The organism is Paenibacillus senegalensis JC66, from assembly GCF_000285515.1.
Taxonomy (GTDB): Bacteria; Bacillota; Bacilli; order Paenibacillales; family NBRC-103111; genus Paenibacillus_L; species Paenibacillus_L senegalensis.
On the sequence record NZ_HE610959.1, the window covers coordinates 230,983 to 288,653 of the forward strand.

Sequence of the window (57,671 nt, forward strand, 5' to 3'; positions counted from 1 at the left end):
GCAGGACATGCCTTACGCCCAACTGATCGGAGTTCATCTGGAAGGCCCCTTCATTAGTCCCAAGTGGCCCGGAGCTCAAAACCCGGCATATATCGTGCCTCCTCAGCAGGAATGGCTGGAGGAATGGACAGCGAAATACCCCGGCTTAATCAAACAGTTAACCTTGGCTCCGGAGCACGAGGGAGCTTTTGCCTTGATCCATTGGCTTAAAGAGCACGGAATCATTGCTGCAGCCGGTCACACCGATGCCTCTTACGAAATCATGGAAGAGGCTGTAGAGCATGGCCTGAGCCATGCCGTCCATACTTTCAACGCGATGACCGGTCTGCATCACCGCGCACCTGGCACTGTTGGCGCCGTATTAAGCGATGACCGGATAAATGCGGAAGTTATCGCAGACGGCTTCCATGTTCATCCCGCCGGGATAAAACTGCTTGCAAAGACGAAGACAGATAACAATCTGATTCTTATCACTGATGCTATGTCCGCAGCAGGCTTGGGCAACGGACAGTACAGCCTCGGAGGACTAGCCGTTACCGTGAAAGACGGCAAAGCAACCTTGACAGAAGGCAATAGCCTGGCAGGCAGCACGCTAACGATGATTTCAGCATTCCGCTATGTCATCAATGTAGTAGGGGTCGACATCGTAGAGGCTAGCCGAATGGCGAGTCTAAACCCTGCTCAAGCGCTGCGGATGGATGACAAGCTGGGCAGCCTGGCCGCAGGTAAACAGGCCGATGTTCTGCTGCTCTCCCCTGATTTGGAAATTAAGCGGATCTGGGTTAAAGGCCGCGAAGCCAATTTGGACTAAGGCATGAATGTGCCGTTTGCCTGCCTTCCCTGCAGTCCTACTACGGATTAGATACCGCTCGGATTTATGCAAAATGCTGAAATAAAAAAAAGCGCAAGTTCCGGCCTTGGAAGGCCTTGAGGACTTGCGCTTTCATCTTTATATCCCATCACCCTGCACGCTTAGCAGCGTTTACAGCACTGCCGATAACTCCCGCATCATCCAGCAGCTCTGCTGTTTTAATTTCGAGATGATCCCAGTACATTGGCAGCAGGAGCCTTTGCAGTTCTTTTCTCATCGGAGCAAAGATTCTCTCTCCCGCATTGGCTGCCCCCCCGCCAATAACTACAACGTCCGGGTTCAGCAACGTAACGGCATAAGACAGTCCTTTGCCGAGCAGCGTACCTGTATGATTCATAATGTCTACAGCGACTTGATCCCCTTCGTCATAGGCTCTGGAGATATGGGCAGCTGTCAGCTCATCCGGACTAGAGACCATCGTCTTCATGATCGTCTCTTTGCCGCTTGCAATATGTTCGCGCGCTTGTTTGGCCAGCCCGGTAGCGGAAGCGACCGTCTCCAGACAGCCTACCATGCCACAGCCGCAAGTACGGGTCTCTCCCTCCATAATAATGTGCCCGAATTCTCCAGCAATGTATCGGCCGCCATAGTACAGCCTTCCGTTCTCGACAAGCGCTGCCGCAATACCTGTACCCAGTGTAATTCCAAAAACAACCGGATAGCCTTGGCCCGCGCCTTTCTCGGCTTCGCCCAAGGCATACATTCTAACATCATTATCAATGAATACCGGAATGTTGAGCAGCTTGGACAGTCTTGCGCTCACATCAAGATCACGCCAGTTCAAGTTCCCGGCAAATCGGCAAATGCCCTGAATCGGATCAATTAATCCCGGGATCCCCGCACCAACGGACTGGATAGCTTCCAGGGGAAGCTCCCGCTTGGCTGCCAGCTCTTGAATCATTTCCGCAATGCGGCCAATAACATGATCCGCTCCCTTGGCCGCCTCAGTCGGTCTTTTGACTTTGTCCAGCAAATTAAACTGCTCATCGAGAAGGCCGCAAACGATATTCGTTCCGCCCAAATCCACTCCGGCATAATACTTCATTATTGAATTCCCTCTCTCTTCATGTTGTTTGAATCGATTAAATAGGTCATGACGCCGAGACGGTCCAATTCCTCCTGGAGATCCTTATCCAAGGGCAAATCCGTAATACAGGCATCAATAGCAGACAACGGAGCAATCGGGAACAAGGAGCTTTTCCCCACCTTGGAATGATCAAATACAGCAAAGGTTTTAGCGGAGCGGCTAATTAAAGCTTTGCCGATCTGGGCTTCCGAATCAGAGTAAGTGGTTAATCCCTGATTGGAGGAAATCCCGTCCACTCCTATAAAAATGCTGCCAATATTCAGTTCCTCAACCATCTTTTCCGCCATGGGACCGCACAGCTCAAAGCTTTTGTTGCGCATGACTCCGCCGGTTACCATTACTTGTATTTCATCCGAGTCTGCCAGCTCCATAGCTATATTTACAGCATTAGTAACGACCGTTATGTTTTTAAGCGATTTCAAAGCTCGGGCCATCAAATACATCGTTGTCCCGCCGGATAGGCAGATCACATCTCCTTCGCGGACCAGTGAGGCCGCTTTCTCTGCTATCGCTTCTTTCTCAAGCCAGGCAAGCCTTTTGCGCTCTGTAAATGAAGTCTCCCTGGCGGAATGGAAACCGTCATAAAGTGCACCACCGATCGTACGGATGATAGGTTCCGTCTTTTCCAGCAAATCAAGATCCCGTCTTGCGGTAGCTTCAGAGCAGCCGAATAAATCTACGATTTCGGAAACCGTAATCCGACCATTATGCTTTAACACATTCAGCAGATTCGTTCTCCGCTGATTTCCTTTGGAACCTGGAGATTGCACTTTCATAATTCTCACTCCATTAGCAATCGTCATTGTCGTGGTGCAACCTGATTATGGGCTTTCTATGAAAATTATAATAATAACTTTTGATAGATTCAATCACAATCTTTATTTATAGTAATCATTATTTTCTTTTTAGGTGTGGAGCTGACAGTTTTTCATGCAAGCCCTGCAAAAAGAGCAGCCGATAGATTTGCTTAGGTCTTCCCTTCGATTGGCTTCTTAACTCCCCTATTATTTCCACGAGACCATTGTCCGACCATTGCAGCAAAAAGCGGTGAACACTGCGTATCGTCACACCGAGCACAAAGGCTAATTCTTTGGCCGTATAATCCAGCTGCCCTTTGCGTGCTACCTGGGCCGCTAATTTACTCAAATAGGAAATTGTCATCCCGGCCTCCTCCGCCCGCTTGATGAGCTCAGCGTCAATCAGAGCCAGGTTGATTTCCAGAGGCTTGGACATCTGTAAAGGCCCGATTACACTCCGGTCTTCCCTGACGATAAAACAAATGTTACCTCCAGCCTCACGAGCTTGTTTTAAAGCCATCCTCGCATGTGTTCCCGCTTCACCGGCCGTCTGTCCAAAGCCGACTCCCATGCTGAGCGTCAAGCCGAACGATTTCTCCGCTTCACCGGCGAGAGGAATATATTTATAACCCCCGGTTTCCCGCTCAAATATTCCGCGTGTGGTCACAAATAAATATTCGTCCCCGCCCAAATGAGTCAAGTGTCCATCCAGCGATTCCACGTAGCCAAGTAATAAGCGGTGGACGTCAAGCTTCAGCTTTTGCACCTCATGCTCATTGGCCCGCGATTCGTACAGCTTGCCCGGTTCATCAATAGCCACCAGCGCAAGAACGATCTGGGATTCTTTGCTGCGTCTTGTTTCACTGGAGAGAAGAGCGCGCTCCAGCGTAACGGTCATGTCCTGCTCAGTTGGCAGCACCCACTCGTTCGGGATCTTCCTTCTGGTCAACTCCTCCGATACGGATTTAAGTCCGGTTAAAGCACAAGATTGCCCTCCGCTATCCTCATAGACCTGCTGATGAAAGCTCACCAGCTCTTCCTGGGAGAACGGATCGCTGCCATTATACAGCACCGATTGAATTCCTGCTTTGTTAAGCTCGTTCAGGGACATTTCAATCATCCGCATGCGGAAGGTATCAATGGAGACGAGCTGACTGCCAAATTGCTTGTGGAGTAAAAAGAAGCTTCTGTACAACCCTGTCCCGGTTAACGGAAAGTAAAATACCGGCACTGTGAACTTGACCTTATCTTTTGCCAATTGATAGGGAAGAGGCCCGGAAAAAAGAAGGACTTCTACCTCGTCCATCAATTTTTGGGCCAGAAAAGGAACTTCCTGTTCAGTTGTAAACGGAGAATAGATAGGAGCAAAGGATGGAAATCGGCTCATTACAGCCTTGATCTTCGTTATATAAATTTCCGAGCCTATGACCCCGATTTTTATTCCATTGCTTGTCGTATGGCTCACTGTTGACATCATGAATGACGATCCCCCAGCATGATTTCTAATCTATCTCTCATTTTGCCCGATAAGTCTCCGGAATGCAATGGCTGAAAGCAAAGCTGCGCCAAGCGGCAGGCAAGCCTCATTCAGGGTGAATCGGGGGTGATGGAGTCCAAAGGCTTGCTCCGCGCCAACCGGAGGTCCAGAACCAAGCCAGAAGAAGCACCCGGGGACGTGCTGCAAATAAATTGAAAAGTCTTCACCCGCCATAGTAGGTGCAGCCTCAATTCTGCGTTCGCGGCCGATTAATGCGTCCACCGTATCCTCCACATGCCGGACAGGATCATCATGGTTGACCAAAACGGGTGTCTGTTCAATGTAATTGAGCTTCGCTTTGCAGCGATATCCTTCGCTTATGCGGACAATTAAACGCTCCAGCCGTTCCTTCATCTGTCTCTGCACATCGGGAGAAAATGTCCGCACGGTACCTGTTAATTCCGCCCGATGCGGAATGACATTGTTGGCTTCCCCTGCATGAATGCTGCCAACGGTAACGACAACCGGGTCAAACGGTGAAATTTCCCGGCTCGCTGCGGTTTGCAGTGCCATCACAATGGCGGATGCAGCTACAACGGGATCAATACTTTGATCCGGTATCGCTCCATGTCCGCCCTTGCCCTCGAGCTGGATTTCAAAGCGGTCCACCGATCCCATTAAAGAGCCGTAACGAGTAGCCGCCTGCCCAGCAGGAAGTGTTGGCAAATTGTGCAGTCCGTAAATTTCATCTACAGCTTCCAGTGCCCCGTCTTCAATCATCGCTTTAGCTCCTGCGTTGATTTCCTCCGCCCCTTGAAACAGAAAACGCACCGAGCCATGCAGCTGTTCTTTACGCGCAGCCAGCAAAGACACGGCGCCTAAAAGAATAGCCGTATGGCCATCGTGGCCGCAGGCATGCATGACACCGGGAACCTCCGAAGCAAAAGGCAAGTCAGTTTCTTCCGCGATTGGCAGCGCATCCATATCAGCCCTAAGCGCAATAAGCGGTCCCGGGCTGCCACCCTGCAGATCCGCTACGATGCCATGTCCGCCGACTTGAGTACGAATCTTCAAGCCTAATCCTTCTATAGCGGCAAGCACCTTGGCAGCAGTTCGGGATTCTTGGTGGCTGAGTTCTGGATTTCGGTGCAGGTCACGGCGAAAGGCTACCAATCGGTCTTCCATTTCAAGTCCTTCTTTTAATAACGACTCTCCCCAGGAAGTAACCTTCACTTTTTCTTCCTCCTCTCCTTCAACTCACTTAAAATTTGTTTCCCAGTAGGTGTCTGCGCCAAGCCTCCCTTGGCTGTTTCCCTGTATTTGTCCGGCATAGCGGTTCCCACCTCGTACATCACATCGATCACTTCATCAGAGGGAATTACGCTGCGGACTCCGGCCAAGGCCATATCAGCTGCGGCCAATGCGTTCACAGCCCCAAAGCCGTTTCGCACAATGCAAGGAACCTCAACCAGGCCGCCAACCGGATCACAAATCAGGCCAAGGGTGTTTTTCAGCGCCAGACCAACAGCATGAACCGACTGGGCCGGGTTGCCGCCGCGGAGCTCCGTTAAAGCGCCGGCAGCCATTCCTATAGCCGAACCCACCTCAGCCTGACAGCCTCCTTCCGCTCCGGATACGAAGGAATTGTTGGCAATCACATAGCCGATAGCTCCTGCGGCAAACAGGCCTTTTACCATATGATCATCGTCCCAGCCAAACCTTTCCTGCGAGCTGACAAATACGCCAGGAATAATACCGCATGAACCTGCGGTCGGTGTTGCGATTATCCTGCCCATTGAGGCATTGACCTCGGAAACCGCTAAAGCGTACGCCATCGCCCGGCTTGCCTCTGAGCCCAGTGAAGGCTCCTCCGCTTCCCTGTAGGCGGCCACCCTCTGCGCATCCTTGCCTGTTAAGCCGCTTCGCGATGTAGTATCCTCCGTTAACCCTTTGCGGACGGCTTCCTTCATAACCTCGTAGTAGGCTTTCATCTTGGCGAATTCATGCTCCGGAGTTTGGCCGGACTCCTCTGCCTGCTCACTAAGCATCAGCTCCGCGATACTCTTGCCTTCCTTCTCGCATAATTCCACCAGTTGCTTCAGACTGCGAAATCTCATGGCTTTCTCCTTTCCGTGAGATCGACAACCCTTACCTTGGAGACGCTGCTGATTTTCTCGATAACTTCAATCAGGCCGGGCTCCGGACGTGTATCAATCTCGATAACGGTCATCGCTTCCCCTTTACGTGCTTTGCGGTCAACATCCATGTAGCCGATATTGATCATCATCGTTCTTAGAATGGCCGTAATATCGGCGATCATTCCCGGCCGGTCTTCATGACTAATAACCAGTGTAGGATACAGCCCGGTAAACTTGACATCGAATTGGTCCACGCTAATAATTTCAATGTTGCCTCCGCCAATGGAGGCGCCTGTGACAGAAAGCTGGATAGCGTCTGAAGAAAGCTGCAAGGTAGCCGTATTCGGATGAAAAGCCGGCTTTTTAGCAGGCGAGAATACGACTTCCAGCCCGGCCTCCTCTGCCAGCTGCAGCGATTGGGGAATCCGCGGATCGTCAGTCTCGTAGTCAAGCAGACCTCCAACAAGAGCGAGATCAGTTCCATGCCCTTCATACGTTTCGGCAAAAGAGCCATAGAGGGCGATGACCGCTTTTTGCGGAAGCTCGCCAAAAAGCTGCCGGGCTACCCGTCCAAGACGTATAGCACCCGCAGTATGAGAACTGGAAGGGCCAATCATGGCTGGCCCTATGATGGAAAATACATCTTTAAACCTCATCGGTTAACCTCCCGCTTATGTGGGGAATGATGGATGCCGCAAGGGGCGGAGGGGGCGAGCCCATCCGCCTTAATATAATCTGCCGGCATTCGGCATGAGATCCCGGCCGCAATTCCGTACCTTCCGTTAGACCTTCCGTCAAACTTCTTTCCATTAACATTTCCGTACCGCTAATCGTTAAGACTGCTCACCCAGCCACTCCTGCAAATGTTCTGCAACAAAATCATCATCGTTAAGATGCGGATAGTCACGATACATGCGATCGATTTCCTCCATTTGCCCCGGAGACAGCTCTTCCTTGGGATTTAGGCACCAGCGCCCTTCCAGCAGTCCCTGACGGCGAAGCACCTCATGAATGCCTGGAATGCATCCTTCGAAGTGGTTAGCCGGATCAAAGAAAGCGGCATTGGCTTCGGTAACCTCGATGTTGCGAGTCAGCCACTCAGCAGAAAGCTCATGTGAATCGCGTACCTGTTTAACTTCTTCCAGCAGCTCCACCGCCTTTTTGGTCCAAACCGCCCAGTGGCCCAGCAGACCGCCTACTATCTTCTTCTCGACCGGCTGTCCATTGACCTGGAAGCGGTAAGTTGTCAGCAAGTCCGTGACAATATTGTCGTCATTTCCGGTATACAGGGCGATTTCGTCACGGCGGCTGGAATAGCAAACCGCACGTACGACGTCGATCGTCTGATAACGGTTAAAAGGCGCCATTTTAATGGCCATAACCCCGGGAATATTCACGAACTGCTCCCAGAAGCTAAAGCTGAAAATACGACCGCCTACAGATGGCTGCAGGTAAAAGCCAAACACAGGAATGATCTCGGTGATTGCGCGAGTGCGTTCAAGCAGCTGCTCCTCGCTCCAGTCCTGCAATCCGCCCATACTGAGCAGCCCCATATCGTAGCCGAGTCTTGCCGCCAGCTTAGCTTCCTCCACAGCTTGCTCTGTCGGCCCGCAAATTCCAGCCACCTTCAAAAAGGGGCGATCCAGCTTGGCCTTATCCACTTCTTCTGCCGCCATGCGGAGAACAGGCTCCAGCAGGTTCACATCTTTATCGCGTATCTCGAATTGTGTCGAGTGTACACCTACAGCAACACCGCCAGCCCCTGAAGCGATATAATAGCGGGTAAGCGCGCGCTGACGTCTCTCATCCAGCTGCCGCTGTTCATTAAGCGCGAGAGGATGTGCGGGAATGGCCAGACCTTCATGCAAAGCGCGAAACTGCTCGTCAGTTAATGATTTGCGAGTAGACATCATTAATATTTACCCTCTCTTTCCTGGAAATGCGTAGGTTTATTCCAAGTGTCCCCTCCGGCTTCAACCCATTCAGCAATCCAGTCAATCATTTGCAGCAAGGATACACGAGGATAACCAAATAATTGCATGGCCTTTGTCGCATTGCTCAATAATGCAGTGTCGGATTCTTGACCTATGATTTGCGCTTCCGTTCCGAAGCGGTCGGCAAACTCTTTAGCAACCCAGCGTAATGAAATCGTTTCCGGTCCGGTCACATTCAAAAATAATGGAGGAGTATCCGCTGCATTCAGCGAACGGATCGCCATCTCGTTGGCATCACCCTGCCAGATAACATTGGCATGACCCATCGTCACATCAACTGGCCGCCCTTCTTTCACTGTTTTGGCCAGCTCAAGAAGTACGCCATATCTTAAATCAATCGCATAGTTTAAACGGAACACGGTCAGCGGGAAATTATATTTGCGGGAAAAATGCTCGAATACCCGTTCACGGCCCAGACTGGACTGGCCATACTCTCCGTTAGGATTTGGCGGAGTTTTTTCTGTGGCGCCTCCGCTGAACACGGGTGTCAGCGGATAAACATTCCCTGTCGAAAAAGCGACGATGCGGGAAGATTTGTACTTTTCTGCAACCCGTCCCGGTAAATACGAATTCATCGCCCAAGTAAAATGTTCATTTCCCGTGGTGCCAAATTTGTTGCCAGCCATATAAATAACGTTTTCAACGTTTGGCAGCTGCTGCAGCGCCTGATCATCCAAGAGATCAATCTGAATCGTTTCTACACCGTCTGCCTCCAGCTCTTCCTTTAAGGTTCCTGATGAAAAGCGGGATGCACCGATCACTTTTTTATTGACCCCTGCTTCTTTAATCGCGTTCATTGCCAGTCTGGCAAGACTTGGCCCCATCTTTCCGCCGATTCCGAGCAACATAATATCTCCATCCAGCGCAGCGATGTCTTTAATCAAAGCTTCAGACGGTTCTGCAAGCTTCGCTTCCAATTCAGCTATTGTTCTCATATCGTTCTCCCTTCACTTTAATTCCCTGAAGCGGGAAAGTTAAGCGTTTTCTCCGCTGAATTCAACGCTGGTCAACCGTGCAAGTCAAGCTGTCCCGGCTTTATTGTAATACCGGTAAGCAGCGTATGAATTCAGCTTGTTAATCTCATTGTAAGCTGACGCTTAATTAAAAGACAAGTCTAATAAATGTCCATAATTTATTAGTCAAATGCGAAGCAATCTGAAATAAAAATCATGCGGAGACAACGGTCAAAGAGTTTAGCGATCGCTGAGAATGTGCAAGGTTAGGGAGCTTTTTTTAACAGTTCCGCCAAAGCCGCCTCCAGGTAAGGGTAGGTATACTCGAACCCCCACTCCTTCGCTTTCCAGGGGAATACTTTTTGTCCTTTAATAAGCAGCATGGAGAGCTCGCCAAACAGCAGCTTAAACACAAATTCGGGTACTGGCAGCCAATGCGGCCGTTTTAATACTTTCCCTAGCGTTCTGCCAAACTCATCATTCGTTACCGGTCTTGGTGCTGTCGCGTTTACGGCTCCTGCCGCAGATCGAGTCCTCAGGCAAAAGCTGATAAGTCTGACGACATCCTCGACATGAATCCAGGACATCCATTGCCGTCCGGCACCCAATCTGCCGCCTGCTCCCAGCAAGTAAGGCAGCTTCATTTTGCCAAGCGCCCCCTCATTGCGGCCGAGTACTAGTCCGAGACGGATTTTGACTAGCCGTTCACATGGAATTTGTTCGGCGGCTTCCTCCCATTGGCGGACGACGTTTGCTAAAAAATCATTGGCCCGGGGCTCATTCCTTTCATCAAAAACGGTATTCTCCGATACTCCGTAAATCCCAATGGCGGATCCATTGATAACAACCTTCGGTTTAACCTTCCATTGGCTTATCCCCTCTGCCAGCTGTTCAGCTGCCTGAAGACGGGATTGAACGATTCTCTCTTTAGCCGGAGCTGTCCATCTCTGATTAATCGTTTCTCCCGCCAGGTTAACAACAGCCTCGATTCCGTCCCATGCTGACGGATTTTGATTCCATTCATCCCATGTAAGGATCCGGGGATCATCAGAATGATGTCTAGACACAATGTATACGTCATCCCCTTCCTCACGCAAATGGCGGACGAGATGACTGCCGATAAAACCTGTTCCCCCTGTAACCAGTACTTTCAACGCTGCATCCTCCCCTCATCGCAAAGTGTCCGGCGTCGATAAGATCAGGACGTTTGATGCCACATCCTAAACTGCCACACATGATCCCTTAAATCTGATAATCCCTTCCTCTAGGTTCTATTTTACCATAGCCCGCTCTTTTCCTTTACCTGTTATCTGCCGGGCCGCAACTCGAAATTAGCTGGCAACAGCTTGCCAGCAGCAGCTGACGTAAAGGAGCAGGTTTGCTAATTCGCATGTATCCATAAGTGTCTGCTAAAAAAAATAATAAGGGGCTGTCCAAATAAGTCCCTAAAATAAAAAGGCCGGGCGAGAAAACGTAAGGTTTTTCACCCAGCCTTTTTATGTGCCTGTTTTTGTAGGAATGCAGCGGGGCTGATGGATCGCTGCTAACCATATCGCCGGAATGTTTCCGCGCAATAGCTTTTCGATCCGACGAGTAGACCTTCTGGGGGCAGCCGTATAGGATGACCTTAAGCATCAATTTCGGATGGCAGGAGCTGCGACCTCATCCTGGATAGTGGCAAATAGCTGATGGTCAGGAATCGCTTCACCAGGACTTCTGATTGGACTTTCTGGACAGCCCCAGGGGCATTTTTGCCTGCACTTAATCCTGCAAACTCTCTTCAATATCCCGCAATGCCTGCTTAATTGGAGAGATGTCCAGAGCTTTCAAATAATCGAGCATGGCACGCACGAGGACACTGCGCGGCTCTGGCTGCCGCAGCTCTTCCTCCAGCAGCTGGATCGATTCCAAGGCAGGCTTTTTTTATTGTCGGCCAGATCAAGTTCATTCACCCGGCCCCGCAGCTCAACCAGCTGCAAGGCCGCCATTTGACCGATCTGCTCTGTCTCCAGCTTGCCTGCGGCCAGATGGTCCTTCATCAGTTCCTCGTTAAGCATAGGCAATTCTGAAGTCGCTGCCAACCCCTGGGCGAGGCCGTCCATATAATGCAGAAGAAAATGCTTCAGCTTTTGAACAGGTATCGGATATTCCTCAACGATGATATAGCCCATGTATTCTTTGAGAATTCCATTCAAAATCGCAGAAAGATCATAGGCGAAAGGCCGGAACGACTCTCCGTATATATCTATAATGGAATTAAAAAAATTGTAATACGTAAATGCCCGCATCCGAAAAATAAGCTCGCTCAAATCTTTATTGATATGAAAGGACTGGTCCTTTAACACTAGTTTGAATAAATCAGTGTTTTGCAGCACTTTTTTATAATAGAGCTCAATTTGCTGGGCAAGCTTCTCCCTGGGGGGGAGATCGGTATTTTGCCGCAGCAATAGCAGCTCCCGGCTGAAGGAGTCGTAGTAATATTGGAAAATCGAATAGAGCAGCTCTTCCTTAGATTTGAAGTAAGAATACAGCGATCCCTTGGAAATGCCGGCCACGTCTGCAATTTCTTGCATGGATGCGGTATGGTAGCCTTTATTGGCAAAGCATTGGATAGCAGCTGTTATTATCCGCTTTTTCTTGACATTCACTTCATCATCTCCAGCTGTTAACTTTCCACTTGCGGGTTGCGGCGGAATTTCATTAAAAATTCATACACTATCGGGACTATCACCAGCGTCAACAGGGTAGAGCTGGTTAGCCCGCCTATAACGGTAACGCCCAGCCCTTTAGAGATCATTCCTCCGCTTTCAAAGCCAAATGCCAACGGAAGCAATGCACCGATCGTGGCCAGAGCCGTCATCAGTATAGGGCGCAATCGCGTCGCACCAGCCTCGAGCAGCGCTTCGCGTGTGGTTAAGCCCGCCTGCTCATTATGAATGACCCTGTCGAGCAGTACTATCGCATTCGTAACGACTATGCCGATAAGCATAAGCAGTCCCATCATGGCCGGTACGCTTAACGTTTCACCAGCAATCCAAAGCCCGAGCAAGGCGCCGATCGCGGTGAACGGCAGGGAGAAGAGAATGGCAAAGGGGGCCAGTCCGCCACCAAATGTAACCACTAAAATAAAGTATACTATCGCAATAGCCGCCAGCATAGCCAGACTTAACTGGTTAAACGTTTCTTCCAGCTGCTCCACCACTCCCCCGAAGGCAATCGAGACGTCTTCCGGAAGGGACATGGCATCGATTTGCGATTGAATTTTGGCAGAGACCCCGCCGACATCAGATGCTAGAATGTCAGCGGAAACTTCTACAAACAGTTGACCATTGCGGCGTGTCACGGAGTTAGGAGCGTCCTCCTCTTGAAATACAACCAGTTCACTTAGCGGTATTTCTCCCGCTATAGGAGAAACTACGGCTGTCTCTAGAATTTGCTCAAGAGAAGAGAAAACTTTATTATCACCGGCCACTACAACATCCAGCTCTCTGCCGTTTTCTTTAATTGTCGTTACTGCCTGCTGCTCCCTTTGCGGCATTAGCTCAAGGGCTATTTGGGCTGCAGTCAATCCTAGACCGCTCGCTTTCTCTTGATCAACAACAAGCGTATACTGCTGCAGCGTTTCCGACATGCTGGTACTGGCCTGATCCAGATCGCCCTCGGCTTCCATTATCTCCATTAACTGCTCCGCCACCGGCTGGATCACTTCCAGACTCTCTCCATAAACCTGCAAGGTTAACTTATTATCTCCGAGCCCGCTTGCCATGTCCATTATATTCCACTCCCCGGCTGTGTCAAGCTGCTGCAGCCCCTCCATCAGCGAGGTCTTAACTTGGTCAAATTCCAGGGTATCATCTGCAAATTGAATATAGAACAAACCGGATCGGGACGTACCCATTCCCATCGGACCTGCTGCCCCGATAGAAAACTGCATATTAGTAACCTGGTCATTCTCCATTATATATTTTTCTGCCTGCAAAGCGCTTTGCTCAACATCAGACAATAGCTCTCCAGGTGCTGGCGAATAAGTGACCATCACATATTTCTCTTCCTCCTCCGGAAGGAAGCTGAACCCGACTACATTCATGAGGAATAAGCTTCCGCTCAGAATGAGAACAGCTGAGCCGAACGTAATGAGCTTATGATTCAATGTCCAATTCAGCAGACGGCGATAGCTGCCGGCTAATTTTCCCGGCTTTTCATCATGGTTGTGCTTCTTATTCACCCCGCGTTTGAACATGGAATGGGCCATCATCGGCACGATCGTAATCGCTACCAGCAGGGATGCCAGCAGCGCAAATACCATCGTCAAAGCAAATGGCACGAAAATTTCTCCCACTGGCCCGGTGACGGCTGCTAAAGGAACAAAAACAGCAATCGTTACAATTGTAGAGGACAAGATGGGAATAAACATTTCCCGTGTAGCTTCGCGAATGAGCTCTTTGCCCCTCAGCTTCTCTGATTGAAGTGACATTCGTCTGTAAATATTTTCAATAACGACAATAGAATCATCCACAACCCGGCCAATCGCTACGGTCATCGCCCCTAAGGTCATGATATTTAAAGTGATGTCCATCTGCTTAAGGGCGATGATAGCAAGCAGTAAGGAAAGAGGAATGGAAATCACCGAAATTAGCGTAGTACGGAAGTTTCTTAAAAACAGCAATATGATAATAATCGCGAAAATCCCGCCGAACAAAGCTTTGCTTAACATCGTATGGATGGAATCTTCAATTGGCTTCGCCTGGTCGAGCATTGGAGTCAGGCTGACGCCTTCATGCGATTCGGCGAACAGCTGGGCCGCGTCTTTAACCGCATTAACCACATGAACCGTATTGGCGTCAGGCGCCTTAATAACTTGGATCCCAATGGCTTCCTCCCCGTTTAATCTTGAAATGGAATCGGCCTCGCCAACTATCCGGATCTCGGCAAGCTCCTGCAGCTGAACTGTCGGAATTCCAGCGAGCCCCTCTTGACCAGGTATGACGGGAAAATTGCCAGATGGTATGGGCTCCGGGTCAGACAAGGCTCCATCCGTCTCCGGCAGTTCGCCTGGCATTTCGGGTGTTTCTGCACCCGCTGCTTGGCCAGGATTCAATTCCATGCCGGGAGCTTGCCCTTCAGCAGGCATGGAGCCGGGCGCATTACCGCTGCCGGGCATCATCCCTGATGGAGGCTGCCCGATGCCGGCCGAAGGAAGGACTGGAATAGCTAATGTTCGCAGAGCATCTATAGTCGTTATGTTTCCATCTACGACTACCGCTTTTTCGGATTCATCCAATTCAAACATGCCGAGAGGAATTTGGAGCACCGAACCTTGAATGACTCCTTTTACGGTTTCTTCATCCAACCCGTACGCCGCCAATTGACCGGAGTCAAACACAAGCTCCACCTTGTCCACATACTGCCCGGCAATACTAACATCGGCTACACCGTCAATACCTTCCAGCACTGGTCTTACCTGCTGCTCAACTAATTCCGTCAATTCTTCAAGTGTTCTGCCTTCTGCGGAAAGACCTAATGACACAACCGGAAACGCATTGATATTAATTCTTGAAATTTGCGGCTGCTGTACTCCATCAGGTACAGTCCAGCCAGCGATTGCTTCCCTGATTTCATCCAAAGCTGTATCCATACTCTTCCTAAATTCATATTCCACTTGAATCATGGAGACATTATCCATAGATGTTGAATTTACGGCATTAACCCCGTTCAAGTTCGTTATTCTTTGTTCCAGCGGTATAGATACTTTATTCGCCACATCTTCCGGAGTGGCTCCTGGGTATACAGTCGTAATCGTAATAGCTGGAATTTCAATATCCGGCAGCATTTCTTGATTCATCTTGAAGCCGGAGTAAATCCCAGTTACGGTCACAATAATTGTAAGCAGCCAAATGGCAAATTTATTTTTTAGCGAAAAGTTGATGATCCCCTTCATGCTGTCTATTCACTCCTGTACACTTAGTTTAATTCGTTTTGACCATTCGGTCATTTTATATAAATATATATGACTGTATAGTCAAAAACAAGTTAGCCTACATATGCCATCCTTCAGCTGGGCTAATGCCGTGTCCTTCACCCTTGTGAATCATATCGTAATGGTAACAAGGGAGTTGATGACCTATGGTCAGAACAATCACAAACCTAAATGCAAGCAGGAGTAATAAACACCGCAACCTAGTTACTGTCAGCCTTTTACAAGCGACCGCACGCAGTATGCTGCCGTTCTATAGCAAAATTGCCCGCTGTCCCCGGTTTTCGAAACGGTGGGCGAAGTCCGTGCGCAAAGCCAATTTGAATAAATTGGAAATTCTGTTCAAAAAAGCAGCGCCAAAAGCAGCCAAAAGAGCATCGCTCGGCGTAAACGGAATCGGATACTACGTTCATTTTCCAGCAAAAGCACCTATTGACGAATACGTAAATGCCACTTCAATCCGTCCCGGCACGGTACAATTTTATTTTAATGCCAAAGCCCATTCCTTGATTGCAAGGGCGATCCTGCCACTGTACGTGCAGCTGGCATGCAATCGCTGCTTTGCTAGAGAGGTTGTCAAAGCCATTCAATCAGGAAATAAAGGACGTTTGGCACAACTAATCCGCCGTTATGTGAAAGCCTGCGCGCTGCAATCCGTTTGTATAGCAAACTCCGGTTTCTCTCTTGGCTTTGTATTTCCATTCAGCCCGTATAAGGTATACAACGAATTTTTTAGGGAATCCCTGAGATTCAGACGACCTGCACAAAGAAAAAAGCCTTAAAAGACCCCGCTCCTTCCGGTATCCGCTTAATCAGCCAGGGCGGCCTCATGCTTGCTGTCTCCTGGGCTATGCTATAGAGTAGAAGTTGATAACCAGGAAACGGAGGGAGTGTATTTACGTGAATCTATTTGTAGTTACGGGGGCTTCGAGAGGGCTTGGGCACGCTATAGCCCGCAGGCTTTTACTGCCGGGGAATTATGTAATTGGGCTATCCCGGAGTTCATCAGAGCAATTGAGTAAGGAAGCGTCACTATCAGGAGCCCGCTATGAATCTGTAGAGGTCGATTTAAGTCGTGTGGATTCCTTGGCAGATCAGATGGAACAAATCCTGCAGAAGGCCGCTGTGGAATCATTAAAGAGCGCCTGTCTTATCAATAACGCCGGAGTGCTGTCTCCGACGGGTCCTATTGAAAACGCCCCAGCAGAAGAGATCGCTTACCATATGCAGGTAAACTTGACAGCCCCCATCATCCTGTCTTCTTCCTTTATTCATAATACGGAAGCCTGGGAAGTTCCAAAAACGATTATGAATATTTCGTCCGGCGCCGGCCGGAAGCCTTATTCCGGCTGGAGCAGCTACTGCGCCTCCAAAGCAGGGCTGGATCATTTTACAAGATGTGTCGGGTTGGAGCAGCAGGATAAGCCTTATGGAGTACGCATGATCTCTGTAGCACCAGGAGTCATTGATACCGATATGCAGAGTTATATCCGTTCGCTTAGCGAACAAGATTTTCCCCAAAAAGAAAGGTTCATTCAATTGAAAGAGCAGGGTCAGCTCAGCTCGCCTGAAGATGCGGCGGACAAGCTGCTCAAGCTCTTGAACAGCGGAGATTATGGCCATGGAGACATTCTGGATGTAAGGCAATGAACAGCATAACCATCAGTCCAGATGCCACATCTTCGATGCCGAAAAGGGCATTTTCGGGCATTCCGAAACATATAGATGTTTACTTTCAAACAGAAAAGCCGGCAATTAGCCGGCTCCATTCCATTCCTTATGGAATTGTTCCAAGTATTGAAGCATATATTGATGCCGCTGCTCCGCGATTTCTCGGCCTGTTTGGGTGTTGATCAAATTTTTTAATTTGAGCAGCTTCTCATAAAAATGGTTGATGGCTGTAGTATGTTCAGAACGATATTGCTGAGGGGTCATTTGGTCACGCGGAGGAAGTCCGGGATCATGAATCGGATGGCCTTTGACTCCCGCGTACAAAAACGTGCGGGCAATCGCTATCGCCCCAATCGCATCCAAGCGGTCAGCGTCCTGCACGATCTGTCCTTCTAATGTGCGTAAAGAAGGATTGTTTCCTCCGTTATAAGGCATATAAGTAATAATGTACATAATCGGATTGCTCTGCTCTTCCGGAACCTGCAAATGCTCCAGCCACTGCTTAACCTTATCTAATCCGCTTTGTTTGTCTATGTTTAATTTTTCATCGGCGACATCGTGAAGCAGTGCGGCCATCCGGCACAGGAACAAGTCCCCGCCTTCACGCTCTACCAAATATTCCGTCATTCGCAGCACTCTTTCGATATGCCACCAGTCATGTCCCGTCTTATCTGCGCCCAGCTCTTCCTTAACAAATAATTCGGTACGTCTCAGCCAGTCCTGCTGGCTATTCTCTCTACTCAAAAGTTTGGCCCCCTCGCATTCAGCTAATGTTAAACTACCAATTCCATTTATGATTACCGAGTCCCAGCTTCACAAGCAAGGCATTCCATATGGACATAGATTCACTTTGCAGCGATTCAATGGTACATTCCGAATCGGGCGGGTATTTTAATTCCTCGGCTTTAGATAGTGTCGATTCCCCCAGATTGTTCGTAACATCTGCAGCCTCGAAGCAAACCGGCGTAATATAAAACTTGTGAGTATGCTCCAGAATAACTCTCGTATCTCCAGGCGGATTGACCGGCACTGGTATAACGACTAATGCAATCAGCACTACAAACACCGCAATAAGCAGATAGTGTCCTTTTTTCATTCCATGCTCCACTCCAATATTTATTATCATGATAGGCTGGCGACCGGATTGCGGCCTATCACTCTACCGTTATTTTCAAGGTAGGCGCTACTTTTGTCAACTTTTCCAGGTTTGATTTTTTTGCGCGGCAAATTAAGGTATACTAGTAAAATGAGAAATCTTCTATCTATTACATTTATTCCATCGAATGGATTATCATTATAAAACGGAGGTTCGCCATGCATCCTTTTCTCCAGCCTTTAAGCCGAACATTCGTCCCAACCGGCGATTTACAGCAGGATGTGACTGCTTTTTTATCCGCTAATGGCTGCCCCAATACTGCCCGCCACTCAATAGCCGTGGGCGAACAAGCCCGAAAGCTCGCGCTCCAGTTCGGATTCGACCCGGATCAAGCTGCTGCTGCCGGTTACTTACATGATATTAGCGCGGTATTCCCTAATGCGGAACGGATCGAAGCCGCTGAAGCTCTGCAGATAGATTTGTTAGATGAAGAGTTAATCTTCCCTATGATTATTCATCAGAAACTATCCAAGCCTATGGCCAGAGATCTGTTTAATATACATGATGCGAAGGTGCTCCAGGCTGTAGAATGCCATACCACTTTGCGGGCACATTCATCTAAGCTTGACCGGATCTTGTTTGTGGCAGACAAAATAGCCTGGGATCAAGAGGGGACTCCCCCTTACATAGATGACTTGATGAGCGGATTGGAGCAATCCTTGGAGCATGCCGCCCTCGCCTATCTGAAATTTTTATGGGACCGCAAAGAGCAGCTGAAGGTGCTGCATCCTTGGGCCGAGGCTGGGTATAAGGAGCTGGCCAGCTGCTGCGCTTCACAATAATGGGAGTTAATACAACCCGGCTTGTAGCCCGCATACCCGTATAGTGCCGATTATCTTGGTTAAGGAAGAGGAAAAAGGGTTATAGATTTGGATAGGGCTCCGGATGGTTTGAGCTTTTATGCCTGCATAACCCTGTTCCCGGCTATACAGACGCACCATTTTACTAGTAATAGAGGATTCGTATTTTCGAAAGAGGTATAGACATGAAAAACAAATGGTACAGCACTTTGATCTTTATCCTGTTGGTGACAACCATTCTGGCTCCATTGAGCCATGCCGCACCTGCTCAAACCGTTTCCGTTAACGTGGAAGGCAAGGCTATTACCTTTACTTCCTTGGCACCGGTCCGTACAACGGAAGGCAGAGTTCTCGTGCCTTTAAGAGCACTGGCCGAACGCTTGGGCGGTAAAGTAACCTGGAACAATACGTACCGCTCGGTTGTCGTAGAAACCGCTGATGTATCACTTGAGGTGTCTATCGATTCGGTATATGTGCAAAGAACGCATCTGGACTCATCAGACGTGCCGGTATCACGTGTCGCGAAGCTCGATGCAGCGCCAATTCTGATTAATGAGAACACGTTCATTCCCTTGCGGGCAGTGGCTGAATTTTTAGGTTATACGGTCAAGTGGAATGAACAAACCAAAACAGCTTCCTTAACTTATACCGGACTGGCAGATACCGAGCTATCCTATGTAGAATATCCTTTGCTGGGAGATTCCAAGCAGCTGTCAGCGCCAGAGCTTGATGTCTTTTTTCTGACCAATGAACTGCGTGCCAAACATTCCGCCCCAAAACCGTTAGGCCTGCATGTAGAGCTCAGCAAGGTGGCCCGGGAAAAATCAAAGGATATGAATGACCACCAATACTTCAGTCATACTTCTCCAACCTACGGCACTCCATTTGAAATGATGGAAAGCTTCGGTTTCTATTATAAAGCGGCTGGGGAAAATCTCGCTATGGGTTATCCGACCGCTGCCCGTGCCATACAAGGCTGGGAAGAAAGCCCCGGTCATTTGGATAACATTTTGTCAAACAGCTTTGAATATGTAGGCGTCGGTTATTATAATGGCGATAGTACGTATTGGACCCAGCACTTTTTTACAGGCTTGCCTTAGATCACGGGACAGCTATACCCATAAATATAATTAACATCTTAAAGTCAACACCCAAGAATGTTGAATCTACGGCATTCTTGGGTGTTGATTTTCTATGGTATCGCACTAAAAAACTTCTTTTTGGACAGGCTGTTCATTTAAATGGTTCTTCTGATTCGACTCCGTAATCTTGACTTAGAGCTCTCAGTTCCTGTAAGCACCGCTCGGAAAAGCGAATGGTCTTCTCTAACTGCTCCATTTCCTGTTTTACCGCCTCTTTGAGGGATGTGTGATAGTCTGGAATGCTGCCGGAGTACGGCTTGCACGTTCCAACCGGCATCAGTGCAATCTCTTGAAAGGCCAGTGCTCTTCGCTGGTGAAAAAAAGCGACATCCGGGTTATGGGGAGAATGCAGGTTGCCCTGCTCTGGGTGCTTTACCACCGCTTGAATTTGCACAGCCGCCTTGCTCCGATCCGGATTCCAATCGACAATGGTCCCTAAGTAAACCCCCGTTTTGTATTCAGCAATTACGGTTTGACCGATCTCAAACGAATCCGTTACCACTTTTGTTTCCTCCTGTCGTTCACGTCAATATTTCACTATACAGCCCGCCATGCCGCATGAGCTTCAGCGATGCGCATTAGGCATCCGCGCTCCACGGCTTTAAAAATCGATAAAGCTCATCAACCGCTTGCATCCGATAGAGCATGTCGGTTAAACGTCCCTCGGAAACGATGGCGATACACGGAACCGAACGGATCTCATAGCGCCGGACCAGCTCCGGGGCAAAGTTGATATTGCATTTGAAGAAAGGCAAGCCGCTCAAAGCAGTCTCAGCCACGTGCAGCATTCGTTCAGCCAGTCGGCATGTTCCGCAGAAGGGAGTATGAAAAAAAACGACTGCTGTCCTCCCTGAAGCCAATAAACGATTTTGAATAAATGACTCGGATGCCTCAATCATGTTGGTTCTGCCTCTCTCCTTGCCGCCTGGATAGACTCCAGCTGCTGCAGCGCTTCCAGAACTTCCTCCCGGGGCAGATTGCCTTTTTCCAGAACAAGATCAGGAAGTGACAGCCATCTCTCATACATTGCCATTCCATAAGGGATGGCCGTCTCGCCAGCTTCAGGATGCTCCTTCCATTCAAACCAGTAATCCTCGGCGCGATCATATCTGCCGCTTTCCTCGAAATATTGAGACAGGTCCTTCAGCAGTTGCGGCTCCAGTGTGTAAGGGTGTACTTTCTCAATTAATTGTTCTATTTCCTGATTTGGCTCCAGGTAATCTACTTCCACCTTGCCCTGCCCATGAGCATGGAGAAAGAGCTTTAAAGCTTTATTGTATAGTGGAAAAGCCTGATCGGGACCGGTTTGCAATTCAACGGATTCACCATCCTCGCGCAAAAGCTTGGCGATGAGAATTAGCTTGTCCGCTTCCATCGGCTTGCCGCCAGTCAACAGCTGAATCAAATCCTCTGCAGACAGGCCGCGCACTAACTCGAGACTGATTCCAAGATTGTTCCCCAGCCATTCATCCATTTTGACTTCGATCAGCTCGGTCTTCCGCTGCTTGCGTAACCCTATCATTTGCCCCAGCATATCCGTAAACTGCCAGATCATGCGGACCAAATAATCTCTCTGCATCACCATCGGCTTTTCCCACCTTCCCCTGCTTCACCAAGTTACAGAGCCTTTTGAATAGCCGATACCAGCTCTTCATCTTCGGGCGCTACCTTACTTTCAAAGCGGGCAAGTACTTGTCCCTCGCGAGAAACTAGAAACTTTTCAAAATTCCATTGCACTTCTCTTGCCGACTCAGATTGATTGGTCAGCCAGCTATATAGCGGATGCTGCTTAGGTCCGACAGTGCGAAGCTTCTCAAAAAGCGGAAAGGTAACTCCATAGTTGACCTTGCAAAATTCCTGAATTTCTTCCATTGTCCCCGGCTCCTGAGCGCCAAAATCATTCGACGGGAAAGCAAGAATTTCCAACCCGGATGACCGGTATTGTTTATAAAGCGCCTCAAGTCCTTCATACTGCTTTGTAAATCCGCACTGCGAAGCCACATTAACCACTAATAGCACTTTGCCGCGGTATTCCTCCAAGGTCGCCGGCTGACCATTTGCTTTATTGACCTCAATCTCATATAATGATGAATGCTTACTCATACTAAACGCCTCCTTGATCTAATAATCCTTACAGCCATATCCGGTCTAGTGACCGATCTATGGAAAGCTCTCTATGTACATATATTATACCAAGGATCGCTTTTGAAACCTAACGGGATATAGATGGTTGATGTATTTCAAGGAAAAATCAGGGGACTTTAGCTATATAAAATCTATCCTTCCAGAGGCTGTTGCCACTTAAGGTTCCAACGTTTACAATAGAATAGATATGACTGGATAAGGATGTGAATCTTATGGGGGATTCTAGCAGCAACACACCGAAAAAAATAAGTTTGGCGGATGCAATACGCAATAAGCTGGCTCAACAGAAGCAGGCTCAGCACAACAGCAAGCAGCAGTCCCATCTAAATCAATCCGGCAAAACATTGAAAAGTCAAATGACCAAAAAGGTAAATAACCAGCGCAGGCGTACCGGAGGAAGCTAAGGTTCCACTTTCAGGTTTAGGAAACTTTAAAAACGGCCCTATCCTTTCAGGAAAAGGCCGTTTTTTATATAAGGGCGATTTCGTCAGCTTGTTTATTTCCTTTTGGAGCTCTTCTTCCTGTTCCGTTTGCCAGCCGGCAGCTGCTTCGATAAGGCAGATTGAGCAGTTGTCGTAAATTCTTTAGTTGAATGCTCAGTCGACTGCTTAGTGGATTGCTTATCTGAATGCTTAGTTGAAGGCTTGCCTGACTGCTTGGCTGACTGCTTAGTTGATTGCTTGGTTGATGAATCGGGTGATTGCCCACCCCTGGGAGTCGCGGACTTAACGCTGTCCGACTCCTTTTTCTTTTGTTTACGCATAGCCAAACTAAGCGTTGCTGCCAGGATAAGGACTCCGACAACGATTAGCAGCAAAGGGGCGGCCTGCCTTCCCTCTCTCTCCTTTAGCTGTGCTATTGCTTCTGAAGCCGGAATCAGCTGCGCTCGATCAGAGATTGCTGTATCCTGCTCCCCTGCATCAGGATGCACCGGAAGCGAATGCTCTATGCCTTGCAAATTAGCTACAATATATCGGCTGCTGCCGTCTCTCACGATATATGGGCGGTCTTCCGTCCTCTCTCCAGCAGTCCACTCTTCAAACAATTTCAGCTGCTGCGCAAAGTAAAGTGAGGTTCCCCCAAAACCTAACGCTTCCCACTGGCCGCTCTGCTCATTTTTGCCGACGGAAAGAAAGGATCTCGGTTCACTGTCATACAGCACAATAAATTCCCACTCTTCGGACAAATCAGAAAGAGCTAACAAAGAATCGGCGTTGCTCTCCTGCCATAGTTTATCCATATTCAAGCTGTACACCTGGTGGCCATCACCGAGCGTGAGCAAGTTGGCTTCTTCCGGTTCCTCAAAACCATATTCCTTCGGTCTGTCCGTGACATATTCTCGATATAGGTTTAAAGCTTCTTCCGCTGCTGCCATGACTTCGTCCGGGACCGAGTTATTTCGCCCCTCTGCCAGAGCTGCTGTAGACAAACTGACACCGAATAGTAGTACCATTATGAGCTGCAACCATCGTTTCATATCCGTTCCCCTTACTCTTTTTCTACTAATAGCCTCTCTCATTATACCAAAAGGAGCAGCGGGAAATTGTGAACACTGTGTGCGCGAATGCGAAAAACGCTTATCCCGCAGCGCCTGCCGTGGAATAAGCGTAATCTCTTTGATGGGATAGGGCTCTAGCTATCCGATAAGCTGTTCACGCTGCTTTTGGATGTCGGGATGCTCGAGGTATTCATCGTAGCTGATCTGCTTGTCAATGATTCCATTAGGAGTAATTTCAATGATGCGATTGGCTATCGTTTGCAGGAATTGGTGGTCATGGGAAACGAACAGCATCGTACCATCGAAATCAATCAATCCGTTATTAAGCGCGGTGATGGATTCCAAATCCAGGTGGTTCGTCGGCTCGTCGAGCAGCAAAACATTGGCTCCGGACAGCATCATTTTGGAGAACATGCAGCGTACTTTTTCTCCCCCCGAAAGCACACTGGATTTCTTCAGCGCCTCTTCACCGGAGAACAGCATCCGGCCTAAAAATCCGCGAATAAACGATTCGTCCTGATCTTTGGAATATTGTCTTAACCAGTCGATGAGTGACAAATCATTTTGGAAATAGGATGAATTGTCCTTCGGAAAATAAGCCTGAGAAGTGGTTACTCCCCACGAATAGGTTCCCTCATCCGGTTCCATTTCGCCCATAAGAATTTGGAATAATGCCGTTTTGGCATTGCCATACGGACCAACTAGGGCAATTTTGTCCCCTTTATTGACGACAAAGCTGATGTTATTCAGCAGCTTCTCGCCATCAATCGTTTTGCTGATGCCTTCGACAGTAAGCAGCTGCTTGCCTGCTTCCCGTTCCGGCTTGAAATGGATGTAAGGATATTTGCGGGAGGAAGGCTTAATGTCCTCTATGGTCAGCTTCTCCAGCATTTTTTTACGCGAAGTTGCCTGCTTGGATTTGGATGCGTTGGCGCTAAACCTTTGAATAAACGCCTCGAGCTCCTTTTTCTTTTCTTCGGCTTTTTTATTTGCTTCTTTAGCCAGCTTCAAAGCCAATTGACTCGATTCGTACCAGAAATCATAGTTCCCTACATACATTTGGATCTTACCGAAGTCGATGTCGGCAATATGGGTACAAACCTGATTCAGAAAATGCCTGTCATGGGATACGACAATGACCGTGCCCTCATAATCGGCCAAGAAGTTTTCCAGCCAGCGGATCGCTTCCAGATTCAAGTGGTTGGTAGGCTCATCCAGCAGTAAAATATGAGGATTGCCAAACAATGCCTGAGCCAGCAAAACGCGAACCTTTTCATTACCGCTCAGCTCTTTCATTTTTTGATCATGCAAATCTCGAGGAATACCCAAATTAATGAGCAGCTCGGCCGCATCGGATTCCGCTTCCCATCCGTTAAGCTCCTGGAACTCGCCTTCAAGCTCTGCTGCTTTCATGCCATCCTCTTCGGAAAAGTCCGGCTTCGCATAAATAGCGTCCTTCTCTTCCATAATTTCAAACAGACGGGCGTGGCCCATGATGACTGTTTTCAAAACTTCCACTTCGTCATATTCAAAATGGTTCTGCTTCAATACTGCAATCCGCTCGCCGGGTGTCACATGGACTTCCCCGCTGGTCGGTTCAATTTCGCCAGACAAAATTTTAAGAAAGGTCGACTTTCCGGCGCCGTTAGCTCCGATCAAGCCGTAGCAGTTCCCTGGGGTAAATTTAATATTAACGTCTTCGAACAGTGCCCGGCTGCCGTAACGCAGACTGATATTACTCGTACTAATCATGAATATAAACCTCCGCTTTCCATACTTTCTGGCATACAGTAGACGAAGGGCTATCCCGCATATTAAGGAATAGCCTTCCTGCTGTCTCTTGGGCTTCGCCATTGTCATTCGCCTTTACTCGCGGTATGCCGCTAGCCAGAAACACTGTAATCTATCATAACATAACCGCCTAAGGAAAGGAATGTTAGGGTGACTCCAACTGCTCCACAAGCTCGGACAGCACCGTCCAGCGCTCCATCTTTTGCTCCAGCTGCTCAGTCAGTTTGCGTTCCTCTTCAAACAATGTCTGTACCCGGTCGTAGTCACTGGCGGCTTCCGCAATTTGCTGCTGAATTGTGGATAGCTGCTGTTCCAGGTGGGCAATATCTTCCTCAATACGATCCCATTCCTTCTGATCGTTGTAGGAGAGCTTGCGAGGCCGGCGCTTGGGCTTTGTATGATCAGCATCGTCTACGTCAGTCTTTCCGCTATCCTTAGGATTACTGGAATTATTGGAGAATCGGTTCTTCTCTTTGTTCCATTCCTGCTCGCGCTCAAGCTCTTCCCGTCTGAGCTCCAAATAATCGGTATAGTTGCCGAGGTAAGAGCGAATCCGGCCTTCACCCTCAAATGCCAGCAGTTTATTAGCCGTCCGATCCAAAAAGTAGCGGTCGTGGGATACCGTAATGACTACACCCGGAAAGTGCTCAAGATAATCTTCCAGCACCGATAAAGTTTCTACATCCAAATCGTTGGTCGGCTCATCCAGCAGCAGCACATTCGGCTCCCCCATTAACGTACGCAGCAGGTACAATCTTCGCTTTTCACCACCGGAAAGCTTGCCGATCGGAGTCCAATGCGAGGATGAAGGGAACAAAAAGCGCTCCAGCATTTGCGAAGCCGTAACCGTTGAGCCGTCGCTTGTCCGAACGCGCTCAGCCCCTTCTTTAATATAATCGAGCACTCTCATAGAGGGGTCCATATGGAGGCTTTCCTGTGTATAATAAGCGATTTGAACAGTTGCACCGCTCTCTATATGTCCTTCCGTTGGCTGCAGCCGTCCTGCCAATAAATTAAGCAAGGTGGATTTGCCGCTGCCATTGGGCCCAATTATGCCTAAGCGGTCATGAGGAATAACAACTGTACTAAAGGAATCGATAAGAGCACGGTCTTCGATCCGGTAAGAGAGGTTTTCGATTTCAAAAACCTTCTTCCCTAGACGGGAAGCTGCAACCGATACTTCAAATCCAGCCGATGTTCTCTCGGGCTCTTGCTCCATTAACGTCTCAGCCCGTTGAATTCTGGCTTTCTGCTTCGTGGTTCTTGCTTTGGCTCCCCGCTGCAGCCATGCAAGCTCACGTCTCAGTAAATTTCTTCGTTTATCCTCCATCGAAGCTTCAATCTCTTCACGTGCTGCTTTCTTCTCCAGATAAACAGCGTAGTTTCCATCGTATTCATACAGCTTGCCGCGATTCAGTTCAAAAATCCGGGTCGTGACCCTATCCAGGAAATAGCGGTCGTGAGTAACAAGCAGCAGAGCATTGCCCATCTTGGCCAGAAACTGCTCCAGCCATTCCACCGTTTCGTTGTCGATATGGTTAGTCGGCTCATCCAAGATGAGCAAATCAGCCGGCTGAATCAAGGCTCCCGCTAGAGCTACCCGCTTTCTCTGGCCCCCGGAGAGCGAGGAGATTTGCTGATGATACTGGGTGATGCCGAGCTTCGATAAAATCGTCTTGGCCTGGGTTACGGCATCCCAGGCATTCAAGGCATCCATACGGGACTGGGCCTCAAAGAGGCGGGATTGCTTGTAAGCGTCATCCGGGGCTTTCTCCAGTTCCGCTAATGCGATTTCATAATCCTTGACAGCCTTCATTAAGGGATTGTCGCCTTTGAATACATTATCCAGTACGGAAGAAGCCTCTTCAAACAATGGATTTTGCGGCAGATACTCGATCCGGTAATGATTGGAATGAACAACCTGACCGGATTCAGCAGGCTCCAATCCGGCTACGATTTTAAGCAGCGAGGATTTACCCGTACCGTTAACTCCAATAAGTCCAATTCTTTGCTTCTCCGTAATGACAAAGGAAATATCGTTAAATAAAGTTTTGTCCCCATAGCTCTTTGATAAATGCTCTACCGTTAAAATACTCATAAAGATGACCCCCGTGTTCCTGATGTCCTCTCTGAGGAAAGTCTCCTTTGGATACTACACGCTTTCCCCCAGGTTTTCAACTGGAAGAGGGGCCTCGTTTACGATTCCATAGAAAAAACTGCTGATCCGCAGCAGTTAACCTGCAAATCAGCAGTTAACCTGCAAATTGCGCTAAAAGTTAGCTGAATACAATATGTCAAAAGAGTTCGTAAACCTCTTTTGCTTCACCTGCGTCAGCACCCCTTCACCCATCTCGCTTACTGTGGGCCTAAGCGGCGGCCTCAAGTTGACTATACAACAAAAACGGGGCGACCAGTCGTCAGCTTTCACTGACTTTCTGAACAGCCCCTTCGTTGTTTATTGAGATAAATCTGTGGTCATGGCGTCTATTCTTAATAAAATTCTTAACATAGGATCTGTGGTTTTCACGACAATGATTCCTGCTGAGACCATTCCTCTACATTCCAAACCTTGCTGACCCAGTCTTCGTAAAAATCAGGCTCGTGGCATACCAATAGGATGGTGCCTTTGTATTCCTTAAGCGCTCTCCTCATCTCTTCCTTGGCAGATACATCAAGATGGTTGGTCGGCTCATCAAACAGTATCCAATTGCTTTCCCGCATAAACAGCTTGCATAACCGGACCTTAGCCTGTTCGCCACCGCTCAGCATATTCATTGGCCGGGTGATATGCTCATTTTTCAACCCACAGCGGGCAAGAGCAGCCCGGACCTCATGCTGATTCAAATGGGGGAATTCATTCCAAACATCATCAATAGGAGTGATGGAGCCTGGCTTTAGCTCCTGCTCAAAGTAGGCCGGGTATAAGTAATCACCGAGATATGTTTTTCCACTAAGTGGCGGGATTTTGCCCAAAATCGTTTTTAGCAGAGTCGATTTCCCTACCCCGTTACAGCCAACAATGGCAATTTTCTCTCCTCTCTCTATAGTCATGGAGAGTTTCGGCAGCAGGGGGGCGGAATAGCCGATTTCCATTTGCTCAGCTTCGAATACGACCCGACCGCTTGCCCGTGCTTCTTTAATAATAAAGGTCGGCTTGGCCGCTTCTTCCGGACGGTCTATCCGCTCAAGCCGCTCCAATTGTTTCTGACGGCTCTTGGCGCGCCCGGATGTAGAATAGCGAGCCTTGTTGCGCTGGATGAAATCCTCCTGCTTTTTAATATATTCCTGCTGCTTCTCGTATGCTTCGATATGCTGGTTTTTGTTAATCTCCGCCATCTGCAAGAACTTCTCATAGTTCGCTGTGTAACGGGTCAGCTTGGCAAATTCCAAGTGATAAATTACCTGAACAACCTTGTTCATAAACTCCGTATCATGCGAGATCAAGATAAAAGCATATGGATAATCCTTCAAGTAGTTAGTAAGCCACTCAATATGCTCTACATCCAGATAGTTCGTCGGCTCATCCAGCAGCAGGACGGTAGGCTGCTCCAGCAGCAGCTTGGCCAGCAGCACTTTTGTTCGTTGTCCTCCGCTCAGACTGGCAACATCCCGGTCCAACCCGATCGCATCCAGGCCAAGCCCGTTGGCCATTTCCTCCACTTTAACGTCGAGCAAATAAAAGCCGCTGTGTTCCAGCCTTTCCTGGATCGTTCCCATATCCTCCAGCAGCCGCTCAAGCTCTTCAGGAGAGGCCTCCGCCATTTTTTCTGTAATGGCCATCATTTCTTTTTCCTGCTCAAACAACGGCAAAAAAGCGTCCTTAAGCACATCCCGGATAGTCTTGCCTGGAGTCAGCTTCGTATGCTGATCCAAGTATCCGTAACGGACATTAGGCGTCCACTCTACCTTTCCCGTATCCTTAAGCACTTGTCCGGTTAATATGTTCATCAAAGTGGATTTTCCCACACCGTTCGCACCAACTAATCCAACATGCTCTCCCGGCAGCAAACGGAAAGAGACATTTTTAAACAATACTCGGTCGCCGAAGCTGTGACTAAGCTGCTCTACACTTAAAAGACTCATAACGCTTCATCGTTCTCCTATCTAAATCGATACACTTTAGTCCCACATCGTCTGGGCTCAATGAAAGCTGTTCCGAACATGGTTGACTCCAACCGGTCTATAACTATTCATCGTGTATACGGCTTAATGATTCTATTCATTATAGCATCAAACACAGTGAACAGAAAACGCCGTTTTTTTAAAACTATATATTAGCACGCTGCGATGAAATTGGCTCGAGGTTAGTTACTTGCTGCCCTTGCCGAACTATATATTATTCGATTTCTTTTCTTGTGCTTCCACCAAAGATAATCGTTTTTGTTGATAACAGTATGCTATAGACTGGGCCTTATAAATTTGGCCTTTACTTCCGCATAGCGAATTTCGTCTTGGTCCTTCAATTCATACTCCTGATAGGGAATTAATTGCTCACCGTTTAAGTAGCTCCCGTTTTTAGAGCCCAGATCTTTAATATAAATCGTGGCATGACTCTCGTCCAGGATGAATTCAAGGTGAATTCGTGATACTCCTACAGTCGAATCGGTGAAATGCACACCCTCCCGGTTTCTCCCTATGCGAAAAGGATACTCAGATATAGGCAGCCTTTCTGTGACGTCAGCTCGTTCTATCTCCAGGATAGGCTGCAAAAATGATTCTTCCTGTTCCAGGAAAGGATCAGCCAGGCTTGTCGTCGCATCCTGGGGCACCAGCAAAGTCGTCTGCTGCGCTAAGGAAGCATAGTAATCCTGCTGCCTTTTTATTTGAGGGAATATATTATCCGAGCGGCTTTCTTCTGCTGCTTGCCCAAGATTATCCCCTGCTTGATCTTGTTCCTGCAGCATCGCAACTCGAGACGCGGCCCACTCTTCCACCGAGATGGCCTGATTGGAGCTGCCGGGCTCTGGTGAATGCTGACGCGGGCTTTTCCGCCCCGCAGGATCCTGATTTTCAAAATCTGCTTGATTATTTTGGACGGCAGCAGAATGATTAGGCTCAGAAGGAAGAGCCTGCACGGCAGCCGCAGTCTGAAACAGATCCCGATTCAGCAGCCCTTTGACATGAAGGACGTAGAGGAAATCCAGCCCCAGCAGCGTAACACCTAAGCATATATACATCAGAGCATCCTGTGGATCGCTCAAGTAATAAGACCAGCTAACGAGCATGAAAATTGCCGCAGCTGCAAAAAGGGCCCGAATTATTTTCAAATTATGCGCTTCATCAGAGATGTCAGCAGCTTGCACATCATTCACTGTATCGAATGAGGAAGCCTCCTGGAGAGGCAGAGGATTGACGTTATTGGAGGTCACATTCATCACATTCATATTTTCTTCAGCTCGACCTGGAACTCTTTCCTCCCCCCGTGAATGAGATTTTTGTACAGTCATGGCTACTTCTAACTCTCGCTTGAATTCCCGCAAGCTAAAACTTATCTCATTAGTTAACAGGGCCCTAACAGCTTTCCACTGCGCATCAGGTACGATAGAGCTGACCCTCACCAAACTATCAATAAGGGTAACCAAATCTTGCTGCACTGTACCCTTTCCAGGCAGTTCTAGCAAGGGTATATAGATAAGCCGCAGCCGGCTAAAATCTGTAACATCTTGTCCAATAAATATATAGTTAGCCCGTAAAATAAAACGGTGTTCATTTAACATATAAATCCGGCTATCTTCCAGTATCTGAACAAGGGCATATAGGATTTCATAAAGCACACGGTTGGTTAAATCTATCTCTGCTAGTGCCTGCTGCAGCGTTTTCCCGGATGGAAGGCGGTAACGCAAACGAATACAAAAATCTTTTTCTTCAAACTCGACTGGCAGCACCCCCGGCACGTCATAATTCTCCAGCATTCTTTTCTCCACATAAACCATATCTTCCTTAACTAGCGGCGAATCGCTCCGCGAGAAAACCAAATCTGCCTCCGGCTCCAGCTCCTTATTGACTTGCAGCCCATACAACTCTTTAGTAATCATTCATTTCCTCGCTCCTCTCTTTACATCAGAAAAAAATAGACACTACCACTGTCACAAATGCTGGCGCTGCGGCGTACATAAATGGATATGTAGTCAGCTCGACAGTGCTGAATGTCAGCGCTGTGCGATCCCGATAAAACAGCAGCTGCTGGAGCCGGAGAAAAAGATCCATGAGTTTGGACAGCCGGCTTTTTCTGACGAGAAGCAAAATAAAGGCGATGAACGCCGAGTAAATCATGGAATAGATGGAGCAATATAGGATCCATTCAGTACCAATCCAAGCGCCTAACGCAGCAAATAGCTTCACATCTCCCGCGCCCAATGCTTTAAACAAGTAGAGACCTAGCAAAGCTATAAAACCTGCCCCCGCGCCTAAACCAGCAAAAGCTAAGCCGTTTCCTCCCGGAGCTATTGAATGGTAGATTATCCCTCCCAACAAGCCGAAAACGGTCAGCACATTCGGTATTTTGCTGGTTCTCATATCTGTCCAACAAGCCGCACTAACTATCATACCGGCAAAAAACCAGGAAACCACGATCCTCCCTCCTCACTCCTGCTTTCTCAAAATGAACCCTTTTAGCAATAATTATCATACGCCTGTCCAGCTTCTCTCGTAGGCTCTTTTTTTATCGTTAACGTTTTGTTAAAAAAAGGGATGGGGAGCTTGAACGTATATTTAGCTTCTATGGTAAGAAAAGCAGCTTTCTCTCCACCTAATGAAGGGAGGGACATATTCACAATCTCCAAACGCTCTTTATCGAGCAGATTTGTATTGGCATGATGGAGCAGCACTGGCTTAAAAGCAGCGTAAAGCTGGAGGTGTATCCACTCTTCTGCTGCGTCTTTTTGCCCTTGAAATTTGGCCTCCCATTCCAGCCACTGCAAAGAAGATTGTGGTACCAACGCGGCGAAGCTGCCTATCGTATCTTCTATCTCTTTCCATTCCGCCTGGGCTTTCCTCGCCTTATCAATCACTTCGCGGATTTGCTTGCCTGCAGCCGTACCTTCTGATCGAGTTACTATCTCATCGTAGATAACCTCCACAGGATACATATTCGCTGCAAGCTGTTTAGTCGTTTCCATAACTGCTGTTTTTAGCGCTGTTTCCGCAATTGAAATTTGAATAAAGCAGTTGAGGGCGATGATAAAGGCTAGAAAAAAGGGCAGTGTTAACGCAGCCTCCAGTGCTACTCCTCCCTCCTCTCGTGACCAAGCTTTCCTTATAGCCTTACAAGCAAGCAATCTTCCGCCCGCAGCATAATATACTCTATTAATAAGACATCACCGCTGTTTTTGATATTTGACATCGATTGCCTACCGGTTCACAATCTACAATACCAAGCCCGTTCATCATCTTGACCGCGCCGGGCATGAACCAAAGACGTATAGTTGCAGAGGCTGTCGACTGCATATAGGTCATGTGCTCAGTCAAATCCAGATTCGTATTTAATTCAATCAATGCCTGCATTCTTGACAGCACCTTGTCGTCTTTGCTGTGAAGCAAGTAGAAGATTCTGAGCATATCTTTATAACCGACTGTTAAGTTTTTGAACTTTTTAATGACCGGGACTTTCTGGCCCCCGATTAGCTTCTTCATATCGGAATAGGCATCAACAGCCCCTTGTGCGGCTGAAGCCAGTAACACTAGAAACGGTGAACCAAGATTTAATAAGGCTTTGTCCGGCTTCTGCATCGTTTCCACCGTGCGGAGAGCCATCAGCACAATGAACATTTCACCGTAAGCTGCAGAGTGATTAAGGGCGCAAGAAGATAACCCGTATAATATATATTCTGCTTCCTGATTCTTCAGCGGGTGTTGTAAAGGCTTGGATGGTTCGAGAGCTGCCGCGGGCTGTTCATTGGCTAGTTTTTCTTTATCTATCGTCCTGTAATTGAACTTGGTCAGCGCGTATTCGTTCATGTACAGTTCATCCCGAAAGTCGGTTAGCACATTAGCCAACCGTTTGCCAATTGACATGGATTCCTTAATCGAATCCTCTACCCCTCCAAGTCCATTCCATTCATCGGGGAGTGCGGAATGGTCGGAATTGTAATCATAATATTTGGCATACAGCCCTTGCTCCTCTTCATCTCGATTTGTTAACGTGCGATAATATCCACTGTACCGATCATTGCCTCCTTCTGCAGCACAGAAATCTAGCGCTTGTTTGAGCTCGGCAAGGACACTTCCTACCTTTTGCTTCTCTTCCTCTTGATGAGTCTCGACTACCGCCTTAAGCTCCTGACGCTCCTCCTCCTTAAGTTCTTGTTGTTGGTGAAAATCGGTAATGCTTTGCTGAAAATCTGATAATGCATCCGCCACTTCAGCATATGAATTCCCTGTAAACAAGGCAGTGTTCTGCCATACTCGCTTAACCATTTGAAATTTCACATTCACCTGAGCCCCTCCAGCCTTATACAAGGAGAAAAATTCCAAAGGATACACGGGAATGAGCTGAAAGACTTCCATCTGCTGCTCTGCATCAGAACTTCCTTTGTAACCAGCAAGCACTTGTTCTTTCTCCTCGCGCAGCTGTTCGTTTACCTGCCTGGCCTGCTCGATTTTCTCCATGAGCTTCTCATACTCCGCTTCCAGTAAGCTGTAGTCATATTCAAGGGAAGCGCGCGTCTGCGAAATGAGAAGCCCGTAAGCCAGCAAGTCTTTTAACAATTGATCCAATTCCATTTTTCTCTCTCTTAGCTCTGCTAAGTGCCTATTCAAATCTCTAATCGATTGTCTTACACTGGATAAGGATTGCGAAATAGAGCGAATTGCCTCAGCTTGTCCTTCTCCGCCCTGTACTAAAGAAGCTAATGCTGATAAGAGAGTTTCTTCGTCCCGGGCCAAGGATTCCAGATTGTCCACAGCACGTGAGATCTGTTCATCCACATGCCGGATCGTCTCTGTTACCGATTCCACCGTATGAAGCCCGATTTTTGCGGCAAGCTCCTGCAGCTCAGACAGCTTGCCGGAATAATGATCATAGAGGGCAGCTGCCTGGTGATTATAGCGGACTGTCTCATCCCATGCCGCATCCAGGTCGCGGTGCCACTGCTGAATCAGCTCTTCCAGCAATTCCGCTTTTTCATAGTAATTAGAGGTTTGCTCCAGTCCTGTTAATGCACCCGATTGCTTAAACGGCTCAAGTATTCGGGAAACAAATTCAAGCGGAGCTTTGTATTTCATATCTTCTAAAATTTGCTGCTGAAAGATGACATGATTGCCTAATGTATAGAGCGGCTGGATGCGGCTATTCTCGGACGCCAAGCGAGTGTCAAGATAGCGAAAGTACTCATTGCCGGAAGGGGTTAGATTATACTCCAATACGTTGCGGAACAATTGGGACTGGCTCTCCTTATCCTCCTTGGCCGCAAATAGACCATAGGATTGCAATTGTTTATTGAACCCGGCAAAAACTGAGCGGTTAGCGGCACGGAGAGCGGCTTCGACCTCACGTTCAGCGATCTTTACGCGGGCATAATCTAGCAGCACGGCATGAAACAAAAAAATGGGAACCAGAATGATTATTAAATAAACCGAAACAGTTCCGTTATCTTTGCTATAGAACAATTTCACATTCTCCCCCCCTTTCCTTAGCCAACGCGGTGCGCACAATGTTACAAGCACGAGGCGTCTGTTTTAGTTATGGACCACTACCACAACGCCATGCTTAGTCAGCTCCTTATGCATTTTGGGTGTCAAGTCAAGCTTTCCCGATTTGGTGCGGAAGAAATGCCACACCACCCCTTTCACATCCCCCCGCTCCATTAATAAAGCATCCTTTTTCATCTGCTCCAGGGCATCTTTATATTTAAGGTTCATCTTTGCGTCATGCGCAACACCATCACGATCCAAAAAATTATAAATTCTACGCACTCCCAATGGCTCGGTTGAAAACGAAATGGTATTGTCCGTTCCGTTTAATAATTCCATCAAATATTCGCTTCCTTTATTTTCGCTCTCAATAACTTTGGCCGGCTGGTCCGGAGTAAAATCCCTCCATGTTTGTTTAATCTCGGGAACCTTTCTGGAGTCCAGCAGCTGCTTCAAATAGGTTCGGGTTAAATCCACTGTTCTGATTAGTTCTACGGGATCGGTTACTCTGGCTATAGAGGAGCCTGCTGTATGATTGCGGTCATACCAGCCGCGCAAGAGAGATGGTATGTTTAACAAGCGGCTTAATTGAACATCGACTTGCCGGTCCAGCCAATAATTGTGATACGCAATCTGACCGGCAATATCCGGGGCTAGCCGTCCAGCCGCACGCTTCATCTTTTTTTCAGGACCGCTGCCCGTACGCTCCGTCTCCGGATCAACCGGCAAAGAAACGGCGGCGGGATTACCCAGCCCAATAAGCCCTAAAATATCTGATGCGTTGTCGTCAAATACCCGCCAGTACAAACCATCATTATGCTCAACGGGAAACGACCCGGTACGCTGATCTTTATACGAATTGTCCCAGTGGGCAGCTGTGCGGTCTGCTGTAACAGCGGCAGCATGGAATAAAACGACCTTCTGGTACATATATAAGCCAAAAAACAGCAGAGCAACTGTACACAAAAAGACAACAGGCATGACCAGTGAAGCCTCGACCGTGAAGCTGCCTTGCTCACTGCAGCGAAGCCGCCTCCATCGTTGCAGGGGAGGCGTAATCATTCAGGCATTAATCCTTCCAAATCCGGATTCGTCTGATCTTTTATCTGATCGTCTGCAGCCTTAAACAACCCCGAAACCCATTGAATAATCCATTTTCTAAATGCGATCGCAATAATAACGATCACTGCAAGGATAAGCAAAATTTCTAATGTGCCAATTCCGTCTTCATCGTTCCAAAACTTTTTCGCTGCTTCAATTAAGGTTATACCCATCACAATTTCCTCCTTCGATTATTAAAAGTTCATAATGAGCATCGCCGGAGCTGCAACGATGATCATCACGATCATAAATGTCATAACCATAGGAATAACCAGCTTTGAGGATGCTTCTTCCCCTAATGTTTTGGCTAACGCCTTCCTTTTCTCCCAAAGCGTCCTGGTTAATTCCCGCAGGGCAAGCACAAAGTCGTCGCCGCCCCGTCTATAATTAAGCAAAACAGTAGTCGTAAACTGGGAAACTTCCGCCAGAGCACAGCGTTTGCTCAGCTCTTCCAATGACTTGGCCAACGACTGATTGTTCAGCAGTTCGTTGTGCAGCACAGTCAGTTCTTTATACAATGGAGTGAGTTCGGTTCCTTGTTTAGAGAGAATGCATTTCCCCAAAGCTCCCTGGACGGTATCCCCGGCGTTAACCAGCAAAGTAAGCTTGCTTAGAAACTCCGGGAGTTCAATGATAATGCTCCTTTTACGCTGTTGAACCTTCTTATCCAGCGACTTGACTTCAATAAAGGGAAACAGGACAGCCAGTGACATACCGGCCACCAATAATGTGAGCTTATCCTCACTAATCAAAGCTAAAATCATACAAGGCAGGAAGACGAGCAGCCCGGTAGTGAGCATCTGTGCGAGAAACTGCCGGGTCAGCTCTATGGTTGCCTGTCTGCCGTATAAAGCCACCATCTTTAAATGAAGTCGGGTCACAGCTACAGGCATTTTGTCCATTAATTTAAATTGTTTAATTACAAATAAAGAAAACGGTTGAAGCCACATGTAGATTTTCGTTGAGTTCATAATTATCGCTCGCTTCCCATTCCTAAACCTTAATGTTCATGATCTTCTTGGATAGGGCATTGCAGCCTATTAACAGGAGCAAGCAAACGGTCATAATTAACGGCCCAATCCATCCGTTATAGAGCGGCTCCATATAATCAGGCGAGCTGAAACTAAGAGTCGCTATGACCAGAAGCGGGGAAAAACTGAGAATAGTAGACTCAAACTTTTTTTGGGCAATCAGGACCGCAATCTCCTGTTTCATTTCAATCTTCTCACCAATCATCGTTGCGGTTCGTCTGATGACATCAATCAAATTGCCCCCAGCCCGCTTGCATGTTACAAATACGTCAACGAAATTGTGCACTTCCTCGAGATCAGCCCGCCGGCTAAAGTCCTGCAAGGCCCGCTCGATTGTTTCTCCATTGCGGATTTTATTGTTAATGATTTGCAGCTCCATCACCATATAAGTTTGGGGATCGGGATAAAGCAGGAGAAGATCATTTATCGCTTCTGTAAAAGCGTTCTCTACCGATTTTCCGGCCGACAAGCTGGAAGAAACGGCCGAAAGCATCTGTCTAAATTGCGAGCTAAGCTCATCCTTTCGCTTCTCCATGAGCTTCCGGGCACGAATATTTGGGTAAACCCAACCGCCGGCGGAAAAGAGCAGGGCTACCCATTCGCTTTTGTAAAAAATAAAGCCAAGTACGAACATTGCTGCCGAAGCGAGCAAAATCGATACGCCTCTCATTTTCCAAGTCAATTCATAGGTAGAGTAATCGATCGCCAAATCTTTCGAAGGCTCATCTGCCGCTTTTTCTAGCTTAAACGGGTGATTGGCTGCAGCCATCAGCATAATCCTCCTTCAACGGATATTCCAGCCAACTGAAACTTCTGCCTATGGACAAGGCTATTGCCCGTGCGCTGCAGTCTACCTGCCACTTTCACGCTTCTTCCATCTCCCGCTTCTTCAAAAACGAATAGCGGATTTAACATGATCTCCCCATTCTCCACTCCTAGCACCTCTGATATCTCGCTGACTTTGCGAGAGCCGTCGCGCATGCGAGTGAGGTGAATCATAATATCGATGGCTGAGGCTATTTGTTTGCGGACAACTTCAATCGGCATCTCAGCTGCACTCAGCACCATCGTCTCCAAACGGCTCAGCATATCGTAAGAAGAATTGGCATGTCCGGTGGATAGACTGCCATCATGTCCCGTATTCATCGCCGACAGCATGTCGAGCGCTTCCTCCCCCCGTACCTCTCCGACGATAATGCGATTGGGCCGCATACGAAGAGAAGTCCGGATCAGCTGCTTCATATTGATTTCCCCCTTCCCTTCAGTGTTGGCATTTCTTGTTTCCAGACTGACCAAATTAGGAATCGTATAGATTTGCAGCTCCGCTGAATCCTCTATCGTTATGATCCGTTCGTTTGCAGGAATAAAGCCTGAGAGAGCATTCAAAAAGGTGGTTTTCCCCGAGCCTGTACCGCCGCCAATAAACATGTTGTATTTCGCTCTGACAGCCTGTTCCAGAAAACGTGCTGCTTCCTCGGATAATGCCTGTTTTTTAACCAAATCTTCCATACCAAGCGGCTTTGCCGGGAATTTACGAATCGTCATCGTAGGGCCTTTCAAAGCTATCGGGGGAAGGACAACATTGACCCGGGAACCATCGCTAAGACGAGCATCGACGATGGGGGAAGCTTCATTTACAACACGATTTACTTTGGAGACTATGCTCTGAATGATGTCTTCTAATTTCTGATTATGCTCAAAAGCTACCGGACAAGAGCGGATAAGCCCCTCTCGTTCAATAAAAACTTCATTATGGCTGTTAATCATAATCTCCGTAATACCCGGATCCTCCAGCAGAGGCTGCAGCACATCCAAGCCCCTAAAGGAATGATAGATTCGCTTGACCGAGTAGGCTTTTCTTGCCGCAGTCCAGCCAGCTGCCCGGGTATGGGTGAACAACTGCTGTTCAATCAGCTCTTCTAACGCCTGGTCGGAGAGGGTCTCCGAATAGTCCAATTGATTTGCGACTTCTTGGCGTATTTCCTGAATAATCTCCTCCTCAACCAAGAGCTTCCCCTCCCGTCCGCTCTACAAGCGGCAGAAACCACTTCATCAGTTCATCGTTGTAGGATGATTCTGCGGCAAGTGCTTGGACATGATTCACTGACTTCCAATTCGGTATGTAAGGGAGATAAGCTGCCGGAGTAAAGCCATATTCTTTAATAGGATTAAGCACATGGCCGGTATATTTGTTCAAGATAAAGTGAATTTTGGGACGCGCCCCCTCGCTCCCTGCCAAAGCGGCTTGTTGAAAGCGAAGCAAAGCCGCTTTTGTCTTATCCAGCAATTGAAAATCATCATGGATCAGCCATAAAATGTGGTGACTCCAGGCAAGACTAGTCATAATACGCTGATGAAAACAGGACGAGCAGTCGATAATTATATAGTCATAGTTCAGATGGGTAATTCCCTCCAGCAGGAAAAGCGTATCCTCGTCAGTCATTTCCTCCATTTCCAGTGGATTGCCGCATGGCTCTATATATTCCAATTTCGTCGCAGGCTCTATCATTTTTAACCAGGCCAGCTTGGTAGGCAGAGAATCGGCTTTCGATTTGACATAATACAGCATTTTTTCAAAAGGACGTTGACCGGAGGCCGAAAATAATTGGCCGCAGCTGAATGTCTCCATATTGAGATAAAAAACCTTGTTTCCTTTCTGCGAAAGGCTTCTAGCCAAATTGATGGCAAGGGTCGTTTTTCCGCTGCCTCCGCCAGCAGAAAAGATCGCGATCACCTGAGCTTGACCAGGATTGGTTCCATAAACACGCTTCGGGCTGTCCAGATCCATAACCAGTGCGGCCAATCTATCAAACAATTGATTTAAGGGCTGATAGCGATATAAGTAAAGATCCTCATGCTCCGTCTCCTTTCTCTCCTGGTCTATTAAATAAACGACTTTACAAGCCGCCGACCCTTCAATATCCTGCAGCAATCGAGGATCTGCCAGCAGGATGTCTATCGCTTCATCACAAGCCATAACTGACGGCCAGTGACTGAATGCCTTCAGGATGAACTGTTGTCCAGCCTGGGAAGTACGGGCAAAACTCATCAGCCTGTGCAGGTAAGCTTCATTTTGATCCAATATGCCCACCGTTCGTTTGATCATGGGAAAGACCCTCCTATATAACTCCGAGCAACAGTAATACACCGTATAGCAGTAATACCGCACCAACAAAAGCTACTCCATAGGCTAGAATCATGCGGGTGTTCATTCCTCCCTTCCTCAAGTTATGAAAAACAAAAAAGCACCGCGAAGCTAATCCATTGCCGATTAGTTCGCGGTGCTTCCGCATTTATATTTACTTTCAAAAAGATTATACCATATGTTCCCAATTTTTCAATATTTATCTATTTAATTTTCTTTTAAACCATGTGCTTATTCTTCCTGCTGCCTGCCCTCTATTAACAAGGGCTGGATCAAGCTTGTGCAAGAAAGGGGCCATCGCTTCGGTTAGGTTGGTCAATAATTCGTCATCATCCTGCAAAAGCCGGCCTTCCCATTGCTTATCTAAAATCTGCATCAGCGGAAAATGAGGCATCCGCAGAATTGGGTATTGCGGATATGAGTTCAGCCAGTCATCCACAAAGCGAAAGGGAAGGTACGGATTAGCTCCCCAATGAATGACTACTCCTTCGGATTGCAGCTGCCTAAGTATTTTCATATTTTCCTTCGCTTGCCGCCCGCTCCATTTTACTGGATGAGGACTGCCAATAACAAGAAGACAGTCAGCTGCATAACAAAGCTCCCGGACATCTGGATCCCGCCAATGCGACGCTACATCCAGAAATAAAAGCGCATGATCCAACTCGTAGAACAAACGGAAATAGTGCTCCTTTGTCCACCTTTCACCAGTGCCATACTTTTGCAAGTGTGAAGGGGGTAAGGGCAGCCACTCCGTATTTCCGCTTTTCCAAGCTGACGGGGGCAGCATTTTGCTGCGGGAGAAGCGAGCGGTATAGTAGCGATAGTTCCTCGGCTTATTTTTATCCCCATATAACAGCGATTCCAGCTCGGGTTCCACTATTACATGCTCGATCACAGCGTTCGAGAAGCCGCTATAGTGAGCGACCCTTGCAGCGCTAACCGCCACCGTAGTCGCTCCTGCGCCTGAATAGAGACCGCCCACGATCACGAGCTTGCGGTTGCTGCTCGATAACCGCTTCGCCAGGTTAGTGCGAGCATTCTCCTTGGTCGACCTGGAACCGGTCAATGTTCTTTCTATCTCCTGCAGCTTCTTCTTTACTTCTTCGGCTGTCTGAATGCGATCCGCTGGCTGTTCCTTGAGGAGCAGATGAATCAAATCTACAAGCGCCGGCGGCAATTGCTCATTCCAGCGTGCAAGATTCTCTCCTGTGTCCATATAGTGACGGCCTTCACTGAGCAGATAATACATCATAGCTCCCAGGGTGTACAGGTCCGTCCGTTCGTCCGTCTGGCGATTTAAGAACTGTTCCGGCGCAGCAAAGCCGATGGTGCCCAGTTGAACGGTGTCTGTCCCCCTATCCTGGCGAAAATTTCGAGCAATCCCGAAGTCGATCAAGCGGATGTTGTCCTGTTCATCGAGCATAACGTTGCTAGGCTTCAAGTCCCGATAAATAATAGGGTTAGGCTGATATTGATGCAAATAGGAAAATAAATCGCAGAGCTGCTTCGCGTAACGGATGACTGCCAGGCAAGGAACTTGCTTATTATGCTCGAAACGCTGCTGAAGCGTCTGGCCCGCTATAAACTCCATGACCAGATAGCTAATCCCCTGCTCGTTCGGTGGAATAAAATCAATAATTAATGGCAAATGCGGGTGGGTTAATCTGCTGAGAAATTCAGCTTCTTCCGTAAAGGCCTGCCGACTCTGCCTATGCCCCCGGGCGGCCTTAACGGCCCAATGCTTGCCCGGCAGCTTCAGGTCCTGCGCTTGATACACGACACTCATTCCCCCGTATCCGGCTATGCTCAGTATCCTGTAACGTCCAGCCAGCACTTCTCCGATCTTTAATGGTAAAAAGCGGTTGCTCGGCACAGCCCCTCCTCCTTTCACTTTAATGTCCGAATTCATATCCACCGCCAGGCGGATCAATCAGCAAATATAAAATTACAAATTACGCCGTTCATACGACTAAATGCGCGTTATGCAAAAATAAAAAACACCATCTAAACCAGCATCACAGCTGGCTCAGACGGTGCTTCCGCCCATTTCCTGCTTATATACATATAGCAATGATTACTTACAATTAATGGTTGTAATACTCTAGACTATACCTTGACCAGAGGTGTTCTGTCAACACCCGGATACTATCAATTTTCACTGAACGTTCAACGAGTGGATTCGAAAAACTCTATCCATTCCCCATCAGGGCCATGAAAGAAGAAGTAGCGGGAACCATTGGGCAGCGTCACCAATTCCTCGTCAATCATTTTCACATCCAAGCCCTTGATTCTTTCCAGCTCTGCTTCAATATCCGTCACGGTAAAAGCCAGATGATGAACCTTGCCTTCCACAGGCAAACTGCTGTTATAACCTTCGATCAGCTCCACTTCCGTTTCGCCAGCTTCATCAAAACCTAGAAAAGCAAGCTTAATCACACCATTAGTATGACCGAGAGTGTCCTTCAACTTCAGTCCGATAACCTTTACATAAAAATCTATCGATTTCTGAAGATCAGCTACCATAATGCCGACATGCTCAATTTTTTTCAATGCCATGAATGCTCAGCGCTCCTTTACCTTGTCTTGTTCCAATTGTCATCAAGCTTGGCTCAATACTTTGATCCAAGGTCTGTCCTGGTCCCATTCCAGCATTACAGGAACCTGGAAGGTTTTCTGCATATTGTCCGCAGTCAGAACATCTTGTTTAGGACCTGCAGCTACTATCTTCCCTTCATGAATGAGTGCGATATGGGTAAAAATCGGCATAATTTCTTCCACATGATGGGTTACATAAACAAAGGAAACTCCGGATTCACTCAAACCGTCAATCGTTTCCAAGAGCTTTTCTCTTTCATACAGATCCAGACCTGAACAAGGCTCGTCCATGACCAAAAGCACCGGATCGCTCATTAGAGCCCGGGCGAGCAGGATCTTCTTGCGCTCCCCCTGAGAAAGTGTTCCTAGCGGCTGATCGCGGACCTCGCTCAAGCCTACGCGATCCAGCATCTCGTGAGCCTTCTCAACGGCCTCCAAAGGGATTTGCTCGTAAAAACGAAGATAACCGTATTCCCCCGTAGCCACGCATTCCCAGACGGGATCGGCAGGCGTCAGCTTTTCAAATAAAGACTGGCTGATGTAGCCAATTCGTTTGCGGACCTCTCGAAGGTTGCAGCGGCCATAACGATAGCCCAGAACGTCCACCGTACCTGAGCTTGGAAATTGATAGCCGTTAATCATTTCCAGAATGGTTGTTTTGCCCGAGCCATTCTTCCCTAGAATAACCCAGTGCTCCCCTTGCTTCATGGAGAAATTGACCCGGTCTAGAATTTGTCTTTGTTCTCTGCGAAAACTTACCTCTGTAAGTTCAATCATCCGTAATCACCAACTTATCTGCTTTTGTCAACTCCTGCGATGCTCTCTTGTTTAACATATAAAGAGAGCCTCCAGACGGAGGTTCGTTATCTTTATCTATTGTAGCTTGTAAGTTGGCGCCTGACCAGTTATTCTGGCAATTTCCTCTGCAGTTTTACAGCGGTTCGCGGTTTTCTTGCAAGTATTGCTGTATCGCTTGTATCTCAGCGCGGTGAGTCCGGTCCGCTCCCGTTTCGGTTTCAAGAATAAAGGGTAGATCAGCTAGCAGCGGCGAGGTCATGAGCTCCAGCAGATTCGCCTTGCCGATCCTGCCTTTGCCAAACGGCGCATGGCGGTCTTTTCTTTCTCCGGCCCCGTACACGGAGTCATTAAAGTGAATAGCGTGCAGATGAGTAAAGTAGCCAAGCTCCTGCCCTTTTTGCTCGAGCGAGCCCCAATCCCCTTTCCAGAGACCGCTGGCAAAAGCATGACAGGTATCGAGGCAAAAGCCGATTTTTTCCGGACGTTCAGCCAGCTTGCGAATTTGCACAAGCTCTTCGAAGGTAGTCCCCATCATCGTCCCCTCACCCGCCTGATTTTCGATTAACAGCTTGGCTTCTCCTTGCCAATCCTCCAGCACGAAGTTCAATGTATCCAGAATGATGCGATACCCTTTTATCAAATCCTCTTCCTTTGATTTGCCAAAATGAACAACGACTCCGATGGAACCGCAATGTTCAGCAATGTGCAGATCATTCTTTAAGGAGGCGACCACCGCTTGCTGGAGCGCGGGGTCCGCAGCAGCCAAATTGCTTGGATAAGGGCTATGAGCTATGGAGATCAATTGCTGCTCCTTACAATATTGCGCGCATTGCTCCGCATCCCGCGGGTCAAAGGCTTTAATGGAAAGCCCGCGGGGATTCTTCGGGAAATACTGGAATGAACGGCCGCCAATCGCCGCCGCTGTTTTGGCTGCTTCCCTATATCCTTTGCGTATGCTGACATGACTACCCAGACGCATAATTAATAGCTCCTTTTTGCGAATTCATCTGCGATTAACTTTGTTTAGTGCTGACACTGGGCGCAGTAAAACACTTTGCGGCTTGACAGCTCCGCTTGAATAATGGCGCCCCCGCAGCGCACACATGGCTCCCCTCCCCGGTCATAGACGAGGCAGTGGTCATTATAACCGCCAGTCAGATGGTCCCCTGCAAATAAAGGCTGCTCCATGTAGCCTCCTTGGCGAATAGCTTCCATTAAGACAGCACGCATAGCGCTATATAAGCGGCCGCTGTCACCAGCAGGCTGCAGGCTGAGGCTGGCCAGCGGTCTTGTCGGCAAAATGGCAGCCTCAAAGCAAATTTCATCGGCATAGCAGTTGCCAATACCGGAAAGCTTTTGCTGATTAACCAGAGTCGTTTTCAAAGTCCCCCTTGTCCCTGACAAAAGCTGCTCGAACCGCTCCAAGGTGAAATCGGGCGCCAAGGGCTCTGGTCCCAGCTTAGCCAGCACAGCCAGATATTGCCGTTCATCCAGCAGATGCAGGTACCCTAGCCTGAGTCCGATAAAATAAAGAGTTTGGCCTCCTGATAAGTCCAGCTCTACTTGAGTGTTCCGGTCAGGCCGATCCTCTTCACTGCCAAGAAACATTAATCCCCCGAGCATTAGATGAAGAAGCAGAGCCTGCCCTGTTTCCAGGCGGAACAACAAATATTTAGCTCTCCGGTCGATTGCGGCAATGCGAACACCAAGAATGCCTTGTGCAAACTGTCCGGCGGGAAGATTAACCGACTTTTCACGATGAATTCTAACCGCTCGGATCGTTTGGCCCACCAAGCGGGGGGTTAACAATTGTCTGTACGTTTCCATTTCCGGCAATTCCGGCATGTTACTTCCTCCAGTCTGACCCTTTATCTCTCTAATACAGGTATGTCCTGCTGCAGGCAAAAATAAACCGACTGAGCACAAAGGGCTCGCCGGCTGACGCAATTTGGCATATTCGGTTGTGAAAAAGCTGCTCGCTGTCTCCTTATATTAAACCGCTGCTATTGGATCGCCATTCCTGCATAGCCCTGCGAATTTCCTTCTCTCTCAATCTTTCCATTCGCTTACGCAAGTCCTGGGAGACTACAGAGCGCCTGGGAGCTCGAAGCAGGGAAGCTCTTTCGCCAGCTTTCCCAATCGCTTTCTCGGCATAATAAAGCGCGGTTCCGAAGTCTTTATGCTTATGCTCGTAATACTTGGACAGCTCCACACAAGCTTCAATGTAGTCGGCAGAAAGCTTCATGCCAGTTTCCGCGTCAACAGTCTCCTTCCAAAGCTGAACCGCTTCATGAAGGCGCCCCTTCTTTTTAAGAACAAGAGATAGCTGAAAGCGCACGCTTCCCCCGGATGTGGAAGGCAGCCGAAGAATCTGTTCATAGGCTTGAGATGCCAGGTGAGCAAGCTGATGCTGGTCCAGCCATACCCCAAGCCGGAAGAGCTCGCTTGCTTCCATGTGCGATAGATCCAGCGACCCGCACAGCGCCCGGGCAAAATGGATAGCCAGGCCGACTAATGATAATATATCCTGTTCGTTATGCTTAAAGACTCCTTGCAAAATGGCCGGATTTTGTTCCGCTAAATACTGAAAATATAAGGTCGGAGCCAAGGAGCCCGGCACATCATCATGACGGATAAAACCTAGGCGGCTCTCCTCCACTTTGCTTAACCGGCAGGAGGGCAGTGTGGTTCGCCATAAGCTTCTAGACGGATACAAAAAATCCAGTTCACTAAACCGATCATTCTCGAGCGGTACGCGATTTAAAATCATTCTGTTTTTGAGGATCGGCCAGTCAAATGTTCTTCCATTGTAAGTGGCGAGACAGTCAAAGTTTGGCAGCAAACCGGTTAAATAGGTTAACATGGCCACTTCTTCTCCCGGGTTGCGGATCAGCATCTGCTCCACTACGAACTGATTCTCGTTATAATATCCGAGCCCCACCATGAAAGGGACGTTGCCAGCGCCTACACCTAATCCTGTCGTTTCCGTATCCAGAAAAAGAATTTGTCTCGGGTCCTTTATCGAAGCGCGCAATAGCGGTTGAAGATAGGTGCATGTATCACACAACTCTTGCAGCTGATAACGACCATGTATATAGGAAAGCGGATAGCTTTGCCGGCGCAAAATAAAGCTGCCTTGGCGTCCTTCTTGCAGACGGGCGCCAAGGCTATCCCAGCCCGGTTCGGATCGGGTCTCTGATTTGGCGGAGGGGCGGTCTGCTGCCGATTTCGTCAAACGATTTAATCTATCTCTAAGCAGACTCATAATACCCCTCCTTCTATAAGAAGCTTCTGCGCCAATTGCTTTCCGGTCAATCCCACTTCCTCAATCGGTCCAACACATGACGGACAACCGCTTATACAAGGACAGCCGGCAATCAGCTCTTGCGCTCTTGCCAGAAGTTCGCCATGAATATCAAATAAGCGCTCGCTCAGGCCGACCCCGCCCGGATAGCGATCGTAAAAGAATAGGGTCGGTTTCTTGTTATGCAGCGCCCTCACTTGGGGAACCACACGAATATCGAGCGGATCGCACATCAAATAAAGAGGAGCCAGATGCACGAGTACGTTGGATAAGCCAAGCAGCGCATATTGCATATCGTTCGTCGTCATTGCAGCTGCTGCCTCGTCACCGATGGAGAACCAATAGGAGCTGGTATGCAGCTCTTCCTCTGGCAAATGGATAGGGCCTGATCCGATATTTTCGTGAGTTCTTAATTTGAGCTTCTTGAAAATAGTCGCTTTGGCATTAACGGTAACATCGCCATATTGACGTTCCAATGCAGCCGTACGGGTTTCCTTGAAAACTTGCAGCACCTTCAGCTGCACCGCTAGGGAAGCGTCCGTGAAATAATCGACATTGACCTCACGGACATAAGCCTTCTTTTCTTCCCAGTCGAGCTTTTCCACCTGGTATTGTACGCCCTCATGAATATATATCGCTTCTTCATGAATAAGAGTAGGGGCACTGAAACGATCAACTTCCCCGATAACCCTGTGTTCGTTTGTCATATCGATAATAATAAAGTTCTCTTGAGCGGCGGAACGCAAAGAAATGCCATGTGCGGGAAAGGACTGGTCCATCCAGTACCATCGCCGCTCGGCCCGATGGAGAATGCGTTCATCGACCAGGAACTCCAATATATCGGGCAAGGACTCATCCCCGAACCGCTCTCCTTCTTCAAAAGGCAGCTCGTATGCCGCACACTTAACATGATCCACCAGAAGGATCAAATTATCCGGTTGGATCAGCGCTCGCTCCGGCGGCTTCTCAAAAAAATAAGCCGGGTTCTGAATAATGTATTGATCCAAAGGGTTGCTGCTGGCTACGAGAAATGTAACCGAGCTCTCCTGCCTGCGCCCGGCGCGGCCGGACTGCTGCCATGTGCTGGCGATTGTACCCGGATAACCGTTCAGCACGCAAGCTTGCAGCTGACCGATGTCGATACCAAGCTCCAGAGCATTCGTGCTGACTACACCGCGAATATCTCCGTTGCGCAGACCGCGTTCAATCTCGCGGCGCTGCTTGGGCAAATAACCTCCCCGGTATCCACGAATCGATTTGCTGCCCAGCTCATGCCTCACTGTGTCTTGAAGGTAAGTCAGTAAAATTTCCACTCTCACCCGGCTCCGGGCGAAAACAATCGTTTGAATGCCGTTAGTTAATAAATGACCAGCAATCTTGCGCGTTTCCAATACGCTGCTTTTGCGAATCCCGAGCTGCTGATTGACAACAGGCGGATTATAGAAAATAAAATGCTTTTCTCCAGATGGCGCACCGTTGTCATCAATCAGTGTCACCGTCTCACCAATCAGCCGCTCTGTGTGCTCCTTGGGATTATCTATAGTTGCTGAAGCACATATAAATTGCGGCGATGATCCATAGAAACGGCAAATACGCTTTAAACGGCGAATCACGTTCGCTACATGACTGCCGAATACCCCGCGATAAGAGTGGACTTCATCTATAACGATATAGGTCAAATTTTCAAACAGCTTCACCCATTTTGTATGATGCGGAAGGATGGCCGAATGCAGCATATCCGGGTTTGTGACCACAATATGGCCCGCATTGCGGATAGCCTGCCTGACAGTAGGCGGCGTATCGCCATCATAGGTATGGGTTTTAATATCGGCTTCCATTACGTTGGCAATTTGCTGTAATTCAGCCACCTGATCCTGTGCCAGTGCCTTGGTAGGGAATAGATACAAGGCTCTAGCTTCATCCTGCTCCAAAATCCGCTGAAGAACGGGAAGGTTGTAGCATAGCGTTTTGCCCGAGGCAGTCGGAGTGACCGTAACGACATGCTGCTGTTCACGAACAGCGCTAAACGCCTTCGCCTGATGAGAATACAGCTGTGTTATTCCCCGCTTGTGCAGCGCCTCCTGAATTCCTTTATGTAAATTCTCCGGAAAAGGGGCGTAACTGGCCTCCCGGGGCGGGATGGTATGCCAATAGGTTACGTGCTGCATCAGTTCCGGCTGCTTTTTAATCCATTCCAGCCATTCCGCCATTGAAGACATCTTGCCCGTTAAACGGTTCATAGGCGGCCTCCTTCTCCCAAATCTAATCCAATAACTGTGAATATACTATGGAAATAATTTTGTAAAAAAAAAATCCAGTACTATCATTGTACAGAATATACGTTCGCAGAACAACCGTGTTTTTTTAATACTAGGAAGATCCTATTTCCCGTGATCGAGCGTTATTTCCATAATGACGCAGCTTGTCAAAACCAGCGCTGACCCGGACGATTCCACATGAAATGGGTCGAAAAAAGCACGAAAAAGTCGCAATAGTCGCAATAATCAAACCTGTTTTTTGTCGCATTCTGCGCTTTCCCGGAAAATAATTTAAGCCTATTTGCTCGTAAGGAGACGCAGGCCGCTCCGCTCAAAATGACTTGCGCAAGCCGTACGCTGCTCCAGCCTTTGGCTTTAAGCTGCAAGGGCTGGATAGTTAGCCATAATCCCGCAAGCTACAGAGACTTAAGCTGCTGACATAAGCTACTGTGATAGCTTGGCCCTAGTTTCCTGGATAGAAAAAGGCACCCGCAAGGAGTGCCCTCTATCTGTGTTAAGAGATTAGCCTTCCAATATCATCTCATTAGCGTGATTCTTAGCAGGCAGCACAGGAACCTGATCTTCATGCAGGCTGAGCTTTGCCCCTAGGCTCTTGAACTGGCCTATGACGTCCTCGTATCCTCGTTCAATATGATCGATTCCCGTTATTATCGTTTTACCTTCGGCGGCCAAGCCGGCTAGAATTAGAGATGTCCCCGCCCTTACATCGGAAGCGTGAACATAATCGCCTTTTAATGGCTGGCCTCCTTGAATAAACGCTGTTCCTTTCCTTATTTCAATCTGCGCGCCCATACGCTTTAATTGGGGCACATGATTAAACCGTTCAGGATAAATCTTATCCGTAATGATGCTGCGTCCCGGTGCAAGCATGAGTAAAGCCGTAAGAGGCTGCTGCAAATCCGTAGCAAAGGCAGGGTACATTCCTGTTCTCACTCTAGTCGGCCTAAGCTTCACATCTCCATAGGCAGTAATGGACTTGTCTCCAATTTCAATTTCGAGTCCGATTTCCTTGAGCTTTGCTATGCAGGAGCCCAAATGTTCCGGGATAACCTCATCCACCGTAACCGTGCCACGTGTAATGCCTGCACCCATAAGAAAGGCTCCGGCGATTAAACGGTCCGGAATGACGGTATAAGCGCATCCATGAAGCCGTTTCACGCCTTCAATGCGAATGGTCTCAGTACCCGCTCCACGTATTTTGGCTCCCATCTGGTTGAGCAGATTGGCTGTATCCACAACTTCAGGATCACGGGCGGCATTGCGCAGAATGGTGGTTCCTTCAGCCAATGAAGCAGCCATTAGTGCATTCATGGTAGCCCCGGAGGTAATCATATCGAAAAATATACTGCCACCCTTAAGCTTGGCGGCTTCTACGACATAGTAGTTATCATACAGTTCTACCTTCGCTCCGAGCGTAGTAAACAGTTTATGATGCTGATCAATCGGACGGGAAACAAAGTTATCCCCGCCTGGATAGCCGATCGTCACTTTACCAGTTTTGGCAAGCAGGGCTCCAACGAAATAATAGGACGCGCGAAATGCACTAGTTTTCTCTATACTTAGCCCAGTGTTATGTATTCTCCGTGGATCAATAATCAATTCCCCGTTCACACCACGAATGATACTTACACCTATTTCCGCACATAGCTCTTCAATGACTCGAACATCCAGTATATTAGGTATCCCATGCAACACAACCGGCTCTTCCGCCATACAGGCAGCAGCAATAAGAGCCAGTGAACTGTTTTTAGAACCGGGAATCGTTACCCTGCCCTGGAGAGGTCCGCTGTTCAGCACCTCAATCCTTCTCATCCGGCATCCCCCTTTTTATATCCTGCAGTTAAAGTGGTTCAGTCGTACCTTAATTAATTACATACTATGTACACTTAGTTTATAGAAAGCGAATCAAATTCGTTTAAATTGCCTCAAACAGGAATTATTTGTTAGTTAATCGCAGTCCCATAATGATAATGTTCGTTGTCTATTCTGAATTTAAAGGGATAACCCGTTAATATTTTCAAAACCATTTTTAATAATAGACAGGCATGACGTTACTGCTCTTTATTCTCGTCCATGCGGCGGCGCTCGACGGCGAAGCTCCAGAAATCTCTCGCCAGGTAGCTTTCGCCAAAAATGTCTCTGGCTTCCTGCAGCAGCGGCTCCGCATCATCCTCATAGCGCTGACTAATATGGGTCAAAATGAGATGGCGCGCTCCCGCATCTCTCGCCGTGATGGCTGCTTGTTCAGCAGTCGCGTGATAATAGGCCGTAGCCAAGTCAGACTTCTCCCGCGCAAAAGTAGCTTCGTGAACAACCACATCAGCTTGATTGGAAAGCTTCTTCGCCGCTTCGCAATAACGGGTATCCCCTAAAATAACTACCGTTCTTCCATAATATCCAGGCCCCAGGAAATCGGAACCACGAAGCGTGCGACCGTCTTCCAGAGTGATCGTTTCGCCTTTTTTCAGCCTGCCGTACAGCGGACCGTTAGGTACACCCAGCTGCCTGAGCTGTTCAGCGTCCAGACATCCAGGTTTATTCGCTTCTTCGATCCGGTAGCCAAATGATTCGATCCGATGCTCCAGCCGTTCTGCATGAACAGTATACTGACCGTCTGTAAAAATGGTTCCGGGTTCAATTTCAACGATACTCAGTTCATATTCCACATGGGCATCACTAATGGAGAAGGCTGTCTCGATAAAGGTTTTAACGCCCTTAGGACCATACAATGTGAAGGGAGACGTTCCTCCCTGATACCCTCTGCTGGTTAAAAATCCGGGCAATCCATAAACATGATCCCCGTGCAAATGAGTTACAAATAACTTATTTATTTTACTCATTTTGAGAGGAGATTTCAATATTTGCTGCTGAGTTCCTTCACCGCAATCAAAAAGCCATATTCCTTCTTTCTCCTCCGTCAAATCCAGTGCAGCTGACGTTACATTGCGGTGACGGGAAGGCATTCCCGCTCCGGTTCCCAAGAAATAAAGCTGCAAGGTTCTCCCTCCCATCGTTCCGCTTCTATATTAGTTTAGGCTAAAGCTAACACTCATAATCAAATTATTTTTAGCTGCTCGTATCTTTTTACCAACAAAAAGAGTGTTTGCGGCAAAAAGAAACTAAGTGCGGAAAAACAATAGCGTCCGCACTTAGTTAACCTCATTAAACTTTATCGACATTAAAGTATTGTGCTTGCGGATGAGCAAACACCATAGCCGATACGGAAGCTTCCGGATCCATCATGCTTCCCTCTGTCAATTGAACGCCAATATCCTCAGGCTTCATCAAATCGAACAGCAGCTCCTGATCGTCCAGATTCGGACAAGCCGGATAACCGAACGACACACGTATTCCTTGATATCGGGCACCAAGACGCTGCTTCATGGTCATTTCCGGAGAATCCGGGAAGCCCCAGACATCCCTCATAATGTGATGAACTCTTTCCGCAAAAGCTTCGGCTATTTCCAGTGCAGCTGCCTGAAGAGCATGGGAGCGCAAATAATCGCCTTTATCCTTCCACTCACTGGACAGCTCCCTAATACCGTGTCCGGCAGTAACGACAAGAAATCCAACGTAATCCATTTCACCGCTTTCGACTGGCTTGAGGAAGTCGGCAAGACATAAATTAGGCTCGACCTGCTGCCGCGGGAAGCAAAAGCGCTTGAGCACCTTGCCCGGCTGTTCGGGATCATAGACCAAAATATCATTCCCGTCTCCCTGCGCCGGGAAGAAGCGATACATTCCATGGGCGCTAATTATTCCTTTAGTAATGGCATCATGAATGATGGAGTCAACCACTTCTTTTAGCTGGAGCGCCTTCTCGTCCTTAGCGGCCAACAGCTTCTCTACTGAACCGCGCAAGCCCAAATGCTTGCCTAGCAGCATCTCCTGATTAATATAAGGGACCAGGTGAGTGATCGGATAATCTCTCAAAATATGCCGGTCCGTATCCGGTGGAATATAGACCGGAGCATCTTGTGAAATTTTGCTGCTTCTCGCTCTGCTCGGAGCAGGCAGATCGTTGTCAGGCTTCTTGCCGCTTTCCTGCACATTAGAAGACATTGCCTGGCGAAGCTCATCAATCATCCGCTGTCTTTCCTGCGGGTTGGTCAGTTTGTTAGCCAGATCCAGCCCATCCATCGCATCCTTTGCATAGAGGACCAAACCATCATATTCCGGCGCGATTCTCGTTTTGGTAAACTTCCTTGTCAAAGCAGCACCGCCAACGAGAATAGGCGCGTCAATTCCTGCCGCCTTTAAATCCTGAGCTGTCGTGACCATCTGCTGAGCCGATTTGACCAGCAATCCGGATAAACCAATCGCATCTGCGTTTTCTTTTCGGTATGCCTCAATTAACTGCTCTGGCGGAACCTTGATTCCAAGATTAATAATCCGGTAGCCGTTATTTGATAAAATAATTTCCACCAGGTTTTTACCAATATCATGAACATCGCCTTTTACCGTAGCCAGAATAATTTTTCCTTTTACCGCTGATTCTTTTTTCTCCATGAAGTTTTCCAGGAATGCTACTGAAGCCTTCATCACCTCCGCGCTTTGCAGTACTTCCGCGACAATCAGCTCATTGTTGTTGAACAGCCGGCCAACCTCTTCCATACCTTTCATCAAAGGTCCATTAATAATTCCGAGCGCGTCATACTTCTTCAACGCTTCTTCCAAATCAGGAATCAATCCCTCCTTGGTACCTTCAACCACATACGATGCAAGACGCTCTTCCAGCGTAAGATTAGAAACCTTTTGCTTTTTATCCACTTTTTTGCCGCGAAAGTGTGCGACAAATTGCGCCAATGTCTCATCGTTTGTTTCAAAAATGAGCTGTTCTGCCAAAAGCCTCTCTTCCTCAGGAATTGAAGCAAAGCGCTCCAGCTTTTCGGTGTTGACGATCGCATAATCGAGGCCGGCCTTGGTGCAATGATACAGATAGACGGAATTAAGCACCTCTCTACCTGCAGGCGGCAGGCCGAATGATACATTGCTTAGTCCCAGAATCGTCTGACACTCCGGCATTGCTTCTTTGATCAGGCGGATGCCTTCAATCGTTTCTTTGGCGGACCCGATGTACTGCTCATCCCCTGTTCCTACCGGGAATACCAAAGGATCAAATATAATGTCGTTGGGATTCATCCCGTATTTATTTACAAGCAAATCATAAGAGCGTTTGGCCACTTCCAGTTTGTCCTGTCTCGTGATGGCCTGTCCCCGCTCATCGATGGTGCCGACTACGGCAGCAGCCCCATATTTATGAATCAGAGGAGCCGTTTGGGCAAACTTTTCTTCACCATCCTCAAGGTTAATGGAGTTAATGATCGATTTGCCCTGAGAATATTTTAAACCGAGTTCTATAACGCGATAGTCTGTAGAATCCAGCATTAACGGAACTTTAACTTTCTTAACTACATGCTGCAGGAAATTCTCCATGTCCTCCATCTCATCGCGATCAGGATCCTGGACACAAATGTCGAGAACATGCGCCCCGCCCTTGACCTGGGCCCTTCCAATTTCGGATGCTTCCTCAAACTTGCCTTCAGCTATGAGCCGTTTAAACTTTTTGGAGCCAAGAACGTTGGTCCGTTCACCGACCATATATGGGCGGTTTTCCGCCTCGATAAATACTGTCTCAATTCCAGAAACCGCAGGAGGATGCTCTCCATATGCAGCACGCGGCGGATATTTGTCCAACAGCTGCTTCATAGCCCGAATGTGATCCGGAGTCGTTCCGCAGCAGCCGCCGGCAATGTTGAGCCAGCCCTGCTCGGCAAATGCCGCCATTTTTTTGGCAAGAGAATCAGGAGATTCATGATAATGGCCGTCTTCATCGGGAAGCCCGGCATTAGGATAACAGCTGATGGCGGTTCCTGCGATTGCTGACAAAGAACGGATGTGATCCTTCATAAACTCCGGACCGGTGGCACAATTTAGCCCGATAGAAATAGGGTTTAAATGCTCTAAGGACACATAGAATGCATCGATTGCCTGACCGGCCAGGGTAGTCCCCATTGGCTCAATCGTTCCCGATATCATAATCGGGAGATTGCTGTTTAGTTCTTCCATCGCTTGACGAATACCGATGCTTCCTGCTTTAACGTTGAGCGTATCCTGCGAGGTTTCCAATAGAAGGGCATCGACGCCTTCTTCTATCAGTGCCTTGGCCTGCTCATAGTAACTAGCGATCAGTTCGTCAAAAGTGACACCTCCCGTAACCGAGAGCGTCTTTGTCGTGGGTCCCAAAGCACCAGCTACATAACGCGGCCATTCTGGAGTCGAGTAACGGCGGGCCGACTCTACCGCCAGTCTGGCAGCAGCCTTATTGATTTCGACTGCACGGTCCTGCAGGTCATACTCTGCCAAAACAACACTGGTAGCTCCGAACGTATTCGTTTCAATCAGGTCGGCCCCAGCTTCCAGGTAACTATCATGTATTTTGGAAATGACGTCAGGTCGGGTTAAGACCAGCATTTCATTACAGCCCTCCAGCTGTTCTCCGCCAAAATCTTCGGCAGTCAGCGGCTCCTGCTGAATCATCGTTCCCATAGCGCCATCCATAATCAATATTTTCTTCTTCAATTGCTCTTTAATTGTTGGCTTACTCATTAACAGTTCTTCCTTCCTCTGGCCGACACCATGTACGACATAAAAAACCGCATATCGCAATTCGTACCGTTCGGTCTCCTATATAATAAGCCATTCACAAACGGTGTGATTGGATCAATCGATAAATTAATTATTCTGGTCAAGCTTTTGTAAAAGGAAACGGGCAGGCTTTCCCAGTTTCATACTCAGTGTATCAAAATTTATACTATTTAGAAAGAGTTTAGTATACATATGTTTTTAGTCGGAATAATTTTCTCATATGCATCGACATCTTAGCCTAATTGCAGTATAATACATAAACATAAATCCTATTAAATTTACGGATCGATCATTATAGTAATGGAGGAATTGGCTATGGCTGAAATTAGAATCAGAAATACAAACGAACGGATTACCGGCGAAGATCAGGTAAAAGAATTTTTGACCAATCAAGAGGTGCTCTATGAGCATTGGGATGCCGGGAAGCTTCCAGAACAACTGCGCGAGAAATTTGTTTTGAGTGACGAAGAGAAAGCTCAGATTCTTTCGACCTTCGATTCCGAAATACGTGACCTGGCCGGACGCAGAGGGTACCGCACCTGGGACGTTATTGCACTGTCGGAAGCCACTCCGAATCTGGAAGAGCTATTGAAAAAGTTCGAGCAGGTGCATACACATACGGAGGATGAAGTTCGCGCTATAACGGCGGGCAAAGGTATTTTTATTATTAAAGGAAGCGATGATGTCGGCTACTTCGATGTAGAGCTGGAAGCTGGTGATGTCATTTCCGTACCGGAAGAGAAGCCTCACTTCTTCACACTAATGAAGAATAAACAAATTGTCGCTGTACGCTTGTTCATTGAAACTGAAGGCTGGATCGCCCATCCATTCGAAGACCCTGAATTTGTAAAATAATATGACTGCCGCCTGCTGCGCTCTGTCCAGCATAGGTCAAATTATAAAAGGAGCTGTCCACAAAGTCAGTGTAACCTGACTGATGGACGGCCCGTTTTTATTGAATTTTAAAATAGAACAAAAAAACCGCTAAATCTTGTAGCACCAAAGCAAAGGGGAAATGCCAGATACACTGGAATACGATCCGGAAGATGGAAAGCAAAGGCCAAAAAAGCCCTAGAGGATGACGCAAAATCCGCGATCCATGCTCGGCGTAAAGTCAAGGTCGAGAACGTATTGGGTCACATTAAGGGCAACCGTTCGTTCCGACGGTTTTCCTTACGGGGCCGGAGAAGGTTCATACCGAGTTGGGCATTGTGGCTTTAGCCCACAATCTACTGAAAGTGGCAGGCATCCGCCTCGCTGTCTTCCTACAAAAACAGGCACATAAAAAAGGCCGGGCGAAAAACCTTACGTTTTCCCGCCCAGCCCTTTAGGGACTTATTGGACAGCCCTTTAAAGTGTACATTCCTAGCCGCAACTTGCTTCGCATTTATATCTGCTAATACAATCGTTTCTGCTCTGTCCCTACATCGGAAAAGCTACGCGTTCAAGTCATCGATTATCGGATAAAGATCTGTTAAATGACGAATTTCATAACGCGGCACGATCTCCCCGTCCCGTGAAAGCTCGTGTCGATTAATCCACACACTGGTTATCCCGACGGAGTTCGCACCTTTAATATCAGTCGTCAGCTTGTCGCCTACCATGACCCCTTCCTGAGGTTGAATGTTAAGAAGACCCAGTGCATG

General features: G+C 48.1%; 49 protein-coding genes (2 of these 49 only partly in view). 7 read left to right on the forward strand and 42 right to left on the reverse strand.

Features of this window, described 5'->3' with window-relative positions:
- Positions 1 to 811: the 3' portion of an N-acetylglucosamine-6-phosphate deacetylase gene (nagA, locus tag PSHG_RS13065; RefSeq protein ID WP_010273479.1), read on the forward strand. Its footprint begins 377 nt before the window's first position; the window shows 811 of its 1,188 coding nt (coding positions 378-1,188); its start codon lies off the left edge, out of view; its stop codon occupies positions 809 to 811.
- A 148-nt stretch (positions 812 to 959) separates the two neighbouring features.
- On the opposite strand, the gene PSHG_RS13070 is transcribed toward nagA, so the two are convergent.
- The 11 genes from PSHG_RS13070 to PSHG_RS13120 form a co-directional block, all read right to left on the reverse strand.
- On the reverse strand, positions 960 to 1,916 hold the full coding sequence (locus PSHG_RS13070; RefSeq protein ID WP_010273480.1) for an ROK family protein: 957 nt from the start codon (positions 1,914 to 1,916) through the stop codon (positions 960 to 962).
- Complete coding sequence (locus PSHG_RS13075) at positions 1,916 to 2,734, reverse strand: DeoR/GlpR family DNA-binding transcription regulator (protein ID WP_026021360.1); 819 nt, start codon at positions 2,732 to 2,734, stop codon at positions 1,916 to 1,918. Before PSHG_RS13075 ends, PSHG_RS13070 begins: the two co-directional genes overlap by 1 nt.
- Positions 2,735 to 2,852: 118 nt before the next feature.
- A complete protein-coding gene (locus PSHG_RS13080) occupies positions 2,853 to 4,232 on the reverse strand; it encodes a hypothetical protein (RefSeq protein WP_010273482.1) in 1,380 nt (459 codons plus the stop codon).
- A gap of 30 nt (positions 4,233 to 4,262) precedes the next feature.
- The gene (locus tag PSHG_RS13085; RefSeq protein ID WP_010273484.1) at positions 4,263 to 5,465 is read right to left on the reverse strand and encodes a M20 metallopeptidase family protein; all 1,203 of its coding nucleotides are present in this window, start codon (positions 5,463 to 5,465) and stop codon (positions 4,263 to 4,265) included.
- Positions 5,462 to 6,349, reverse strand: a complete 888-nt coding sequence (sdaAA, locus tag PSHG_RS13090; protein ID WP_010273485.1) for an L-serine ammonia-lyase, iron-sulfur-dependent, subunit alpha — start codon at positions 6,347 to 6,349, stop codon at positions 5,462 to 5,464. Before sdaAA ends, PSHG_RS13085 begins: the two co-directional genes overlap by 4 nt.
- A complete protein-coding gene (gene sdaAB, locus PSHG_RS13095; protein WP_010273486.1) occupies positions 6,346 to 7,026 on the reverse strand; it encodes an L-serine ammonia-lyase, iron-sulfur-dependent subunit beta in 681 nt (226 codons plus the stop codon). The genes sdaAA and sdaAB overlap by 4 nt, the downstream gene beginning before the upstream one ends.
- A 177-nt stretch (positions 7,027 to 7,203) precedes the next feature.
- The gene (locus PSHG_RS13100; RefSeq protein ID WP_026021362.1) at positions 7,204 to 8,280 is read right to left on the reverse strand and encodes a dihydrodipicolinate synthase family protein; all 1,077 of its coding nucleotides are present in this window, start codon (positions 8,278 to 8,280) and stop codon (positions 7,204 to 7,206) included.
- Positions 8,281 to 8,282: 2 nt separating this feature from the next.
- Positions 8,283 to 9,299: an NAD-dependent epimerase/dehydratase family protein gene (locus PSHG_RS13105; RefSeq protein ID WP_010273489.1), complete on the reverse strand. Its 1,017-nt coding sequence runs from the start codon at positions 9,297 to 9,299 to the stop codon at positions 8,283 to 8,285.
- 284 nt (positions 9,300 to 9,583) lie between these two features.
- Entirely contained in the window at positions 9,584 to 10,471 is an 888-nt protein-coding gene (locus tag PSHG_RS13110; RefSeq protein WP_010273491.1) for a TIGR01777 family oxidoreductase, read from the reverse strand.
- Between the two features lie 672 nt (positions 10,472 to 11,143).
- Entirely contained in the window at positions 11,144 to 11,965 is an 822-nt protein-coding gene (locus PSHG_RS13115) for a TetR/AcrR family transcriptional regulator (protein ID WP_010273492.1), read from the reverse strand.
- Positions 11,966 to 11,982: 17 nt separating this feature from the next.
- The gene (locus tag PSHG_RS13120; protein ID WP_010273493.1) at positions 11,983 to 15,255 is read right to left on the reverse strand and encodes an efflux RND transporter permease subunit; all 3,273 of its coding nucleotides are present in this window, start codon (positions 15,253 to 15,255) and stop codon (positions 11,983 to 11,985) included.
- 341 nt (positions 15,256 to 15,596) lie between these two features.
- Here PSHG_RS13120 and PSHG_RS27565 point away from each other — a divergent pair, with 341 nt between their 5' ends.
- Together PSHG_RS27565 and PSHG_RS13130 are read left to right on the forward strand one after the other, a co-directional pair.
- Entirely contained in the window at positions 15,597 to 16,073 is a 477-nt protein-coding gene (locus PSHG_RS27565; protein ID WP_148497721.1) for a hypothetical protein, read from the forward strand.
- 118 nt (positions 16,074 to 16,191) lie between these two features.
- The gene (locus tag PSHG_RS13130; protein WP_010273495.1) at positions 16,192 to 16,941 is read left to right on the forward strand and encodes a (S)-benzoin forming benzil reductase; all 750 of its coding nucleotides are present in this window, start codon (positions 16,192 to 16,194) and stop codon (positions 16,939 to 16,941) included.
- Positions 16,942 to 17,046: 105 nt separating this feature from the next.
- Here PSHG_RS13130 and PSHG_RS13135 read toward each other — a convergent pair whose 3' ends face one another.
- On the reverse strand, positions 17,047 to 17,706 hold the full coding sequence (locus tag PSHG_RS13135; protein WP_010273496.1) for an HD domain-containing protein: 660 nt from the start codon (positions 17,704 to 17,706) through the stop codon (positions 17,047 to 17,049).
- Between the two features lie 34 nt (positions 17,707 to 17,740).
- Positions 17,741 to 18,058, reverse strand: coding sequence for a hypothetical protein (locus tag PSHG_RS13140; RefSeq protein ID WP_010273498.1), 318 nt, complete (start codon positions 18,056 to 18,058; stop codon positions 17,741 to 17,743).
- 218 nt (positions 18,059 to 18,276) lie between these two features.
- On the opposite strand from PSHG_RS13140, the gene PSHG_RS13150 reads away from it, so the two are divergent.
- A complete protein-coding gene (locus PSHG_RS13150) occupies positions 18,277 to 18,900 on the forward strand; it encodes an HD domain-containing protein (RefSeq protein ID WP_010273501.1) in 624 nt (207 codons plus the stop codon).
- Positions 18,901 to 19,103: 203 nt separating this feature from the next.
- Positions 19,104 to 20,018, forward strand: a complete 915-nt coding sequence (locus PSHG_RS29395) for a stalk domain-containing protein (RefSeq protein WP_010273504.1) — start codon at positions 19,104 to 19,106, stop codon at positions 20,016 to 20,018.
- Between the two features lie 133 nt (positions 20,019 to 20,151).
- Here PSHG_RS29395 and kapB read toward each other — a convergent pair whose 3' ends face one another.
- The 4 genes from kapB to PSHG_RS13175 all read right to left on the reverse strand — a co-directional run bounded on the left by kapB (position 20,152) and on the right by PSHG_RS13175 (position 22,163).
- A complete protein-coding gene (kapB, locus tag PSHG_RS13160) occupies positions 20,152 to 20,562 on the reverse strand; it encodes a sporulation phosphorelay system protein KapB (protein ID WP_010273505.1) in 411 nt (136 codons plus the stop codon).
- Positions 20,563 to 20,638: 76 nt separating this feature from the next.
- The gene (locus PSHG_RS13165; RefSeq protein ID WP_010273510.1) at positions 20,639 to 20,959 is read right to left on the reverse strand and encodes a thioredoxin family protein; all 321 of its coding nucleotides are present in this window, start codon (positions 20,957 to 20,959) and stop codon (positions 20,639 to 20,641) included.
- Positions 20,956 to 21,645 (reverse strand): DUF6483 family protein, encoded by a 690-nt coding sequence (locus PSHG_RS13170; protein WP_010273511.1) that lies wholly within the window; start codon positions 21,643 to 21,645, stop codon positions 20,956 to 20,958. Before PSHG_RS13170 ends, PSHG_RS13165 begins: the two co-directional genes overlap by 4 nt.
- A 32-nt stretch (positions 21,646 to 21,677) precedes the next feature.
- Complete coding sequence (locus PSHG_RS13175) at positions 21,678 to 22,163, reverse strand: glutathione peroxidase (RefSeq protein ID WP_010273514.1); 486 nt, start codon at positions 22,161 to 22,163, stop codon at positions 21,678 to 21,680.
- A gap of 254 nt (positions 22,164 to 22,417) precedes the next feature.
- On the opposite strand from PSHG_RS13175, the gene PSHG_RS13180 reads away from it, so the two are divergent.
- The gene (locus PSHG_RS13180; protein WP_010273515.1) at positions 22,418 to 22,609 is read left to right on the forward strand and encodes a hypothetical protein; all 192 of its coding nucleotides are present in this window, start codon (positions 22,418 to 22,420) and stop codon (positions 22,607 to 22,609) included.
- A 92-nt stretch (positions 22,610 to 22,701) separates the two neighbouring features.
- On the opposite strand, the gene PSHG_RS13185 is transcribed toward PSHG_RS13180, so the two are convergent.
- From PSHG_RS13185 to metH, 24 genes are all read right to left on the reverse strand, one after another.
- Positions 22,702 to 23,682: a hypothetical protein gene (locus tag PSHG_RS13185; RefSeq protein WP_010273517.1), complete on the reverse strand. Its 981-nt coding sequence runs from the start codon at positions 23,680 to 23,682 to the stop codon at positions 22,702 to 22,704.
- Between the two features lie 159 nt (positions 23,683 to 23,841).
- Complete coding sequence (locus PSHG_RS13190) at positions 23,842 to 25,455, reverse strand: ABC-F family ATP-binding cassette domain-containing protein (RefSeq protein WP_010273519.1); 1,614 nt, start codon at positions 25,453 to 25,455, stop codon at positions 23,842 to 23,844.
- A gap of 184 nt (positions 25,456 to 25,639) precedes the next feature.
- Positions 25,640 to 27,592: an ABC-F family ATP-binding cassette domain-containing protein gene (locus PSHG_RS13195; protein ID WP_010273521.1), complete on the reverse strand. Its 1,953-nt coding sequence runs from the start codon at positions 27,590 to 27,592 to the stop codon at positions 25,640 to 25,642.
- A gap of 425 nt (positions 27,593 to 28,017) precedes the next feature.
- On the reverse strand, positions 28,018 to 29,577 hold the full coding sequence (locus PSHG_RS13200) for an ABC-F family ATP-binding cassette domain-containing protein (protein WP_010273523.1): 1,560 nt from the start codon (positions 29,575 to 29,577) through the stop codon (positions 28,018 to 28,020).
- Positions 29,578 to 29,891: 314 nt separating this feature from the next.
- Complete coding sequence (locus PSHG_RS13205) at positions 29,892 to 31,529, reverse strand: DUF6382 domain-containing protein (RefSeq protein ID WP_010273525.1); 1,638 nt, start codon at positions 31,527 to 31,529, stop codon at positions 29,892 to 29,894.
- A gap of 25 nt (positions 31,530 to 31,554) precedes the next feature.
- Positions 31,555 to 32,064, reverse strand: coding sequence for an A24 family peptidase (locus PSHG_RS13210; RefSeq protein ID WP_010273526.1), 510 nt, complete (start codon positions 32,062 to 32,064; stop codon positions 31,555 to 31,557).
- A gap of 41 nt (positions 32,065 to 32,105) precedes the next feature.
- Complete coding sequence (locus tag PSHG_RS13215) at positions 32,106 to 32,771, reverse strand: TadE/TadG family type IV pilus assembly protein (protein WP_010273527.1); 666 nt, start codon at positions 32,769 to 32,771, stop codon at positions 32,106 to 32,108.
- Between the two features lie 28 nt (positions 32,772 to 32,799).
- Positions 32,800 to 35,106 (reverse strand): hypothetical protein, encoded by a 2,307-nt coding sequence (locus PSHG_RS13220; RefSeq protein ID WP_010273528.1) that lies wholly within the window; start codon positions 35,104 to 35,106, stop codon positions 32,800 to 32,802.
- Positions 35,107 to 35,169: 63 nt separating this feature from the next.
- Positions 35,170 to 36,186, reverse strand: coding sequence for a TadE family protein (locus PSHG_RS29400; RefSeq protein ID WP_010273529.1), 1,017 nt, complete (start codon positions 36,184 to 36,186; stop codon positions 35,170 to 35,172).
- Positions 36,183 to 36,398 carry a Flp1 family type IVb pilin gene (locus PSHG_RS13230; protein WP_010273531.1) on the reverse strand — a complete coding sequence of 72 codons (216 nt, stop codon included), beginning with the start codon at positions 36,396 to 36,398 and terminating at the stop codon, positions 36,183 to 36,185. Before PSHG_RS13230 ends, PSHG_RS29400 begins: the two co-directional genes overlap by 4 nt.
- Before the next feature lie 21 nt (positions 36,399 to 36,419).
- Positions 36,420 to 37,196, reverse strand: coding sequence for a type II secretion system F family protein (locus PSHG_RS27580; protein ID WP_010273534.1), 777 nt, complete (start codon positions 37,194 to 37,196; stop codon positions 36,420 to 36,422).
- Between the two features lie 22 nt (positions 37,197 to 37,218).
- Positions 37,219 to 38,025 carry a type II secretion system F family protein gene (locus PSHG_RS13240; protein WP_010273537.1) on the reverse strand — a complete coding sequence of 269 codons (807 nt, stop codon included), beginning with the start codon at positions 38,023 to 38,025 and terminating at the stop codon, positions 37,219 to 37,221.
- Entirely contained in the window at positions 38,025 to 39,263 is a 1,239-nt protein-coding gene (locus tag PSHG_RS13245) for a CpaF family protein (protein WP_010273538.1), read from the reverse strand. Before PSHG_RS13245 ends, PSHG_RS13240 begins: the two co-directional genes overlap by 1 nt.
- Positions 39,256 to 40,362, reverse strand: a complete 1,107-nt coding sequence (locus tag PSHG_RS13250; protein ID WP_010273540.1) for an AAA family ATPase — start codon at positions 40,360 to 40,362, stop codon at positions 39,256 to 39,258. The genes PSHG_RS13245 and PSHG_RS13250 overlap by 8 nt, the downstream gene beginning before the upstream one ends.
- Positions 40,363 to 40,600: 238 nt before the next feature.
- The gene (locus PSHG_RS29405; protein ID WP_010273543.1) at positions 40,601 to 42,274 is read right to left on the reverse strand and encodes a serine/threonine protein kinase; all 1,674 of its coding nucleotides are present in this window, start codon (positions 42,272 to 42,274) and stop codon (positions 40,601 to 40,603) included.
- Positions 42,275 to 42,567: 293 nt separating this feature from the next.
- Positions 42,568 to 42,957 carry a VOC family protein gene (locus PSHG_RS13260; protein WP_010273545.1) on the reverse strand — a complete coding sequence of 130 codons (390 nt, stop codon included), beginning with the start codon at positions 42,955 to 42,957 and terminating at the stop codon, positions 42,568 to 42,570.
- Between the two features lie 42 nt (positions 42,958 to 42,999).
- The gene (locus PSHG_RS13265; protein WP_010273547.1) at positions 43,000 to 43,773 is read right to left on the reverse strand and encodes an ABC transporter ATP-binding protein; all 774 of its coding nucleotides are present in this window, start codon (positions 43,771 to 43,773) and stop codon (positions 43,000 to 43,002) included.
- Between the two features lie 154 nt (positions 43,774 to 43,927).
- Positions 43,928 to 44,773 carry a deoxyribonuclease IV gene (locus tag PSHG_RS13270; protein WP_010273549.1) on the reverse strand — a complete coding sequence of 282 codons (846 nt, stop codon included), beginning with the start codon at positions 44,771 to 44,773 and terminating at the stop codon, positions 43,928 to 43,930.
- Positions 44,774 to 44,817: 44 nt separating this feature from the next.
- Positions 44,818 to 45,639, reverse strand: a complete 822-nt coding sequence (locus PSHG_RS13275; RefSeq protein ID WP_010273552.1) for an Fpg/Nei family DNA glycosylase — start codon at positions 45,637 to 45,639, stop codon at positions 44,818 to 44,820.
- A gap of 142 nt (positions 45,640 to 45,781) precedes the next feature.
- A complete protein-coding gene (locus PSHG_RS27590; RefSeq protein ID WP_010273554.1) occupies positions 45,782 to 47,059 on the reverse strand; it encodes a ribonuclease H-like domain-containing protein in 1,278 nt (425 codons plus the stop codon).
- Positions 47,056 to 49,338, reverse strand: coding sequence for a DEAD/DEAH box helicase (locus PSHG_RS13285; RefSeq protein WP_010273555.1), 2,283 nt, complete (start codon positions 49,336 to 49,338; stop codon positions 47,056 to 47,058). The genes PSHG_RS27590 and PSHG_RS13285 overlap by 4 nt, the downstream gene beginning before the upstream one ends.
- A gap of 540 nt (positions 49,339 to 49,878) precedes the next feature.
- The gene (gene murA / locus PSHG_RS13290; RefSeq protein WP_010273557.1) at positions 49,879 to 51,189 is read right to left on the reverse strand and encodes a UDP-N-acetylglucosamine 1-carboxyvinyltransferase; all 1,311 of its coding nucleotides are present in this window, start codon (positions 51,187 to 51,189) and stop codon (positions 49,879 to 49,881) included.
- A gap of 239 nt (positions 51,190 to 51,428) precedes the next feature.
- A complete protein-coding gene (rnz, locus tag PSHG_RS13295; protein WP_010273559.1) occupies positions 51,429 to 52,373 on the reverse strand; it encodes a ribonuclease Z in 945 nt (314 codons plus the stop codon).
- 166 nt (positions 52,374 to 52,539) lie between these two features.
- Entirely contained in the window at positions 52,540 to 55,986 is a 3,447-nt protein-coding gene (gene metH, locus PSHG_RS13300; RefSeq protein ID WP_010273561.1) for a methionine synthase, read from the reverse strand.
- Between the two features lie 354 nt (positions 55,987 to 56,340).
- Here metH and PSHG_RS13305 point away from each other — a divergent pair, with 354 nt between their 5' ends.
- A complete protein-coding gene (locus PSHG_RS13305; RefSeq protein WP_010273562.1) occupies positions 56,341 to 56,880 on the forward strand; it encodes a 1,2-dihydroxy-3-keto-5-methylthiopentene dioxygenase in 540 nt (179 codons plus the stop codon).
- Between the two features lie 581 nt (positions 56,881 to 57,461).
- Here the strand turns inward: PSHG_RS13305 and PSHG_RS13315 are convergent.
- A protein-coding gene (locus PSHG_RS13315) for an HAD family hydrolase (RefSeq protein WP_010273564.1) crosses the window boundary here: on the reverse strand, positions 57,462 to 57,671 show its 3' end. The gene runs 591 nt beyond the window's last position; the window shows 210 of its 801 coding nt (coding positions 592-801); its start codon lies off the right edge, out of view; the stop codon is at positions 57,462 to 57,464.

Bases quoted from the DNA above. Each gene is read 5' to 3' on its own strand.
- PSHG_RS13070 (WP_010273480.1), bottom strand. From the start codon at position 1,916: ATGAAGTATTATGCCGGAGTGGATTTGGGCGGAACGAATATCGTTTGC.
- PSHG_RS13075 (WP_026021360.1), bottom strand. From the start codon at position 2,734: ATGAAAGTGCAATCTCCAGGTTCCAAAGGAAATCAGCGGAGAACGAAT.
- PSHG_RS13080 (WP_010273482.1), bottom strand. From the start codon at position 4,232: ATGATGTCAACAGTGAGCCATACGACAAGCAATGGAATAAAAATCGGG.
- sdaAA (WP_010273485.1), bottom strand. From the start codon at position 6,349: ATGAGATTTCGCAGTCTGAAGCAACTGGTGGAATTATGCGAGAAGGAA.
- sdaAB (WP_010273486.1), bottom strand. From the start codon at position 7,026: ATGAGGTTTAAAGATGTATTTTCCATCATAGGGCCAGCCATGATTGGC.
- PSHG_RS13100 (WP_026021362.1), bottom strand. From the start codon at position 8,280: ATGTCTACTCGCAAATCATTAACTGACGAGCAGTTTCGCGCTTTGCAT.
- PSHG_RS13105 (WP_010273489.1), bottom strand. From the start codon at position 9,299: ATGAGAACAATAGCTGAATTGGAAGCGAAGCTTGCAGAACCGTCTGAA.
- PSHG_RS13120 (WP_010273493.1), bottom strand. From the start codon at position 15,255: ATGAAGGGGATCATCAACTTTTCGCTAAAAAATAAATTTGCCATTTGG.
- PSHG_RS13140 (WP_010273498.1), bottom strand. From the start codon at position 18,058: ATGAAAAAAGGACACTATCTGCTTATTGCGGTGTTTGTAGTGCTGATT.
- PSHG_RS13150 (WP_010273501.1), top strand. From the start codon at position 18,277: ATGCATCCTTTTCTCCAGCCTTTAAGCCGAACATTCGTCCCAACCGGC.
- PSHG_RS29395 (WP_010273504.1), top strand. From the start codon at position 19,104: ATGAAAAACAAATGGTACAGCACTTTGATCTTTATCCTGTTGGTGACA.
- PSHG_RS13165 (WP_010273510.1), bottom strand. From the start codon at position 20,959: ATGATTGAGGCATCCGAGTCATTTATTCAAAATCGTTTATTGGCTTCA.
- PSHG_RS13170 (WP_010273511.1), bottom strand. From the start codon at position 21,645: ATGGTGATGCAGAGAGATTATTTGGTCCGCATGATCTGGCAGTTTACG.
- PSHG_RS13175 (WP_010273514.1), bottom strand. From the start codon at position 22,163: ATGAGTAAGCATTCATCATTATATGAGATTGAGGTCAATAAAGCAAAT.
- PSHG_RS13180 (WP_010273515.1), top strand. From the start codon at position 22,418: ATGGGGGATTCTAGCAGCAACACACCGAAAAAAATAAGTTTGGCGGAT.
- PSHG_RS13185 (WP_010273517.1), bottom strand. From the start codon at position 23,682: ATGAAACGATGGTTGCAGCTCATAATGGTACTACTATTCGGTGTCAGT.
- PSHG_RS13190 (WP_010273519.1), bottom strand. From the start codon at position 25,455: ATGATTAGTACGAGTAATATCAGTCTGCGTTACGGCAGCCGGGCACTG.
- PSHG_RS13195 (WP_010273521.1), bottom strand. From the start codon at position 27,592: ATGAGTATTTTAACGGTAGAGCATTTATCAAAGAGCTATGGGGACAAA.
- PSHG_RS13200 (WP_010273523.1), bottom strand. From the start codon at position 29,577: ATGAGTCTTTTAAGTGTAGAGCAGCTTAGTCACAGCTTCGGCGACCGA.
- PSHG_RS13205 (WP_010273525.1), bottom strand. From the start codon at position 31,529: ATGATTACTAAAGAGTTGTATGGGCTGCAAGTCAATAAGGAGCTGGAG.
- PSHG_RS29400 (WP_010273529.1), bottom strand. From the start codon at position 36,186: ATGATTACGCCTCCCCTGCAACGATGGAGGCGGCTTCGCTGCAGTGAG.
- PSHG_RS13230 (WP_010273531.1), bottom strand. From the start codon at position 36,398: ATGGGTATAACCTTAATTGAAGCAGCGAAAAAGTTTTGGAACGATGAA.
- PSHG_RS27580 (WP_010273534.1), bottom strand. From the start codon at position 37,196: ATGAACTCAACGAAAATCTACATGTGGCTTCAACCGTTTTCTTTATTT.
- PSHG_RS13240 (WP_010273537.1), bottom strand. From the start codon at position 38,025: ATGGCTGCAGCCAATCACCCGTTTAAGCTAGAAAAAGCGGCAGATGAG.
- PSHG_RS13250 (WP_010273540.1), bottom strand. From the start codon at position 40,362: ATGATCAAACGAACGGTGGGCATATTGGATCAAAATGAAGCTTACCTG.
- PSHG_RS13260 (WP_010273545.1), bottom strand. From the start codon at position 42,957: ATGGCATTGAAAAAAATTGAGCATGTCGGCATTATGGTAGCTGATCTT.
- PSHG_RS13265 (WP_010273547.1), bottom strand. From the start codon at position 43,773: ATGATTGAACTTACAGAGGTAAGTTTTCGCAGAGAACAAAGACAAATT.
- PSHG_RS13270 (WP_010273549.1), bottom strand. From the start codon at position 44,773: ATGCGTCTGGGTAGTCATGTCAGCATACGCAAAGGATATAGGGAAGCA.
- PSHG_RS13275 (WP_010273552.1), bottom strand. From the start codon at position 45,639: ATGCCGGAATTGCCGGAAATGGAAACGTACAGACAATTGTTAACCCCC.
- PSHG_RS27590 (WP_010273554.1), bottom strand. From the start codon at position 47,059: ATGAGTCTGCTTAGAGATAGATTAAATCGTTTGACGAAATCGGCAGCA.
- PSHG_RS13285 (WP_010273555.1), bottom strand. From the start codon at position 49,338: ATGAACCGTTTAACGGGCAAGATGTCTTCAATGGCGGAATGGCTGGAA.
- murA (WP_010273557.1), bottom strand. From the start codon at position 51,189: ATGAGAAGGATTGAGGTGCTGAACAGCGGACCTCTCCAGGGCAGGGTA.
- metH (WP_010273561.1), bottom strand. From the start codon at position 55,986: ATGAGTAAGCCAACAATTAAAGAGCAATTGAAGAAGAAAATATTGATT.
- PSHG_RS13305 (WP_010273562.1), top strand. From the start codon at position 56,341: ATGGCTGAAATTAGAATCAGAAATACAAACGAACGGATTACCGGCGAA.